This window comes from Photobacterium sp. WH77 (assembly GCF_022014395.1).
GTDB lineage: Bacteria > Pseudomonadota > Gammaproteobacteria > Enterobacterales > Vibrionaceae > Photobacterium > Photobacterium arenosum.
This window is the reverse complement of record NZ_JAKLTE010000030.1, coordinates 1-41,436: the sequence shown is the minus strand read 5'-3', so window position 1 is coordinate 41,436 and position 41,436 is coordinate 1. Positions and strand designations below refer to the sequence as shown.

The 41,436-nt window shown below is 48.0% G+C and carries 35 protein-coding genes; 21 read left to right on the top strand and 14 right to left on the bottom strand.

Annotation, left to right across the window (positions count from 1 at the left end):
- Window positions 1-108: IS4/Tn5 family transposase DNA-binding protein (locus L6J37_RS20090; protein WP_237796058.1), on the bottom strand; the 108-nt coding region annotated here is incomplete at its 3' end.
- 149 nt (window positions 109-257) lie between these two features.
- A complete protein-coding gene (locus L6J37_RS20085; RefSeq protein WP_237796377.1) occupies window positions 258-560 on the bottom strand; it encodes a hypothetical protein in 303 nt (100 codons plus the stop codon).
- 572 nt (window positions 561-1,132) lie between these two features.
- Between L6J37_RS20085 and ltaE the strand changes: the two genes are divergently transcribed.
- Entirely contained in the window at window positions 1,133-2,173 is a 1,041-nt protein-coding gene (gene ltaE / locus L6J37_RS20080) for a low-specificity L-threonine aldolase (protein WP_237796376.1), read from the top strand.
- A 148-nt stretch (window positions 2,174-2,321) separates the two neighbouring features.
- Here the strand turns inward: ltaE and nhaD are convergent, their stop codons facing one another.
- Both nhaD and L6J37_RS20070 read right to left on the bottom strand, forming a co-directional pair.
- On the bottom strand, window positions 2,322-3,764 hold the full coding sequence (gene nhaD, locus L6J37_RS20075) for a sodium:proton antiporter NhaD (protein WP_237796375.1): 1,443 nt from the start codon (window positions 3,762-3,764) through the stop codon (window positions 2,322-2,324).
- 182 nt (window positions 3,765-3,946) lie between these two features.
- On the bottom strand, window positions 3,947-5,260 hold the full coding sequence (locus L6J37_RS20070) for an endonuclease (RefSeq protein ID WP_218385546.1): 1,314 nt from the start codon (window positions 5,258-5,260) through the stop codon (window positions 3,947-3,949).
- Window positions 5,261-5,684: 424 nt separating this feature from the next.
- Here L6J37_RS20070 and L6J37_RS20065 point away from each other — a divergent pair, with 424 nt between their 5' ends.
- Window positions 5,685-6,917, top strand: a complete 1,233-nt coding sequence (locus L6J37_RS20065) for a D-alanyl-D-alanine carboxypeptidase family protein (RefSeq protein ID WP_269093577.1) — start codon at window positions 5,685-5,687, stop codon at window positions 6,915-6,917.
- Window positions 6,918-6,936: 19 nt separating this feature from the next.
- On the opposite strand, the gene sgrR is transcribed toward L6J37_RS20065, so the two are convergent.
- Together sgrR and L6J37_RS20055 are read right to left on the bottom strand one after the other, a co-directional pair.
- On the bottom strand, window positions 6,937-8,634 hold the full coding sequence (gene sgrR / locus L6J37_RS20060; protein WP_218385550.1) for an HTH-type transcriptional regulator SgrR: 1,698 nt from the start codon (window positions 8,632-8,634) through the stop codon (window positions 6,937-6,939).
- A gap of 277 nt (window positions 8,635-8,911) precedes the next feature.
- On the bottom strand, window positions 8,912-9,586 hold the full coding sequence (locus L6J37_RS20055; protein ID WP_237796373.1) for a hypothetical protein: 675 nt from the start codon (window positions 9,584-9,586) through the stop codon (window positions 8,912-8,914).
- Window positions 9,587-9,895: 309 nt separating this feature from the next.
- Between L6J37_RS20055 and L6J37_RS20050 the strand changes: the two genes are divergently transcribed.
- The 3 genes from L6J37_RS20050 (at window position 9,896) to L6J37_RS20040 (ending at window position 12,632) form a co-directional block, all read left to right on the top strand.
- Window positions 9,896-10,750, top strand: a complete 855-nt coding sequence (locus L6J37_RS20050; protein WP_237796372.1) for a lipase family protein — start codon at window positions 9,896-9,898, stop codon at window positions 10,748-10,750.
- Between the two features lie 101 nt (window positions 10,751-10,851).
- A complete protein-coding gene (locus L6J37_RS20045; RefSeq protein WP_237796371.1) occupies window positions 10,852-11,367 on the top strand; it encodes a hypothetical protein in 516 nt (171 codons plus the stop codon).
- A 266-nt stretch (window positions 11,368-11,633) separates the two neighbouring features.
- Window positions 11,634-12,632 (top strand): sphingomyelin phosphodiesterase, encoded by a 999-nt coding sequence (locus L6J37_RS20040; protein ID WP_192013991.1) that lies wholly within the window; start codon window positions 11,634-11,636, stop codon window positions 12,630-12,632.
- Between the two features lie 146 nt (window positions 12,633-12,778).
- Here the strand turns inward: L6J37_RS20040 and L6J37_RS20035 are convergent, their stop codons facing one another.
- Complete coding sequence (locus L6J37_RS20035; protein WP_218385561.1) at window positions 12,779-13,960, bottom strand: amino acid aminotransferase; 1,182 nt, start codon at window positions 13,958-13,960, stop codon at window positions 12,779-12,781.
- Between the two features lie 235 nt (window positions 13,961-14,195).
- On the opposite strand from L6J37_RS20035, the gene L6J37_RS20030 reads away from it, so the two are divergent.
- Window positions 14,196-14,507: a DUF3081 family protein gene (locus tag L6J37_RS20030; protein WP_027251070.1), complete on the top strand. Its 312-nt coding sequence runs from the start codon at window positions 14,196-14,198 to the stop codon at window positions 14,505-14,507.
- Window positions 14,508-14,700: 193 nt separating this feature from the next.
- On the top strand, window positions 14,701-14,913 hold the full coding sequence (locus tag L6J37_RS20025) for a hypothetical protein (RefSeq protein ID WP_192014560.1): 213 nt from the start codon (window positions 14,701-14,703) through the stop codon (window positions 14,911-14,913).
- A gap of 113 nt (window positions 14,914-15,026) precedes the next feature.
- On the opposite strand, the gene gcvT is transcribed toward L6J37_RS20025, so the two are convergent.
- Both gcvT and L6J37_RS20015 read right to left on the bottom strand, forming a co-directional pair.
- The gene (gene gcvT, locus L6J37_RS20020) at window positions 15,027-16,145 is read right to left on the bottom strand and encodes a glycine cleavage system aminomethyltransferase GcvT (RefSeq protein ID WP_237796370.1); all 1,119 of its coding nucleotides are present in this window, start codon (window positions 16,143-16,145) and stop codon (window positions 15,027-15,029) included.
- A gap of 221 nt (window positions 16,146-16,366) precedes the next feature.
- The gene (locus L6J37_RS20015; protein WP_192013995.1) at window positions 16,367-16,996 is read right to left on the bottom strand and encodes a helix-turn-helix domain-containing protein; all 630 of its coding nucleotides are present in this window, start codon (window positions 16,994-16,996) and stop codon (window positions 16,367-16,369) included.
- 571 nt (window positions 16,997-17,567) lie between these two features.
- On the opposite strand from L6J37_RS20015, the gene L6J37_RS20010 reads away from it, so the two are divergent.
- The 3 genes from L6J37_RS20010 (at window position 17,568) to gcvP (ending at window position 22,329) form a co-directional block, all read left to right on the top strand.
- Window positions 17,568-18,863: a serine hydroxymethyltransferase gene (locus tag L6J37_RS20010; protein WP_237796369.1), complete on the top strand. Its 1,296-nt coding sequence runs from the start codon at window positions 17,568-17,570 to the stop codon at window positions 18,861-18,863.
- A 100-nt stretch (window positions 18,864-18,963) separates the two neighbouring features.
- Complete coding sequence (gcvH, locus tag L6J37_RS20005; protein WP_218385570.1) at window positions 18,964-19,338, top strand: glycine cleavage system protein GcvH; 375 nt, start codon at window positions 18,964-18,966, stop codon at window positions 19,336-19,338.
- Between the two features lie 108 nt (window positions 19,339-19,446).
- The gene (gcvP, locus tag L6J37_RS20000) at window positions 19,447-22,329 is read left to right on the top strand and encodes an aminomethyl-transferring glycine dehydrogenase (RefSeq protein WP_237796368.1); all 2,883 of its coding nucleotides are present in this window, start codon (window positions 19,447-19,449) and stop codon (window positions 22,327-22,329) included.
- Window positions 22,330-22,429: 100 nt separating this feature from the next.
- Here the strand turns inward: gcvP and L6J37_RS19995 are convergent, their stop codons facing one another.
- Entirely contained in the window at window positions 22,430-23,065 is a 636-nt protein-coding gene (locus L6J37_RS19995) for a LysE family translocator (protein ID WP_192014003.1), read from the bottom strand.
- Between the two features lie 345 nt (window positions 23,066-23,410).
- On the opposite strand from L6J37_RS19995, the gene L6J37_RS19990 reads away from it, so the two are divergent.
- Both L6J37_RS19990 and L6J37_RS19985 read left to right on the top strand, forming a co-directional pair.
- The gene (locus L6J37_RS19990) at window positions 23,411-24,337 is read left to right on the top strand and encodes a zinc dependent phospholipase C family protein (RefSeq protein WP_237796367.1); all 927 of its coding nucleotides are present in this window, start codon (window positions 23,411-23,413) and stop codon (window positions 24,335-24,337) included.
- Window positions 24,334-24,735, top strand: a complete 402-nt coding sequence (locus tag L6J37_RS19985; protein WP_192014007.1) for a hypothetical protein — start codon at window positions 24,334-24,336, stop codon at window positions 24,733-24,735. Before L6J37_RS19990 ends, L6J37_RS19985 begins: the two co-directional genes overlap by 4 nt.
- Window positions 24,736-24,848: 113 nt before the next feature.
- On the opposite strand, the gene L6J37_RS19980 is transcribed toward L6J37_RS19985, so the two are convergent.
- Window positions 24,849-25,979, bottom strand: coding sequence for an alpha/beta hydrolase (locus L6J37_RS19980; protein WP_237796366.1), 1,131 nt, complete (start codon window positions 25,977-25,979; stop codon window positions 24,849-24,851).
- 83 nt (window positions 25,980-26,062) lie between these two features.
- Complete coding sequence (locus L6J37_RS19975) at window positions 26,063-27,097, bottom strand: helix-turn-helix transcriptional regulator (protein WP_218385581.1); 1,035 nt, start codon at window positions 27,095-27,097, stop codon at window positions 26,063-26,065.
- Between the two features lie 475 nt (window positions 27,098-27,572).
- Here L6J37_RS19975 and L6J37_RS19970 point away from each other — a divergent pair, with 475 nt between their 5' ends.
- From L6J37_RS19970 to L6J37_RS19930, 9 genes are all read left to right on the top strand, one after another.
- Entirely contained in the window at window positions 27,573-28,814 is a 1,242-nt protein-coding gene (locus tag L6J37_RS19970) for an ATP-grasp domain-containing protein (RefSeq protein ID WP_237796365.1), read from the top strand.
- The gene (locus L6J37_RS19965) at window positions 28,799-30,010 is read left to right on the top strand and encodes an MFS transporter (protein WP_237796364.1); all 1,212 of its coding nucleotides are present in this window, start codon (window positions 28,799-28,801) and stop codon (window positions 30,008-30,010) included. Before L6J37_RS19970 ends, L6J37_RS19965 begins: the two co-directional genes overlap by 16 nt.
- 1 nt (window position 30,011) lies before the next feature.
- Complete coding sequence (locus tag L6J37_RS19960; RefSeq protein WP_237796361.1) at window positions 30,012-31,526, top strand: FAD/NAD(P)-binding protein; 1,515 nt, start codon at window positions 30,012-30,014, stop codon at window positions 31,524-31,526.
- Between the two features lie 943 nt (window positions 31,527-32,469).
- A complete protein-coding gene (locus L6J37_RS19955) occupies window positions 32,470-34,419 on the top strand; it encodes a thiamine pyrophosphate-binding protein (RefSeq protein ID WP_237796359.1) in 1,950 nt (649 codons plus the stop codon).
- A gap of 32 nt (window positions 34,420-34,451) precedes the next feature.
- Window positions 34,452-36,077 carry a flavin monoamine oxidase family protein gene (locus L6J37_RS19950; RefSeq protein WP_237796356.1) on the top strand — a complete coding sequence of 542 codons (1,626 nt, stop codon included), beginning with the start codon at window positions 34,452-34,454 and terminating at the stop codon, window positions 36,075-36,077.
- Window positions 36,078-36,319: 242 nt separating this feature from the next.
- Complete coding sequence (cobT, locus tag L6J37_RS19945) at window positions 36,320-37,357, top strand: nicotinate-nucleotide--dimethylbenzimidazole phosphoribosyltransferase (RefSeq protein ID WP_237796354.1); 1,038 nt, start codon at window positions 36,320-36,322, stop codon at window positions 37,355-37,357.
- Window positions 37,358-38,131, top strand: a complete 774-nt coding sequence (locus L6J37_RS19940; protein WP_237796353.1) for an adenosylcobinamide-GDP ribazoletransferase — start codon at window positions 37,358-37,360, stop codon at window positions 38,129-38,131.
- Window positions 38,132-38,138: 7 nt separating this feature from the next.
- Window positions 38,139-38,693, top strand: a complete 555-nt coding sequence (gene cobU, locus L6J37_RS19935) for a bifunctional adenosylcobinamide kinase/adenosylcobinamide-phosphate guanylyltransferase (RefSeq protein WP_237796352.1) — start codon at window positions 38,139-38,141, stop codon at window positions 38,691-38,693.
- Window positions 38,690-39,301, top strand: a complete 612-nt coding sequence (locus tag L6J37_RS19930; RefSeq protein ID WP_237796351.1) for a histidine phosphatase family protein — start codon at window positions 38,690-38,692, stop codon at window positions 39,299-39,301. Before cobU ends, L6J37_RS19930 begins: the two co-directional genes overlap by 4 nt.
- 123 nt (window positions 39,302-39,424) lie before the next feature.
- On the opposite strand, the gene L6J37_RS19925 is transcribed toward L6J37_RS19930, so the two are convergent.
- The gene (locus L6J37_RS19925; protein WP_237796350.1) at window positions 39,425-40,885 is read right to left on the bottom strand and encodes an aerolysin family beta-barrel pore-forming toxin; all 1,461 of its coding nucleotides are present in this window, start codon (window positions 40,883-40,885) and stop codon (window positions 39,425-39,427) included.
- A 303-nt stretch (window positions 40,886-41,188) separates the two neighbouring features.
- Window positions 41,189-41,436: hypothetical protein (locus L6J37_RS19920; protein WP_237796349.1), on the bottom strand; the 248-nt coding region annotated here is incomplete at its 5' end.

Here is a 41,436-nt window from a genome sequence, read left to right as displayed (position 1 = left end):
TGCGAGTTGCGCTGCCAACTGTACAAGTCGTTTGGTTCTGCGTACATCCCCCAACTTTGCACTCTGGAAAACACTCTGAGCCCACACGGATGGTTCACTTACAAACATGACATGTTATATCTAAAACAAAAGGTCAGGATCAGATCAAACTTCTTCTAAATGGTTCAAAAAAATCCCCCGGTGAAAACCGGGGGATTTGTGTAGAAGAGACAGGCCGAAGCAGGGCTTGTTTCGCAGAATTCGATGCTGATAATTCGTCATAGATCACGCATTAGCAACTCAAACTCATCCTCAGCAAGTTCGATCAGTTTAGCGAGCTCCCGGGCATCATCACTCGCTAAATCCACTTGCCAGCGTACACATTCACCACCGACATGATCTCGACAAACTAACTCCGTTTTTTTGCCATTTGACAGAAACGAAAGTTCTTCAAACTCAGCCAAAAACTTATCGTGTTCTTCCATGATTTCAACTTCAACAAAACCAGTAGGTATAACCTTCACATCCAAATGGTATCCTTTACCGCCTGGTAACAGGTACTGCCGGTGTTCAGCTAACATCCTCCTTTCCTCCACTCAGTTGACTCGCAACTAAAAGTGTAGTCAAAGATTCTGTTACGCGAGTAAATTCTTCCCAAATCAGTTCTGACCTAAACTTAGGAAAAGTAATACTTTTTTCTTATACAGCCAGAAAAGGATCAATCATTATAATCACGATAATCGGCTGAATCTGCCATTCGTTTTAAGTCATCATCTGCTCACTCAATACTTTGTCATCAGGCATCAGTTACTTATTCAAAATCATTATCAGCGGTACATCCGCCATCTTATTGTTGTACACGTTTCGATGATCGACTGTCATCGTTTCTTCATATGAGTGAAGCCTGCCCTTCATAAAACAGCTGTCTCAATGTTTGGACAAATGGGTGATGTGTTGAATAATGGTAATATCCAATTTGGTTATGCCGTGAACAGATAAGCGACTGAATCAGTACACCCATAACTGCCAGGTACCTGACTTTGAACAAAATCAGGAAAATGACACGCACAGCAGATTCCTGTTTCTTTCCCATGCTATAGTCATTTCTCTGGAAAAATCGCTTTCTGAGCGCACAATTAATGGAAGAAAATAAATGACCGAGAGCCTTCCCAACCCATCTGAACAATACCTTGATTTTCGTTCTGATACCGTCACCCGTCCTTCAGCAGCTATGCGTCAGGCAATGGCCAATGCTGCCGTTGGTGATGATGTTTACGGGGATGATCCGACAATCAATGAACTGGAACTCTGGGCCGCAGAACGACATGGTTTTGAAGCCGCCCTTTTTTGCAGCTCCGGCACGCAGGCTAACTTACTGGGATTGATGGCTCACTGCGAACGCGGGGATGAATATCTGTGCGGGCAGCAGGCGCACAACTACAAGTTTGAAGGCGGCGGCGCGGCTGTGCTGGGCTCAATTCAGCCGCAACCGATTGAGAATCTGCCAGACGGAACACTGCCGTTTGATAAGCTGGCTGCTGCCATTAAACCGGACGACAGCCACTTCGCACGTACCAGGCTGCTCAGTCTGGAAAATACGATTAACGGCAAGGTGCTTCCGCTGTCCTATCTGGCTGAAGCCAGAGCTTTTGCGGATCAACACGGCCTCTCGCTGCACTTGGATGGTGCCCGGGTTTACAACGCTGTGGCAGCGCTGGATGTTGATATCACCGAAATAGTCAAATACTTCGATTCGTTCACGATTTGCCTGTCGAAAGGACTGGGCGCACCTGTGGGTTCGCTGTTACTTGGCAATAAAGAATTCATCAAAAAAGCCAGACGCTGGCGCAAAGTGCTGGGTGGCGGCATGCGCCAGGCAGGTATTCTGGCCGCAGCGGGTAAGATCGCACTTCAGGAAAATGCGGCCCGCCTGAAAGAAGACCATGACAATGCCCGTTATTTAGCGGAGCAGTTAAACACTGTGCCGGGATTCAGCACTAAGCCAGAATGGGTACAAACCAATATTCTGTTCGCTAAAGTGGACGATGGCATTAATCAGACGCAATTACTTTCAACACTGAAAGAAAAAGGGATTCTCCTGAGTAAGGGAAATCCAATGCGTTTGGTTACCCATTTAGATGTCAGCCGTGATGATATTGATCGCTTGATTGCAGAGCTGAAATCCGCATTGTAAACCTCTGCCTGCCACCGCATTGTTATTGGGGGCAGGCACAATATCTTCAATCAGGTCGTCGCCGTATCGGTTATTGACCTGTCACCGACGTATTATCGGAACCGATACTTTCAACCGAGTGCCCGATCGTTCTCAGTACCCTGTTGGCCTAACCTAACTCAGCCGTATTGAGTATCAGATGCACCACAATACTCAATACATACCCCAGTGCAATAACCGGTGCCCATTTGAGATGACCAAAGAAGGTGTACTTACCGTGAGCTGCGCCCATCAGGGCAACACCGGCGGCAGAACCAATCGACAGCAAACTGCCACCAACGCCAGCGGTTAACGTTACCAGCAACCAGTTGCCAATCGACATATCCGGGTTCATTGTCAGCACTGCAAACATGACCGGAATATTATCAATCACAGCAGAAAGGACACCAACAATAATGTTGGCCCACATTGGATCCCATTGTGTATACATAAGGTGCGAGGCCACACTCAGATATCCCAGCAGGCTCAGACCCCCGACACACATCACCACACCATAGAAAAACAACAGGGTATCCCACTCCGCCATTGATACCCGTCTGAATACATCAAAGGGTACCACTGAGCCAAGACGCTCCAACGCAGCATTATCGTTATTGGCCATGGCTATCGCCCGCTTTTTCTCCAGTGAACGCGGCAAGGTTTTTTGCAGATAGAAACCAAACAAAGAGAGATAAGCCAGCCCCATCATCATCCCCATTACCGGCGGGAAGTGCAGATAAGCATGAAAGCCAACCGCCGTCAGTATCGTCAGCAAGAACAGAATCACGATACGCCGCGCACCTCGTTTCAATTCCACATACTCGCTGATCGTTTCAGGTTTGGTGCGGGGAACAAAGAAAGACATGATGAGTGCAGGGACCAGATAATTCACCAGCGAAGGAACAAATAGCTCAAAAAACTGGGTGAACCGAACCAGACCAGCCTGCCAGACCATCAGGGTTGTGATATCACCAAACGGACTGAACGCACCGCCGGCATTGGCAGCCACGACAATATTGATACAGGCAAGATTGATAAAACGGGTATTCTCCCCGCCCACTTTCATCACCACGGCACACATCAGTAACGCTGTGGTCAGGTTGTCGGCAACCGGAGAGATAAAAAATGCCAGAAACCCCGTCAGCCAGAACAGCGCTCTAAAGTTAAACCCTTTACTGACCATCCAGCTTTGTAGGGCATCAAACAAGCGTCGCTCTTCCATGGCGCTGATGTACGTCATTGCCACCAGCAAAAACAGCATCAGTTCAGCGTATTCCAGTAAGTTATGCTCAAGCGCCATGTGTGCTGTCTCAATCGCGCCCTGCTCTTTATAAGCAAAACCAATCATGATCCAGGTAACACCTGCCGCCAGCAGCATAGGTTTTGACTTGCGAAGCTGCAGATACTCTTCCGCCATTACCAACCCATAAGCCACAACAAATATCAGAATGGCGATATAGCCAATAGCTGTCCGGGTCAAATCCAAGCTCATACCATCGGCACTGGCGCTGGCTAAAAAGGGGCATCCAAGCAAGATCAGAAAAAGAACAAAGTAAGACACTTTTTTACGCATTCTCTACTCCATGAGACAACACACTCAACAAACAATACACTGTTGCATTTTTTATATTGTGGTTCAGCACAGCAATAATGCGATGAAATGACTCAAAAATTTGTGGTGCTTCACTTTCGCAGAGACAACCGGTCAATGAGAAAAAAGAAAGGGACCCAAACGGGTCCCTGACTGAGAGGTGCTTACTGGCCCCATATTTCTGTCACAAATTCCGGATAATCAACAAACGGGTTGCGGTTGCCCTGGAAATCGTAAACGTCTTCGTTGCGTTCTAATTCTTTCTGGCTGACCGGATCTTCCTGATGCCATTGCAGTAACATTGTCAGAAACCACTCTTCAAACACCTGATCATGAGTTCCGTTCAACACTGCGTCGCCGTATGTGTTATTCGATTCCCAGCCGGAAATCACGTTTTGATAGCGGGTGGCCATATAAAAATAAGCCCGGGCAATGTCACCTTTAAAGGCATCTACAGGCTCAAACACTGTCCCCGAATAACTCAGGCCTGATGCAGTCGATCCCAACTTTGAACCATTATCAGAAATGTAAGTCGCACTGCCAACTTCGCCGTAGGGATAACTGCTTCGTCTGCCATTCACATAACCATCTGTCGGGAACACATGATGCACATCGGTATTCATCGGTGCGACGGCCCCGCCGAACCAGCTCCGAGGGAAAGAATGCTCGCGGTTGTAACAATCGCCTTCACCACTGTAGGAGCCACATTGATCGTTGCCTGGTGTAAAGGTATAGCTATCGGTTCCCGAGGAATTTTCTGAATAAATGTCCAGAATGGAACCGTCATTTTCATAGCTTTCATCCAGTTCATACTCGCTATAAAACGTCCACAGATCGCTATAGCTCTGAGCACTGTGATCCTTGATGATATTGTACAATGCTGTTTTCAGTGTATATCCGGTCAATCCTTCAGCCGTTTGGTAGTAACTCGACAAATCACTCAGTCCGCCACCTGAGCCTGTTCCTCCTGAACTGCCGCCTTCGCTGCCGGTGGGTTCAAACCGATCCACATAAACGACTTCAGAGCCATCAAAGCCCGGCTGATCATAGAAACGTAGCCCTACCTCAATACTGGTGGTACTCCCAGCTGTATAGCTATACCTGAGCTGCTGCCACTGACCGGTAGTGGCAGGAGTGGAATATTCCAGATAACCATCAACATACAAGCGTGCGGCCACCCCTCCCTCAGTGTGGTAAATCCAGACACTGAACTCATAAGTTTCGCCATCAGTCACACTGACAGTCTGACGAAAATCCGTTGAACTTTGCGTTCCAGTATTAACAGTTATTGCCGCAGCACTGCTCCCTGAGTAAACCTGACTACTGGTGACATCTACACTGATCCCTGAATCAATGGTTGTCCAATGTTCCGGACTCCCATTACTCCAGCTTTCAAAGTCGCCGTTACTGACCTGAGCGACTGCCACGCCCTGCACTCCGAATGTTAAAAGTCCCAGCAGAGTTAATGCTCGTTTCATGTAAATTCCCGCGATATTTGTTAACTAAGTGTTAAGAGCTCAAAGTTGCACACAAATCTCGATTTATGAACAAAATTATGAATGGGCTATCACCTTTTTGATAACTACATCAAATTAACAACATAATATGAAACAAACATGAAGAGGTTCGTTGACAGCGTCATTGGCTAAACAATACAGCCAGACGGTAAAAAATATCCTCACGAACAGAGTTTTTACTAAGCTGGAAGTAGTACCAATCAGAAACTGTGTATGGTCAGATTTTTCATGAAGAATAGCAGCCAGTGATAAAGCGAAAACTAACCTAACTCGTGACAATAAATACAAAAACTTCATCTCAATCACGGGTTGTCGGACCGGAAAATAAGCAGACCTGTATTCTGGTTGGTATCACTCGGCGTCATCTGAATAGGGGCACTGGACTATGATAAAAACACTGCTTAGACCCGCGTTGTTATGCTTTACAACCGGCCTGTACCTTTCTTTGATTCCCCCTGTATCAGCAGAGGATCCGCTGATACCCAGCCCTCCTGAGATAGCCGCCGACGCTTGGGTTCTGATGAGCTATCAGTCAGGGCAAGTGATCGCAGGCAGTAATGAGAACAAAGCGCATGCCCCCGCCAGCCTGGTCAAAATTATGACAAGTTATGTGGTCGGAACTGAGCTTAAAGCCGGTCATATTCACGATGACGACAAAGTGGTGATCAGCGAAAATGCCTGGAGTCAAAAGTTTCCGGGTTCTTCGGTTATGTTTATCAAAGTGGGCGATGAAGTCTCCGTTGATGACCTCAATCATGGCGTAATCATTTCTTCCGGTAACGATGCCACTGTTGCTCTTGCTGAGCATGTTGCCGGGCATACTTCAGCATTTATCGAAATGATGAACCGCCAGGCTGAAAACCTAGGCATGAATAATACCTATTTTGCCAACCCGCATGGTTTAGACAATGATCAGCAAGCGACAACGGCTTATGATATGGCGCTGCTGACGCGAGCCTTTATTCGTGACCTGCCTGAAATGTATGAACTGTTCAAAATCAAATCATTCACTTTCAACAACATTAAACAAGGCAACCGTAATCCACTTCTCTGGGACACCAGCCTTAATGCCGATGGCGTGAAAACCGGATACACCAAAGAATCAGGTTACAGCCTGGTTTCATCCGCTTCCCAAGGGGATTTCAGGCTGATAGCCGTGGTACTGGGAACAGAAAACGTGAATGCCCGTCGTAACGAAAGCAAAAAATTACTAACCTGGGGCTTTCGTTTCTATCAGGATCTCAAACCTGATTTTGACAATAACACACTGAAAAAAGCCAAAGTCTGGTATGGCTCTCCGTCAAACGTTCAGGTTGAAGTGGGCGATGGCGGCGTTCTTACCGTACCGCGCCGTCAGCGGAAAAGTCTGGAGCACAAGGTCTTCTACAACTCCAACCTGGAAGCCCCTGTTACCAAAGGCCAGCAGGTTGGCAAAGTCGAATGGTATCTCGACAAGCATTTACTGACAGTTCAACCGATTCTTGCGGCGGAAACTTCAGAAAAAGCGCCGTGGTACAAATCCATGATAGATACCGTCTGGCGGCCTATTGGACGCTGGTTCAGTGATCAGGATTGGGATCCGAGAACAGATAAAGCAATCGCCGAAACCACGCAATAAACAGCATACGCTACCGGGTCTACTCCAGACCCGGTTTCAGCCAGACGGATTTAAAATCAAACCACCCCATAGAATTGGGTTCCATACCTTGTACCGGACCGGCGCTGTACACCCCTAACCAGGCATGAAATAAAGGGATCACTTGTCCTGATTTGACCAGATTCGCACCTATGTCATGACTGGGGCACGTACGGCCGCTCTCTGAACGCCATGCCATAACACGCTGATTCAGTGAATCAAATTCATTTTCAGGCATAGCCCGTGAAATATGGTCGAAACTGTAAAACCAGGTCAGAAGAGCATCATCTCTGTGATTACTCAGGCTCATACCATTTAGCCAGATATCGATCTTATCCGCGTACTTCCCCATCAATACATCTGTGTTGCTCAGCTCCATCACTTTGAGTCTCAGTCCATCTTCAGCCAGAACACTGTCGATCGCCCGGGCAAGCTCATGGTAAACCGGATGATGTTGCGGGAACGCCAGCGTCACCATGCGTTTAGCAGGCAGAGCAGCTTTTATCGGTAGCGGATTAAGATCTGTCCAGCCAGGTAACAATCCAAAGGCATTGATCAGACGGATATCGCCTATCTCTGCCGGGTTCATCCTCGACAGCAATTGCATTGGCGCAAGCCGGCTCTGAAAATACGCCTGCCACTCAGGATCGCTGGCAAGCCCATTGACTCTGTTTAGCAACAGATAGCTGCATCCTTCATCCAGGGTCAACTGATCGTTCACGTCCTTAATCTGCTCAACAACCCTATCCGTTCCGGGTTGCAAATAGCAGGCGGTGACACCGGTTAAAATCCAGATCTCGACCACATCTATCAGAGCCCGGAATCCAAAATAGTGATCGAACGCTTCCAGTGTCAAACGCTGCCTGTCATTTTGCGTGACTTTATAAGGCCCGGTGCCCACAGGAAACAAATCCGCCTCCTTTTCACTGTCCAGCTCGGCAGGCTGAATCACCGCCATGATGTTGGCCAGCAAATCAGGCAAACGATAATCATCATGGCTAAGACGAATATCAACGGTATTAGGGAAGGGTGAAGAAATATGGCTGAGGTGACAGAATAATTTATGTTCTTTCAGCCGCTCGAGACTCTTCACTACATCCTGGCTGTCCAGCAGACTGCCGTCGTGAAACCGAACAGCAGGACGCAGATAGAACCGCCAGTGACGAGCAGAAAAGGCCTCCCAATGATGAGCCAGATCGCCTTCGGTTTCCTCTTTTTCCTCATTAATCCGCGTCAGTCCGTTGAAAATCTGCCGAACGAGGTGCTGCTCAGAACGCCGGAGCGGACGAAGCGGATTGAGATTGGTAAACGCGCGGTAATACGGGACGCGAACGATCTGACGTCCTTTTTGCGTAGTCAGCCCAAGCTGTTCCTGTATTAACTGTGCCAGCTTGTTGGCATCGTGCCCCAGCGCTTCCAGAGCGGGTTCCAGTTTGCCATCGGCAACCAGCTTGCGGGCGTGATTATACTGCAGCTCAGTATCCGTACTATGAAAGACTAACCGTGACTGTTTGCCACGACCGATAGCCGGTTCCCAGTCTATCCATCCCTTCTCGACCATCTTATTGATGACCATACGTACATTGCGGCGCGTACAAAACAGCACATCAGACATGTCTTGCAAGTTTGTATCGCTGTCCTGACCGGAAAAATGGCTATAAAGACGCTGGAATTGCGTTTTCAGACGCTGACCACTCATAGAAAAGGGGAACCTTTTAAATTGGGATTTTCAATTTTTTGTTTCCCTATTTTAGTCTACATTGCTGTTACATGAAACCGCAGCATTCAGCTTCTGCCCTTTATTCTTATACAGAATGAAGCACTTAGCTGGCTGGTTTCATTTTATGGCAGCCGGACAAAACGAAGACCTCCCCCAGTCTTCGGCGCCTGAGTGTTTGTCCGGTTGCCTTTTCCCTGTCCGATCAAAAAAGCGCCTTTCGGCGCTTGATGTACACGGCATTCGGTTGACCCGTTTTTCAGGACACGTCTGATGATTTGGTTTGTGATGCTTTAGTTTGTGACATCTGCTGGGATTGCAATTCTTTCAGTTGCTTTTTCAGCGCATCATTCTCATTTTGCAGCGTTTTCTGTCCGGCCAGCAATTCTGTTTGCTCTTTTTTAGCCAGCTTGTTGGCTTCAGCCAGTTCCGCTTTTACCGCCCGGAGTTCTTCATTCAGCGATGCCACTTTCGCCGTGCTGGCGTCAAGATCGGTTTTCACTTTACGCTGATTGCGCTGTGCCGTTTGCTTGGCTTTCTGTGCTTTTTCACACTCAGACGTCATAAGCGCTAACGCTTGTTCCAGCTCAGCCATTTGTTGTGAATTGTCTGCAGCAGCGCTTTCCTGACCTGTCATCGCCAACCAACCCGATAGCATATTCTCACTGGCCAACTGCATCATATCGAACGGAAACACCAGTCCTTGCTCTTTGGTTTGCTGCACTTTTTCATTCAATACCTTGTCGGCTTGTTCGAACTGCCGGATGGTATTGTCATAGCTGTCGTGTGTTGCCCAGGTAAACTGCTTCGCCGCAATCGCTTCCCATGCACGGTGAACCTGCATCCAGGTTTCAACGTGAGAAAAGTACAGGCTAGGGTCAAACACCGGTGAAGACCATTGTTGTTGCAAAGCCTTTTGTAAACCATTTTCCATCAGTCATTCTCCTAAAGTTGGCTTCAATTTAGCAATTGTCCTTGTGATTCCCTTTCGGGATATGCCCTAAACAACATGGCACACTGTGCGCACAATACCAGATGCGCATAGTTTACCTACCCAAAATGACAGCATAAAGAACAAAAAACAAGCAGCGCTATGCTTTGATCATTGAATTAGTGAATGTTAAGAGAAACTTGAGATAAACGTTACACCAAAATGTAACTGTCATATTGTCATGAATTTGCGATGTTAACCCGCTAGCCTCAGGGGAGTCATCACACACAGAAGCACCAATTTGCCGACTGTATGAAGAAACTTAAACGCTATCAGTACGAACGCTACGCCATTTTATGCCGACAGGCTTATCCGGCTGACTTTGACCATACCCAGTATGGCTTTGACCCGGCAGGCCGGCGAGATATTACCGACAGATGGGGGCGAACCATTATCCGGGTACTCTGGGGAGAGCAGAATGAAGCCATAGTCGTGTTCAAAGGATCGCAAAACCTGTGGGACTGGCTACTCAACTTTGCGTGTTTTCCGCAAAAGCTGCCAGGAAGACATAAGCCTTATCATGTCCACTGGGGCTATCACTCTCTTCTGGAACAGAAAAGTAAAATAGACACAAATCGGTACGCAGAGGCGTTCCCCTCCATGTCGGCTTCACAAGAAATTGATTATCTGCAAGCCGCCGATGCTGAGCATTTCCAGGATGAATCGCTCTACCAGCAGATTCGCTCAACCCTGTTACCCTTAATCAGCAACGGAAAAAAGGTGTCTTTTACCGGCCATTCCTCTGGTGGCGCCATGGCGGTACTGACAGTGGAAAGGCTGGGCAAAGAGTTTCCTGACGCTATCAAACGGGTTGTGACTTTCGGGCAACCGGCGGCCGGTTTCTGGAGCTTCAAAAAAGCCTACAGTTACCATCACTGCACCTACCGGATTTGCTGCGATCTGGACATTGTCACCTTTCTGCCAGCCATCCCTCTGATGCACTGGCATGTAGGGAAAATGCTCTGGCTGCATAACGAGAAGATCTACGACAACATCTCTACACCAGTCAGACTCTACAAATCACTGGTGAGCTGGATATTACGCCCTATTACCTACCACTATATGCACAAATACATCAGGAATAAGGACTACTTTGATAAGCACTGATTCCTGACTCACGCTGAATCAGCGGAATTGTAAAAATTTAACATACCTTCTTTTGCCTGTTTCATGTATCGTTGAGGCTGAATCCAGCAGAAATCGACGATATGCATTCTCAAATCACACAGTTGCTCGCACAAAAAAATGTCTGGATGGCCAGTCATATTACGGACGCTGAGTTTCCCACAGCACTCAGCAAACAGGGTCTCGCCCTTTACAACACCGCGCATAACGAACTGACAGCCAATTCGGTTCAAGCCTCTGATTTCGCTTCGCCTTCAGATCTGTTGAGTGTCTACCCTGTCGATTGCCACCCTCTCACTATCCGATTTTCTTTGGTTCATGCCAGCCAATGGCAAGATGAAGATTCTGAAGCTGTCATAGAGTTTCTGACGCAAATCATGCTGGAAACCGACGGGCCGGCTCAACTGTTCGTGGGTTTCTATCAAGGTAAACCTGCAGCCTGCGGTATGCTGTTTACTAACCCGGACACCCCGAACGACACCTTAATCAGCGATATCTGTGCGCTTCCGCTGCCAAATCATGATGAACTTGTCGCTGCCATGACAAGTTGGCTCATTCAGCAAGCGTCTGATAAGTCGGAAAGTTTGTGGTTATGTTAAGCCCGTTAGTCTGTGCTTTCCTTGCCGGTACAGACTGATCCACCGCGCCATTGCTGTTTACCCTTCTACACCTGCTGCCAACCAGATTTCAGCCCAGTAATTACTGCTGGCTAAATTTCATTTTTTCGAGTTATTTCTCAAATATTCTTATTTTTCTGCTGGTTAGCGTTAACTTTCATCTTAAAGCAACAACTCCTTAACATAACTGTACCTATTATTTCATCGGGAGAATGATTCTCTTTAATTAATCAACAAGGACACTTTCGATGAAAAAAACGATAGGAACAACTTTATTATTGTTGTCATCCTTCACTCAGGCAGAATCGTTAAACGTCATGGCGTACAACACGCTGCTACTGTCTTTCGGCGATTGGGATCAGACCAATCGCGCCCAGCGGATACCCGCTGCGATTTCTGCCCTGGAGAACATTCCCGATGTGCTGATCATCAATGAAGCTTTCAACCCAGATTCCGAAGTCATGCTTAATGAACTGGCGTCGCTTTATCCATATCAAACACCGGTTGTGGGCTTAGATTGCAGCGGTCGGGGATGGGATGCATTAACAGGCGATTGTTCCAACTCTATTGTGGTTGTGCGTGGCGGCGTCTCTATTTTGTCCCGCTACCCCATTGTGAGCCAGAAAGCACATGTTTATCACGCCAGCGACAACAGCACCTGGGATTATTATTCCAACAAAGGTTTTGCCTACGTCGAAATTGACAAGAATGGTCAGCGCTTCCATCTGCTTGGTACACATCTGCAATCCAGTACTGACAACCCGGATAAAGAACACCCGGTGCGTATGGCCCAACTGACTGAAATGCAGAATTTCATTTCAGCACAAGCTATTCCGACCTCAGAGCCCGTTATTATTGCAGGCGATCTGAATGTGGAATGGAGCCGCCAGGATCAGATTGCAGACATGCTGGCAACGACACAAAGCCATCTGTTCTTTCCCGAACCGAGCACCGGCAGCTTCTCTGCCAAATACAATTGGGTCACAAAATCAGGTGCGTACAGAGACGGTTACTCACTCAACTACAACGATACTCTGGATTATGTACTCTGGCACCAACACTATCTGCAACCTACAGTACCGGCGGCGATGAAAGTGGTGAAGCTGCAAGCTGATGAACAATGGTACTGGCATTACCTGAAAGGTAAATGGCCACTGCCGGAAGGTGAATATTGGCATAATGGCTATTACAGCGATCTGTCAGATCATTACCCAGTCCAGGCTGAGTTTGTGTTTCCTGATCAATAAAAAACCTGTCTTTGAAACCCTGCCGTTGAAACCATGCTGTTGAAACCATCGCTATCGCGGCTGGCACTGGTTCAGAGGTGACATCAAAAAGGAGCACCTGAGTGCTCCTTCTGCCTGTCTGCCTGAGTGAAGTTTTAACCCACCGATCAGCGGCTGACACTCAGTAACGCTTTTGCCAGGTAATCCAGTTTCTGCTCCTGCAAACCCGCAATGTTAATCCGGCCGTCACCAACAGCATAAATACCGAATTCATTACGTAACTGAATAATTTGCTCCTGACTTAAACCTGTGACGGAAAACATCCCTTTATGCTTTTCAATGAAATCAAACGCATCGGAGCCATTGTCCCGCACAGCCTGAGTTAAACCCGCCCGCAGACGTCGCAAACGCTGGTTCATGTCCGTCAGCTCGCTTTTCCAGGTGGCGGTCAGAGAGTCATCATTGAGGACAGTCGCCACCAGAGCTGCACCATGATCAGGTGGCATAGTATAAGAAGCACGCGCCAGCTGCAGAATTCTGCCCTTGGCCTTCTGAGCTTCTTTCAGGGAATCACTGATGATAATCGCCGCGCCTGTTCGTTCACGGTACAAACCAAAATTCTTTGAGCAGGAAGTGGCAACAATCATTTCTTCCACATTGTCAGCCAGATGGCGTAAACCGGCAGCATCTTGCTCCAGCCCGTCACCAAATCCCTGATAAGCGATATCAACAAAAGGCAGAAAACCATTTTTATTTGCAAGCTCAGTGATTGCCTTCCAGTCATCAAATGAAATGTCGGCACCGGTCGGGTTATGGCAGCAACCATGCAGCAATACCACATCTTTAGGGCCGGCTTTCGCCAGCTCTGCCAGCATAGCTTCGCTGTTAACTTGTTTGGATGCGGTATCGAAGTACGGATAGAACTTCACTTTCAGGCCAGCCGCTTCCATTACCGGTTTGTGGTTGACATAACTGGGGTTTGAAATCCACACGGTTGTGTCTGGTTGAGCCAGATACATCAGATCGGCCAGCATACGCAGTGCGCCACTGGCGCCCGGGGTCTGTACCGCAGCAGCACGCTGATAAGCAGAGGTATCTTTAATGAGTAAATCCATCATTGCCTGATTGAAGACTTCATCGCCCGCTAACCCAACATACGCTTTGGTTTTCTGTGTTTCCAACAGACGCTGCTCAGCCTGAAATACCGCCTGCATAATTGGCGTTTCACCTTGGCTGTTGCGGTATACACCGATGCCCAAATCCATCTTCTCAGAACGGGCATCCTCGCGGAACATTTGTGTCAGGGATAAAATTGGATCGAGTTGTGCTTCAGTAAGCTGCTTGAACATCTGTGAAATTCCGTTTTGTTATTGCGACTTTCCTCAAATTATCATGCACCTTATCGAAGGTCACTACCCCAGCTCAGAAATAGTCCTGCCAGTGTTTATCCAGATTAACAGCACCATGTAATGAAATTGTTACAACCTGAATTGATCTGGATTAATCAAACACCAATAAAGCTTGCAAGGGTTGACCAAGCACCTAAATTTAAAGCATGAAGGGTACATCCAACCGGAGGCCATCATGAAAAACAGCGTTGATGTTCGCGCCTTACTAACCGCCTATGAAAAGATAAAAACGCTGGGAACACCCGTCGAAAACGGCAAACAACTCGATGATATTACCTGTACAGAGAGTTACGACGGTTACAGCGTCAGCCTGTCAGACGGTAATGTCAGTGTTGATGTTAACTTTCACAACACTTATCACTTTCATACCCTGAACGAAGATCCAGACACAGTCATTAACCAGACAACGACAGATTTTCACCACAACAACGAAACCCAGATTCAGGCATTTTTGAATAAGTTGCACGATTTAAATACACGTTATTAATGTGTTACCTAAAGTCGCTCTGCCGGCTTTAGGTTTTACCTTTTCCTGACATTATCCCGCCACAGCTTGATTAAGCTGGAAACATAGACACAGTTGAAAGGTCTAGTTAACCGGAAAAGCTGTAACGAACTTTGTGCCCCATCCAGTAACAAAGTGCATCCACAGCGTTTTCTGTCAATGACTCACTAACCACATGTGGCGAACCAGTCATCACTCAAAACAAAAAAAAGAAAGAGAGAAAAGAATGAACGCTGAAATATTGAATAAGCAAGAACAGGAACGTGTGATTGCTGCTTTGAATGAATGTTACCGTCGATTGGAAGCTGCTGAACTGACCCCGCAGGAAATTTCGCAAGAGGGCTTCAGCCTGATGTTTACCTCAGCCTACAAAATGATTGATGGCTGAGATTGAGCGCTAAACGTCCTCAGTTCCCCCTGCTGATGTTTACGAAATGAAAAAAGGAGCGCATTGCGCTCCTTTCCATTTTTATCAACAAGCTTCACTGCTGACAGCAACCATTAACCACGGTAATAACGCTGTGGTACGAACGGCATTTTCTCCACTGTCATTGGCAGTTTCTTCCCACGAACTTCAGCGAAAATCTCAGTACCAATCGTGGCGAGCTCAGTTTTTACATAAGCCATAGCCACCGGGGCTTCTTTCGTCGGCCCAAACGTACCGCTGGTCACAATGCCGATTTCATTATCGTCAGCATCAAACAGCTTGCTGCCTTCACGCACTGGCGCTTTCGACTGACCAATCAAACCAACACGTTTGCGGGCTACATCTTTAGTCGCAATCTGATTCAGAATCAGTTCTGCGCCGGGGAATCCACCCGCACGTTCACCATCAGCACGGCGAGGCTTACTGATACCCCATAACAAGCTGGCTTCTACCGGCGTAGTAGTGGTATCAATGTCATGGCCATACAGGCACAGGCCACACTCAAGGCGCAGTGAATCTCGTGCACCCAGACCAATCCACTCAACTTCTCCGTAGGCAAGCAATGTACGCGCCAGCTCTTCCGCCTTATCTGACGGCACGGAAATTTCGTAACCGTCTTCACCTGTGTATCCAGAACGGCTGATATAGCATTCTGCGCCCAGCAGTTCCAGTTTAGTGGCGTCCATAAACAGCATATCGCTGACGGCAGGATTCAGACGCGCCAGCACCTCGGCCGCTTTCGGACCTTGCAGAGCAAGCAACGCACGATCGTCAATAATTTCCAGCGTCACATCAGCAGGAAGGTGCGCCTGAATGTGTGCAATGTCTTGATCTTTACACGCCGCATTGACCACAACAAACAAATGATCACCGAAATTGGTCACCATCAGATCATCTAAAATGCCACCGTTTTCGTTAGTAAAGAAAGCATAACGCTGCTTGCCATCCGGCAGATCGATGATGTCGACAGGGACCAGTGTTTCCAGGGCTTTCGCCGCATTTTCGCCATGTAAACGCAGCTGACCCATGTGGGAAACATCAAACAAACCGGCTGATTCACGGCAATGGATATGCTCTTTACGCACGCCCAGCGCGTATTGCACTGGCATGTCGTAACCTGCAAACGGAACCATTTTGGCACCCATCTCAATGTGAAGGGCATGCAAAGGTGTAACAAGAAGATCCTGAGACATTGATATTTACTCCATTCACCGCACAGCGGCTGTTGCATCAATTTCTGTGGCAGATTGACTTAACCTGTCACGTGTAGATGTTGCTAGCAGGCAGATAAACTGTATCTCTGTTTCCAATAGTAGATAAAGTTTCTTATCTCTCAACCTAGCCGTTCTCAAAGTGCGACAGAGGCGGTGTTTCCCCCTCTGCCATTGTGTCTGTTACCGCGATAACGCGACGGTTATGACGCTGTCACCCAAAGAATAAGGGCGTCTTCATCACTGACCGAAACCAGCATGTGCCCCATGGTGGCATCGTAGTACACTGAATCACCTTCACTCAGGCGTACCGGTTCATAGAACTCAGAAAAAAAAGTAATTTTGCCGGACAGCACAAGTAAAAACTCTTCGCCGTCATGCCGGATCCAGTCGGAATAATCGTCAAAATGACGAGCACGAACCCGCGACTTAAAGGGCATCATTTTCTTATTGCGTAACTGGGTCGCCAGCAATTCATGCTCATAGGTCGTAGTGGGATGTGGCTTGCCTTCGCCCTGTCGAGTAATATCTCTCCGCCCGGTTGCAACCAGCTGCTTGGGCGGCGCAAACAATTGCGGAATATCTATCTGTAATCCGGTGGCCAATTTCTGCATCGCCTGGAAGGTCGGCGAGATTTGTTCATTCTCAATCTTAGACAAGGTTGAACGCGCCAAACCGGTACGCTTGCTGGCCTCTTCCAATGTCAGACCATGAGCCATACGTATGTCTTTCAACCGCTTGCCTAACTGCAACGGTTCAATATTCTCTGACTCCCGTTCCCTGGCGACAGTCAGTGATGGATACGGATCCACTTGCTGTTCATCACTACTCATTTTGCCCTCCGAGGCACGTCTTTCAGTCATTCTTACACAAGCCGTTAACAAGTGGGAAGCCAGTCAAAGACAAAACCATGACCTATACAACATATTTGAAATAAAGTTTCCAATAGGAAACACAAGGTAAAGTCTGACGCTTTTCCCAATAACAGACACTCAGATTTTCCACCGCTGATATCATTACAATGACAACGTAAAAAGCAGCGCAATCGGCCACTAGAGTGCATTACCACTGGTGTCAGCCACTAAAAAGAATTAGAGCTGACACACATTTCTGCCAGATAAATACCGAAAAGATGGTCCCTATCATAGAAATTTACATGACAAGAAGCAAACGTTTGCGTAAGATTGCGACCACTAAAATGAACAATAATCCACTATTGGAAATTCTGGTTTGATCCGTTATCAATAGAAACGTATGTAACGCACTTGTTAGGCAAATGCACTTCTGTGCTTCGCTTAAGCCAGGGAAGCGATAACAACGAGACATAACGACATATACCGCTCTGCGTACCGATATACCGAACAGCACGAACCGGTTCAGAGCGCGAATTGAGGATAACGTGAAATGAAAGCTTCATACCAAAACCACGACTTGGAAATGTTCTTCTCAACCAACCTTGCCGAGGTTGATGGCGCAGTGAATGCCGGTATTGCCGCAGAGCTGAACCGCCAGAATCAGCAAATTGAGCTGATTGCCTCTGAGAACATCGTCTCCAAAGCCGTCATGCAAGCTCAGGGCACCTGCCTGACCAACAAATACGCCGAAGGCTACGCAGGACGCCGTTACTACGGTGGCTGTGAGCATGTTGATGAAGTTGAGCGTATTGCCATTGCGCGCGCCAGACAGCTTTTCCAGTGTGAATACGTCAACGTTCAACCGCACTCGGGCGCACAGGCAAACGGCGCTGTCATGCTGGCACTGCTGCAGCCGGGCGATACCATTCTGGGGATGTCTCTGGATGCCGGTGGCCACCTGACTCACGGTGCGCGCCCTGCCCTGTCGGGCAAATGGTTCAACGCCGTTCAGTACGGCGTACGTCAGGGCAGTTGCGATATTGATTACGATCAGGTGCGCGAGCTGGCACTTGAGCACAAACCCAAAATGATCATTGCCGGCGGTTCTGCAATTCCGCGTCAGGTGGATTTCGAGAAATTCCGCGCCATTGCCGATGAAGTCGGAGCCTATCTGATGGTAGATATGGCGCACATCGCAGGTTTGATTGCAGCCGGTGAACACCCGTCCCCCCTGCCGCACGCACATGTTGTCACCACAACAACGCACAAAACCCTGCGTGGCCCTCGTGGCGGTATGATTCTGACCAACCACGAAGACATTAATAAGAAGATCAATTCTGCCGTGTTCCCAGGCCTTCAGGGCGGCCCGCTGATGCATGTCATTGCCGGTAAAGCTGTTGCTCTGGGTGAAGCGCTGGAACCCGAATTCAAGCTGTACATCAAAAATGTGATCAACAATGCCAAAGTGTTGGCTGAGACACTGCAGGCACGCGGTTGTGACATTGTCACAGGTGGCACTGATACCCATCTGATGCTGGTTGACCTGCGCCCGAAAGGCCTGAAAGGTAATCAGGTGGAAGAGGCGCTGGAACGTGCCGGTATCACCTGTAATAAGAACGGTATCCCGTTTGATCCTGAAAAGCCGATGGTGACATCAGGTATCCGCCTCGGTACACCGGCTGGAACCAGCCGCGGCTTTGGCGAAGCCGAATTCAAGCAAATCGGTGAGTGGATCGGCGATGTGCTGGATGGCCTGGCAGCCAGTCCGGACAATAACAACGAAACAGAACAACGCGTGAAGCAGCAGGTACAGAAACTGTGCAGCCGCTTCCCGCTGTACCAGTAACTTCATTTTAATATGAAAGAAAATGGTCGGCAGGCAGTTTCGATTCCCGCCTGCCCTCACAAATAACAAAGATGCAGAAACATTGCGCGAGGAGATTTAAATGAGCAACCTAAAGTTTACTGAAAGCCACGAGTGGGTACGCGACAACGGCGACGGTACTATCACCATGGGTATCACTGACCACGCTCAGGGCCTGCTGGGTGACGTGGTTTTCGTAGACCTGCCAGACGTTGGCGATAGCACCGAAGCCGGTGAGTCTTTCTCTCTGGTTGAATCTGTGAAAGCGGCCTCTGACATCTATGCCCCGGTAACAGGTGAAATCGTTGAGATCAACGAAGAACTGAGCGACAGCCCGGAACTGATCAATGAAGCACCGTTCGAAGGCGGCTGGATTGCTAAAATCAAGATTGCTGACGTTGAAGAACTGAGCAAACTGATCGATGCTGACCAATATCAGGCAGCTATCGAAGAGTAATGGAACACCACGGCTTTCAACTTGAAAGCCGTTTTTCCAACCCAAGATGATTCTCGCCATTGCCCAGACATCCACTGGCAATGTGTAGTAACTGTTCAGGAAAGAACCATGACCGACATGAACCTTTTACATGCACTCAGTGACGATAAAGCTTTCGCTGCCCGTCACAACGGCCCAAATGACGCACAGCAGACAAAAATGCTGCAGACCATTGGCGCCGACAGCATCGACAAGTTGATTGAAGAAACTGTACCGGCTTCCATCCGTCTGAAAGAGGCGATGAAGCTGGATCAGCCGCAAAGCGAAGCAGACATGCTGTCTGCGCTGAAGACTGTTGCCCGTAAGAACGTCATCAACCGCAGTTTCATCGGTCAGGGTTACTACAACACCTTAACGCCGAATGTCATTCTGCGTAACGTGCTGGAAAATCCGGGCTGGTATACGGCTTACACACCGTATCAGCCAGAAATTTCTCAGGGCCGTCTGGAATCACTGCTGAACTACCAGCAGATGATCATGGATCTGACCGGTATGGAACTGGCGAATGCCTCCCTGCTGGACGAAGCCACTGCAGCCGCAGAAGCCATGACCCTGTGTCAGCGTGCCAGCAAGAGCAAGAGCAAAGCCTTCTTCATCTCTACCGACCTGCACCCGCAAACCATCGACGTGGTCGTGACCCGTGCAGAATACATAGGTATTGAGATTATCCGCGGCAAAGCTGAAGAGCTGGACAACCACGACGTATTCGGTGCGCTGGTTCAATACCCGGGCACAACAGGTGCTATTGCCGATCTGACTGACATCATTGAAAAAGCACACGCCAAGAAAACACTGGTTGCGGTTGCTTCTGATCTGCTGGCACTGACTATCCTGAAAGCGCCGGGCGAAATGGGTGCTGACGTGGTCATCGGCAGTGCACAACGCTTCGGCGTACCAATGGGCTTTGGTGGCCCGCATGCCGGTTTCATGGCAACCAAAGATCAGCACAAACGTACCATGCCAGGCCGTGTCATCGGTGTTTCAAAAGATGCCAAAGGCAATCAGGCGCTGCGGATGGCAATGCAGACACGTGAGCAGCATATCCGCCGCGAAAAAGCGACTTCTAACATCTGTACCGCTCAGGCGCTGCTGGCCAATATGGCTGCCTTCTATGCGCTGTACCATGGCCCGGAAGGTCTGCGTAAAATCGGTCGCCGCGTTCATCACCTGACGGCAATTCTGGCTGCTGGTCTGCGTAACGCTGGTCTGGAACTGGTTAACGATACCTTCTTCGATACTGTGACCATCAACTCAGGCAAACAAACCGATGCTATCTACAAGAAAGCACTGGCTGCCGGTATCAATCTGCGCCAATACAGCGACAAACTGGGTGTCAGCCTGGATGAAACCACCAAAGTCACTGACGTCGAAGAACTGCTGGAGATCTTCACCGGTCAGGCACTGAAAGCCACTGCTTTCACTGACGATATTGCCGCTGACGAATTTGCCGCTATTCCGCAAAGCTGTCGCCGCACCACAGAGTTCCTGACTCACCCTGTGTTTAACCAGTACCACAGTGAAACGCAAATGATGCGTTACATGAAGAAACTGGAAAACAAAGACTATTCTCTGACCCACGGTATGATCCCGCTGGGCAGCTGCACCATGAAGCTCAATGCCGCAGCAGAAATGATCCCTGTTACCTGGCCTGAATTTGGCGGCTTGCACCCGTTTTCACCGGCCGATCAGACTCAGGGTTATCAGGAACTGGCGAGCAAGCTGTCTGAAATGCTGTGTGAAATCACCGGCTACGATGCCTTCTCCCTGCAGCCTAACTCTGGCGCACAGGGTGAATACGCCGGTCTTATTGCCATTCAACGCTACCACGCGGCCAATGGCGACAGCCACCGTAACGTGTGTCTGATCCCAAGTTCGGCGCACGGTACTAACCCGGCTTCTGCAGCCATGGTGTCGATGAAAGTTGTGGTGGTTGGCTGTGATGCCAACGGCAACATCGATGTCGAAGATCTGAAAGCGAAAATTGAAAAACACCGCGACAATCTGTCGTGCATCATGATCACCTACCCGTCTACTCACGGTGTGTACGAAGAAGCGGTACGTGAAGTGTGCGAACTGGTTCACGCCGCAGGCGGTCAGGTGTATCTGGACGGTGCCAATATGAACGCACAGGTTGGCCTGACCAACCCTGGCTTTATCGGTTCGGACGTTTCTCACCTGAACCTGCACAAAACCTTCTGTATCCCGCATGGCGGCGGTGGTCCGGGCATGGGACCTATCGGTGTGAAATCACACCTGGCACCATTCCTGCCAGGCCACGTTGAATCAGTGAAAGCAACCGAAGGTGCTCAGTACGCCGTTTCTGCTGCCGAGCTAGGTTCAGCGTCTATCCTGCCTATCTCATATGCCTACATCGCGATGATGGGATCAGAAGGACTGACTCAGGCTACTAAGCTGGCAATTCTGAACGCTAACTACGTGATGGAACGCCTGCGTGATCACTACCCTGTGCTGTACCGCGGTACTCAAGGCCGTATTGCACACGAATGCATTATCGACATCCGTCCGCTGAAAGAAGCCTCTGGTATCTCGGAAGAAGACGTCGCGAAGCGTTTGATGGACTATGGTTTCCACGCGCCGACCATGTCTTTCCCAGTCGCCGGCACCCTGATGATTGAACCGACCGAGTCGGAAGATCTGACCGAGCTGGACCGCTTCTGCGATGCCATGATTGCCATCCGTCAGGAAATCGCCCGTGTTCAGGCTGGTGAGTGGACGCTGGAAGACAACCCGCTGGTCAATGCACCGCACACTCAGGTTGATCTGATGGATGCGGAATGGACCCACGCTTACAGCCGCGAGCTGGCTTGCTACCCATCCGCACACAGTAAAGGCGCCAAATACTGGCCAACTGTCAACCGTGTCGATAACGTCTTCGGTGACCGTAACCTGATCTGTTCTTGCCCTGGCATTGAGAACTATATTGAGGATTGATCAATCCTGATGACGAAGTAAAACGAAGCGAGGCTTATGGCCTCGCTTTATTGTTTATAACCCTCAGAAAGATTCTTCAGGCTTCTCTGCTTCATACCGGTTAGCTTTGTGAAGTGAGCAACAACCTGATCCCAAACACACCAAATAAGCTAGCGGTGACTCTGGACAGCCATTTCTTAGTCGTGATGCTAACGGACAATTTATTGCTGAGTGAAGACGATGCCCAGGCAATCAGATGGCACCATAACATGCCGTTCACGTTAAAAATTAGTCCCAGCACAATAAATGCCAATGCCTTATTGTCGCTGGATGCAGAGATGAACTGCGGCATAAATGCCAGAAAGAAAACAGCAATTTTGGGGTTAAACAGGTTGGTGATGAATCCCTGATAGTAAATTCGCTTTAGCGATGCCTGTGGCTTTTGCATTACCTCAGTGTTGCCGGCCGCACTGCTGCTTCTGAACATACTGATTGCCATATAAATAAGGTATGCCCCACCCAGCACCTTAACCACAGTAAACGCGGTCGCAGAGGTGGCCAGCACAGCCGACAAACCCAGGGCGGCGGCGATAATGTGGATCAGCGTCCCGGAACCAATCCCGAGCGCAGCTGCAGAGCCCGCTTTAAATCCCTGTGTCGCGGCGCGCCCTGCAATAAGCAACGAATCAGGTCCGGGAATCAGATTCAGTAACAAGCCGGAGACAACAAACAGCCATACATTTTCAATACCCAACACTTTCTCTTCTCTCCTTGCTTTGCGCCAGGGAAGCTCACCTCAGTGACCTGGCTTAATCGCTGCAAATCACTGACCCAATTGAAAAACATCTCACATCACTGATAAAAGCAGCAAACTGGTTAGTTGACGCACAATATACGTAAATCAAAACATAGAAAGAAGCAGAATAAACAGAAGCGCGCATTTAAAAAAGGTGTGGTTCGCGGTGTTATCGCTTTGGCATTAAGAAAAACGGCATTCTGACGATGATCGTGACATAAAAATACTGTCATTATAGGAAATAGATCGCATAATTATTCATTCACACCGTCTACAATCTCTCCAGCCATATGAATGGAGAAGATTATGCCTGGTGCATTTGCTCATATATCAGCAGTCAATAAAGCCTCTGAGAATACTGCGCTCAGAAAGCTGAACGTTCCGAAACACGTGAAGAAAACGCTGTCTCAATACAAAGCGTTTTTAGAATTTGGGTGTGTCAGCCCAGATTACCCCTACCTTGCAGTCGGAAATCATGCTCAAAATAAATGGGCAGATGAGATGCACTACAACAAGGTAGGTAAATTCATTGCTACCCTGATTGATCTCACCAAAAGACTGGACGAGCGCAACCAAGAAAAAGCATTTGCTTGGTTATGTGGATTTGTTGCTCATGTCGCTGCGGATATCACCATCCACCCGGTTGTTGAGCTGAAGGTTGGCCCTTACAGTGAGAACGCCAAAGATCACCGGATATGCGAAATGCATCAGGATACTTATATTTGGTATAAAGTCATGAATTTAGGGAACATTGGCCTCGCAGACCGAGTGAAAGAAAATATTGGTAGCTGCGTGGATGATAGCAATGAAGATTCCATCGATCTGATCATTCATGATGTCTGGCAGACTGCCCTGGTCGCGGTTTACCCTCACTACGCTCAAGAGTGTCCGCCAGACATTAACCGCTGGCATCACGGTTTTCAATTCGTGGTTAATAACGCAGAAGAATCCCACAAACTTTTTGCCTGGGCTCGACATGTTGCCTCTTCGCAAGGCCTGACTTACCCGCTTTCAGAAGAAGTAAATCGTGAATTCATCGCAGAATTACAAACCCCGCATGGCATCCAACACTATGACGAGGTATTTGAGCGGGCCGTGTCGACCATCCAATTGTTTTGGGAGAAAACGGCTGAGGCTGTTTTTGAAAATAGGCCCACAGACTTCTTTAAGGACTGGAACCTTGATACTGGCCAATGTGAAAACGGTGTATTAACCGCATGGGAAAAATTATGAAACTGTTAATCAAGCTCGCTTTGTTGATGGCAATAACGTCATGTTCCGCTCAGGCAGAGTATTCCGACGAAGCAATGTACGACCTGGCGTCAATCCTAAAAGATGTCGCGCAAGCAGTAGATGGAGAAATTAAGTTTGGCGAGATAAACAATCTGGCGGATGAACAAATCATCGCAAACGCCATGTCTTCCGCACCCGACAAACTGGCTAAACTCAACGAGTATCAGATGATATTAGACATTCAGGGCGATCATGCCGTGATGTTGTTGTGCGACGGTGATGTGGCATTGATGGAAGATGCCGGCTGCAACGCTGCTTTTGACAATCGTTACTGGCATCAGCCTCAGCACAACACATGTAAAGTTTCACTCAATGCCAGTTCTGTCTGCACAGAGTAGATGCCCCTGAACGTGTCTCTCCGGCGCACGACCGGAAGTGAATACCATCAGAAACCGCCCAACGGTGAGCGGTTCTGATGTGGCTTCTTTTATAACACCACTGACTTCCGTGCTTATTTTACTTGAATCGTTACAGCATCAGACTCCGGCCATTCAATCTCGGTATCATTCAGATAACGGTCAAAGAAAGTCCCCACACTTTGTTTCACAATCGCGTGCATCAGATCGCCCTCAATTCCTGATCGATAGCCAACCACCCAGCGGTTTTGATCCATAAAATCCCGGTGATTCGTATTGGCGACAGTCAGCAGGTATGTCTCATGTCCATTGTCTTCAAACGCCTGAGCAAGCACTTGTTTTGGGGTTTGCAACAGCAATAAAGGTTTATTGAGTGGCTGTGTACGAACATCCCCCAGCAGCAGACCATCCATGTTGACACTGGCCACACAGTCCGGCATTTCGGCGCAGCTGTTCATGGCAGCCGATCCGCCCAGACTGTAACCCAGAGTCCCGATACGGCTTTCATCCAACTGATCATCAAACCGTTCAGTATGTCTGGACAACCACTGATAGACAGAGATAACGTCATGTGTAATCTGCGGTGCAACAACCTGATCAAAATACGCAAAGCCTTTATCCGTTCCCACGTCTTTAGCATCAGAGGGCAAATAAGTGCCCTCTGAGCTGCCATCCTGAAAACTGGCGACTCCCGAAATGTAGGTATGATTAATGGATACAACAACATAACCACGACTGGCGAGATCTTCCAAAAGCTCAGTGTTATCAACCTCAAATAAAAACGCGCCATGAGAATAGAAGAGTATCGGCCAGCCACTTCCCGATGCCGCCGGTGCAATCGCAACATTAGCTTGCGACCAGGAAGCGAGTTCGTCCAATTTAAATTGGTTGGGATGAACAGGCACGTCTTTCGGCCGTACCCGGTCAAGGTAGCCGACCTGATGGCCCCATCTATCGAAGTAAGATTGATATGTTCCGTTTTCTTGTTTCGTTGGGTAATACACTTTGATGGGCAGGCGACGCGTTTGATTCGGGATCGGGCTCATACTATCCAATCCGGCATCCAACACATCAAAGGCTGCCACCCCGACCCGATAAGGACCATCTGGCGCAGGATAAACATGAGTATACGCCGTATTTTTACTGTCATTATCGTCTGAATTACAACCCGTCAGCCCTGCTAACATCGTGATAAAGCCTGTCTTGCAAAGTAGTTTTAACATCATGACTTTCTCCTTTTTCTGGACCTCCAGAATAAGAAGATTGGAGAATAAAGCGTCCGGATACGGGAATCAGACGTCCGAATTGGCTAATTCGCACCTTTAAGCCGAGTCCTGTACTGCGATGGCGTACACTGCTGATATTTTCTAAATGCCGCGTTAAATGTAGATTTCGAGTTAAAACCAGATTCAAATGCCAGTTCCAGCACTGCGCTTGAAGGGCGTTTTTCCATCAGTGCACAAACATGTGTAATACGTCGCTGGTTGACCAGATCATAGAACTTGATCCCCATTGTCTGATTCAACACCTGTGTCAGCAAATAAGGTTTCACACCCATTTCCCCGGCCAACGACGACAGACTTATCTCCGGCTTCAGATAGTAGTGTTTTTCATCCATCAGCATCAGGACCGTCTGACTCAGGGCCGCCATTACACCATCAGGTTGGCTATCCGCTTCCTCGTCAGGCAATTCCACCATCACGTCAAAATTCATCAGCTTTGGTTGGATAAGCAGGCAACAGGTAATGACGAACAGAAGCAAAGACACTGTCAGATAAGGTAAAGGCAAATGCGTATCCAATATAACCTGTGGTATCACCATGACCAGAGCCAAAATCAGACTGGCACATATCCCCCACAACACAAGCAAATTTGCGTTGGATAGCTTAGCCTGAAACAGTGGTTGCCGTGACTGATAACGCCACACAAACCGGATACTTGCCAGGCAATAGCCCAGGTAGAAAACAATCAGCAGGATGCCAGAGAAATGATGCCTAGCCGTGAGCACAGTCTCACCTGGCGCAAAAAGCAAGTCCGCACATAACAAGCTAAGCGCAGCTAGCGGTAACAAATGCACCGTATCCCGGCGAGTGAGCGGTCTTTGGGTTAAACACAGACGAATAAAAAGGAAAAACAGCACCGGATAGAGCAGCGGCCACATCATATTCATGCGGGATGTCAACCAGACTTGATGCCAGGCAAGGTTTAGAGAAAGATCCAGCGCAAAGCAAAAATGGATGCCCGCCAGCAACCAAAACACATGCTGCTCTTTACTTTTCATTGCTAAATAAACGCCGAGCACAATACTCTGAATAATTCCTGCCAGCAGAATCGATGCTACCATGACACTCTCACTTCACTTTATCCATTCTCTATTTTGTTATGAATAAAATATCATGAATCATCAATGACCTACACGTAGAAAATCAGTAGTGGCACATATGCCTATGATTAATGGTAATCACTCTGTCAACCCACTTTTACATTGGCCTTAACAGCAATTATTTGCTCGCTCACACTGTAACCTGTTAGTCCAGGGAGTAAATAACCCCACCATTGAGAAAGAGCAAAATCATCAGTTCAGAGACACCAATCCACCAATAAACACGGTCAACCTTTCATGTAAGCTGATCATGATCACACGGTTGCATATATAAGTACCGCAGTGATTCCATTTCAGCGTTGAATGAGCAAGTATCCCTGCTGAGCATACAGATTGATGAACCACAGAAATATTATTTATTGGTTATTGAATCTATTTGATTGCTATAAATGAAAACAATTAAATCAACAAACAGGTGATACAACAGAGGATTGTTATGTCTGCTCTCATTTTATCCAGTAAAAAATTTATATTGTCTATTCAGCGCCGCATCCGGGAAACGTATTTTAAGGGTGACAGCATCTTAATCACAGAACAGTTATCTGCAGAAAACAGAAGTGAACTGACATCTCAATTTGGTGTGATCATCGAATTGGATCACTATTTTTCCCATCCAGCGACTGCGCTTTTACAGCAATTAACCGATAATGGGGTGCTGCCTGTTATTGAAACTGTCATCGTCTTATCCGAAGGAGACATACTCAGAGCAGCACACATCCGCGAAATTCTTGATATTCCCGGACAGCGTTTTGACCAAGCCATACTGTTCAGAGATAAAATCCTGATGAAACAGCACGCCGCCCGTTATGGCGTGGTCTCCGCAATGCCACAGGATGCCAATCAGGTTGCCAATTGGCAGTCGTTACCTTACCCGGTCGTGATAAAGCCGAAATCTGGCCGCGGCTCCCAGCAAACGCTCAAAGTCACCTCTTGCGAACATTGGGCTGAAATCGGTACTGAAATTGACCCTACGGATATGATCATTGAACCCTTCATTGAAGGGGAAGTCTTTCACGTCGACGGTCTGGTAGTAAACGGAAAAATGTCTGTATGCAGCCCTGCCAAATATGTGGGGAACTGTATGGATTTCGTTGGTGGACAAAGCCTCGGCTCGTACACTCTGTCTGAATCAAACCCTCTTTATCGCCCTTTGACTGAATTCAGCAGATATTTACTCGAACATGTCTTCCCAACTCCTGAGCACTCCCTATTCCATATTGAATGCTTCGTGGGAAACAATCAGCACATCACCCTGTGTGAGATTGCCTGCCGGCTAGGAGGTAACGATCTTGTCACTGAAGTTGAACTGGCTTACGGCGTGAATGTCGTTGAAGCCTATTTGCATGCCGAATTCCACTCAGAGTCACTTTGCCCGCAAGCCATGGCTCCGGGGCAGCTCGGAGGCCGATTCCAGCTTCCGCCACAGACAGGCCGTTTGATCTGTTCCGGAAATCCCCCCTTCAGACATGAGGGAATCGTCAGATTTCAATCCAGAGCAGTTTCCGGACAACACTACAATGCCATGACTATGTCAAACGATGCTCTGATTCACGTGATTGTCAAAGCTGATAGCGAAGCACATATGGAAAAAATTTTCCGCGACATTGCGCAATGGGCTGCCAGCGAATTCATCTGGTCTGCAGAAACTGAGGAGGTGACATCATGCATGCAGAGTTAATTGCTGTGGCAAGAAATCCGAAGTACCGCCATTTCTGGCTGGCGAACATCATGAGTAACGGCGCAATTTGGATTCAGAATACAACGTCTTCAATCGCTTTAACGCATTTGTCGACCTCCCCTGCCGTCAACTCGCTGGTACAGGTCGCAGCAACCTTACCCTTCTTGTTGTTTGGCATTCTGGCGGGTCAGATTGGTGACAGATTCAGCAAACCTCTGGTTCTGACTGTCGCTCAGCTCAGCCTTGGACTGGTTTCGTTAACCCTAGCAGCCGCAACCTGGCAGGGGCTGCTTTCCCCGGCATTGCTGGTTGGGGTTACAGCTGCATTCTCTGTCGCAACCGTCTTCCGCATGCCCGTTGCACAGGCAGGCATTGCGCTGACCGTGCCCGGCGACCAGATCAGACATGCGGCTGTCCTCAACAATCTGGGTTTCAATATTGCCCGTGCTGTCGGCCCTGCCGTTGCAGGAACATTGCTGCTTGTACTGGCTTACTATCAGGTTTACTTAGTCACGGCGGCTATGCTGCTTGCCGTTTCAGCCTATTTTTTCCGGGGGTTTTACAACGAACGGACAACCAGTACCGACCAGCCAGCTTTTGTATCCATACGTAATGCGTGGCAACAAATTTCTGTCTCCGGACTGTTTCGCCGCTGCACATTCGATGCCTGTGTTTTGTTCTTTGCTGGCAGTGTGATCTGGTCAATGATGCCTTATATCGCCAAGTATCACTTAAACCAGAGCACGGCCGGACAAGGCACCTTAATGGGAGCCACAGGTCTGGGTGCACTGTTAACGGTTATTGTATTACCGGCTGTGCTGAAACTTCGCCACAATCACCAGGGTTACTGGTTGTGTTATAGCCTGATGATCTCGTCGATTGCCACCATCTGGCTAAGCAGTAATCTGACTGTCATTTTCGCTGCTCTCATGGTTTTTGGGCTGAGTTGGAGCATGACAGTCACCTTACTCAATGGTGAGATTCAATCTTCTTTTCCACGGCAAATCCTCTCGCGTGTTATCGCGATATACCTGATTGTCATGTATCTGGCTCAGGCAACCGGTTCGTTCTGGGCTGGCCTTATCAGTCAGTTCTTTGATACCGATTCGGCCTTGCTTTTCTCGGTTGCTGTTTTAGCGCTGGGGCTGGGGTTACGAAGCTTACTTTTTACTTCCACTGATGCATGTGAGGAATAGAATGATGAAACGAATCACCTTAACCCTTGTCGGCGGCGGAGCGTCATCACTGGCCTTTCTTGATGCTTTTACTCGTCACTGGAACTGTCAACCCAATCAGGATGTTGTGATTTTTGTCGTCGAGAAAAAAAGTGTCTGGGGTGTGGGTAATGCTTATACAGAGGATAGTCATTCCAACCTTCTTAATACACAGGCAGGTGTGATTTCCGGACTGCCCGATCTACCCGGTGACTTCATGCACTGGCTCAAAGCGCACGAGTCAAAATGGCAACCGGATTATCCAGATTTCACCATTGAATCATCCAGCTATGCTCCCAGAGCGTTATTTGGCCGCTATATGCAAGATCGGTTTTACCGGGTTATCCGGCAAGCGGCCGAAAAAAACATCTTCATTTTGACAGTTGCAGCAGCCGTTTCCTCCATTGAGGTTTGTTCCGACTCTACCGGATATAGCATTTCCACAGAGTGCGGACATCAATTAAACAGTGATGCTGTGATTCTTGCTTGCGGCACACATAATAAAATCATGGGGCATGAACAGCACTCAGCGAAAGTCTTTACAAGCCCGTATCCCGTGCGTTCAGTGACCCGTGCCATTGACCTTAATGACGACGTTGTCATCGTCGGCGCCCGGCTCAGCGCTATCGACGTCGCCATTGGACTACTTGAACGCGGCCATAAAGGAAAGATCCAGTTCCGATCACGAGGTGGTTTTTTCCCAAGTGTGCGGGGAACGCAAAGGTCGTATCGAAATCGATTTTTATCCCCGGGATATATTGAGCAGAACTTCGGAACATTAACGCTTGCTGATTTAGCTCGGTTATTCCAGCAAGAACTCAACCACTACCGAAAACATAATGAAGATACACTGGAATCGCTGCAGTTCCCTACACCACCAGTGGCCAATTTTCACCACTTTCTCAGCACAGAAATTGAACTCGCCAACGGGCCAAGAGGCTGGCAAGCGATTCTTTACAGCGCCAATGCTGCATTAGATATTATCTGGCGCAAACTGATCGAGGAAGATAAACAGCGTTTCTTCACTGATAGCTGGTCTAATGCCATGGCACTACGGGTATCTATTCCGAAAGAGAATGCAATAAAATTGTTGAACGCTGTCAAGTCCGGGCAATTAAGCTATCAGGTTGGCGTCGCGACTAATCCACAGGCTGATGCCATTGTGTATGCAACCGGGAACGCACGGGATCTGACTCAGGCAGACTCCCCGCTATTACATCACCTTTTTAACTCTGGACTTGCCGCCAGCCATCCCCATGGCGGGTTACAAATACTTAATAAAACCTATCAGGTTCTTGATAACAGAGGATTCGCACATGCCAACATTTTTGCCTTGGGTGAAATCACTAACGGCAACTTCTTATTTACCAGCGCTCTGGATCTAATTGTTGGACATGGATCACGATGCGCCACTTCTGTGATTGCTTCACTAACGCAACCTGAACCGCCTGTAGAAGAACTCCCCAGGAAACAGGAAATCAGCAATAAAGTATGCTGAAACCGTTTATTCAGCGATAGAACACACAAGAACACTGTCTTTGACTTCCAAAAGCTGGATGAGTGGCCTTCGCGACAAATCCTTTCATTGAAAAAACAGGCGGCTTGAAAAAAGCCGCCTGTGAATCACAATTTTCAATACTCAAATGTTAATACCTCTCAATGTGGCATTAACATTCACGACTCAACAGTTATTGAAATAAGAGGAATTCTTCTGCAAAACTGATTTATATTTATTAACCTACCTTGCCAACATAGTTAATTTACATCCTTTCCAAAAAATCCCTTAAAAATAAAACATTACCATTACTTAATCTTTCTCCTAAAAAGTTCAATAAATAACTGAGTTTATACTCCAGAAACTGATATATGAAAAACGGCCCAAAAACTGTAACAATACCAATAAAAAAACAGGAGATAACAATGCTTTAACGTATTATTTATTATCGACCGATTGGCTTTCTTTCAAAGAGGATAAAACCCAAACCGTAATAACTGATAATACGATGCAGCCTTCAGGTGGAGAGGTAAAACTGAAGACAAACTCAACCCCTACAGCGAGATAGGATGCTGACGTTTATAATATTAAAATGATAACACAGCACTGAATTATGATGAGTATTGGAACATCAAGGCGCGAAGCGATGTTAACAACCTTGCCCCCTGCATTATTGAACGACTAATCAGTAAAATCAAACCCATCGATTACCTTTGACACACTAATCCACCAAATCCCTTTTTTCTTAAAGCTTTAACCTTGAGTAAATATTTTAATGACATTAATGTCATTTAAAAATCATTCAGAAACAGCTAAAAACTTAACCAAATAAGTTTGAAGAACACTAAACCCTGAACTAATGTCGAAAATACCAAAAAGTAACTTTTTGTTTACATCACATTAACAGGGAGAGAGCTGTACCCTTTATCATCAACAAGGATAAGTCATGTCTGACATGCCACCGCGCGTCATGCGCGATTATTTATACGATGCGCTCAATCAACTCAACATCCGCCAAATTTTTGGCGTTCCTGGCACCAATGAAATCCCCATTATCGACGGCACCTCCTACGCCGAAAATAATGTCGAATATGTCGAATGTTTACACGAAAACATTGCTATGGGTGCAGCTATGGGCGCTGCACGCATGACAGGTGAACCCGGGGTACTGGTGGTTCACATCACCCCGGGTATCGCCCACGGTATTGGCAACCTGTTCAACGCTTATCGCTCTCATACACCACTGGTTATTCTTTGCTGCCAGCAACAAAACGAGCTGGTCACACAAGAACCCCTGCTTTCATCCAATATCAAAGAGCTAGCCAGTCAGTATTGTAAGTGGTCGCACGAACTGCGCACACCTTACGAATTCCCACTGGTGCTGCAAAGGGCCTTCAAAGAAGCCAAAGCCCCGGCTTGTGGCCCGGTCTTCATATCTATTCCCTGGGAATTCATGATGGCAAAACCCTTGCCAAGCCTGCCTGAAAAGCTGCCGGGTATTACTCGTATTCCGACCAATTTCGCCGGTGATCCGGATGAAATCAGTCGTTTGGCTGAGCGCTTTGCACAGGCCAAAAACCCTATCATCATTGCCGGTGATGGTGTCGGGTACGACAACGCCTCGGAACAGTTGCAGGTATTAGCGCAAACCGTTGGTGCACCTGTGGCGTTGCAAACCTTCAGTAGTTTGGCGAACTTCCCGAACGATGATTATCACTGGCAAGGAGAGCTGCCGGGTAATCAGGCCATGCTGCAAGCCATCTATCAGCAACATGATGTGGCTTTTCTGGTGGGCTACAGTAATCAGGCTCAGGTTACTGTGTTTAATTATGCTGATGGCCCCTTAATCCCGGAATCCGTAGATATTTTATACCTGTCGAATAACACTTGGGACATAGGTAAAAACTACTATGGCAGCCATGCCGTGCTGGGTGGGATCAGAGCCAGTCTGGAAAAACTGAACCAAGTCATGGCCGAGTTGCCGGTTTCCGATGACATTCAGCGCGAAAGGGACGCCCGCAATCAGTTATTAAGCAAACTCAGCGAACAACGCCGCAGTGACTGGGATGCGTATTTACTCCAGGCCGAGCAAGACGCTTCAGGCACCATTAACCCGGCACTGATCCCGCACTATTTATCTCAGGCCATTACACAACAAGGGCTGGCGAACGAGTTTGTCTATGTGCATGAGGCCGTGTCTGACAGTCCAAGCTTTCAGTACCTGATGCCGCTTAATCAGGAAATGAGCAAGCCGGTAAGCTACTACTGCGTATCCGGCGGCTCACTCGGCTGGTCAATGCCCGCTTCGCTGGGAATTAAAATTCAGCCCACCGCAATTCAGGGGGTCACACCCAAACTGGTAATCAATGCGGTCGGTGATGGTTCGTCCCTGTTCTACCCGCAAGTGTGGTGGAGTGCCGCCAAATATCAGCTCGCCGTGTTGTACATCATCACCAATAACCGGGAATACCATACCTTGCAAAATGGCCTCGAAGAGGTGATTGGCTCTTATGGCTGGGAGCCAAAGAAAAAGCCGGTAGAACCCGACCCTACCGACCCAACCAGTTACCACAACTACGACGTTGATTATCTGTCGCTGCAGCATCCTCAGCTCAATTTCCATCAGATTGCCAATGCAATGGGTGCGGACATTCAGGGGCAAGTGGTAGAAAAATCCACTGATCTGAATGCCGCTTTACAACAAGCGATTCACTACGTGCTGAATGAAAACAAACCTTACGTGCTGGACATCCGAACTGAACGCGATCCAGCCGCAGTGCAACAAAGCGGAGGTGCGATAAAAACGTCACCAGCGTATCGACGTCCACCCCTGAATTATTTCCACAAGCAGCTTCTTGATGAAATCAACCCGGATCATGTCAACACATTAGCCTGATCCACCACATTCTATCTACAAGGAAAAGTAATATGAGTGAACATTATGATGTTGCCATTATTGGTGCTGGCGTATCGGGCGTTTACAGCGCCTGGCAGTTAAAAAAGAATTTCCCCGGTAAGCGCATTGCTGTTTTTGAAGGCAGCGATCGCGTCGGTGGCCGTTTATTATCTGTCAAGGCGCCAGATGTCAATAACATGGTCGCAGAGCTGGGTGGCATGCGTATTCTGGATGCAACACGACAACCACTCGTCCACGCATTACTGGATGAGATCAACCAATTTGCTTCACTGCCAGATCCAATAGAAACCTACCATTTCCCGGTCGATACGCCGGCCAATATCGCCTATTTACGCGATGTACGGCTCCGGCTCAGTGATTATCAAGATAATCCGCATGCTGTGCCATACAACTACAGTCCTGACGCTTTCGGCAAAACACCCGGCGCTTTGGTTATTGAGGCATTCGATAAAATCGTTCCCGGCATTACCGCCATTGATCTCACTGAACAACAGCGCCGTGAAATGGCAATGAACACTGAATTCAATGGCAAAATGCTGTACGAACAGGGCTTTTGGAATGTTCTGCAAGTTGTCATGAGTAGCGAAGACTACAGCTACTGCCGCGATGCCGGTGGCTACAATTCTACCTTGTCGAACTGGAATGCCGCCGATGCCATTCCTTGGTTTCTGACCGATTTCGGTGATGGCGTCGAATACCTCGGATTTAAACAGGGCTTCCAGTCAGTACCATTAGCGCTGGCCGGAGAACTTCAGGCGATTGGTGGCGAGCTGTTACTCGGCCACAAACTGAATAGTTTTGAACAGGTTAACGGTGTATTTAGCCTCAATTTCACCAGTGAATTAGCGATCACAGCGTACAATGATATCCAGTGTACAGCCACGCATATCGTGCTTGCGATGCCACGGCGTTCCATCGATTTGCTGGAGCAAAATTGTCCTGTTTTACAACAACCAGAAGTGAAAGCTTTAACTGGTACTGTCACACCAAGGCCGTTGTTTAAATTGTTTACCACTTACGCGTCCCCCTGGTGGGTTGATCAATCCGGCATCAGGGAAGGACGCAGCGTGACTGACATGCCTGTCAGGCAAACCTATTACTGGCCAACCAACGAGGGGGCACCTGCGTTACAAGGCCCGGCAATTCTGATGGCCAGTTACGATGACGGTGTCAACGTAGGGTTCTGGGATGGCTACAGACAAAAACGTGGCCTGGCATGGAAACAACAGCTGGAAGTCCTACCCTTACCAGAACACAAGGCATTTACCGGACGTCTGTTGAAACAGCAAAATGTCGATCCGCAATGGGAAGCGCATCAGGCGCCTGAATCTATGATGACGGAAGTCACCCGCCAGGTTAACCTGATGCATGATGTGTCTGCCGCGGAAGTCACTCCAACGCTGCCGCTTCAGGCTGCATTTCGTGACTGGGGTGATGACCCTTTTGGCGGCGGTTGGAACAGCTGGAATATTGGTGTGCAAAGTGATGATGTGGCCAATAACATCGTCCAGCCATTAGCAAATACCCACCTCTATATCTGTGGCGAAGCTTACTCCCACAGTCAGGGATGGGTGGAAGGAGCACTGCAGACCGCCCAGCTCATGCTGGCGAAACTGGAAGTTCAGCTCAAGGCGTAATGGAGTTAATCACAGGCCAGGTATTATCTGGCCTGTGATGTGAATGACTGACAATGCAGTGTCTGCTTATGAGAGAAGTACCGTCCCGAAAAAATTTGAGCTCTCCTGCAAATTCCATTCTCTCTTCCTGTCATTTTGAAGTAACAATATCAAACACTTTGCTTTCACTGGATAGTGTCCCCTCTGGCGAGTAAACTGCAATACAGTGATTATGGAAACACTTAACCGGAGCGTTAGAAATCATGTTAGACACTCGCCACGCATCAGCCATTCAGGAACGCATAGATAACAAAACCAAGCCTCTGGGCGCGTTGGGGCAACTCGAAACCACAGCCCACCAGCTTGCTTTATTGCAAAGTCAGGGACAGAAAGAGGCGGTTTCCCAAATTACCTTAACTCAACCCACCATGCTGCTGTTCGCTGGTGATCATGGTATTGCCAAAGAAGGCGTCAGTATTGCCCCCAGCGAAGTAACCCAGCAAATGGTGCTCAATTTCCTCGCTGGCGGTGCAGCTATCAATCAGTTCTGCCGCATTAACAACATTGACCTGAAAGTCATTGATTGTGGCATTATGCTACCGGTTGAAACCGATAACCCTGATTTCATCGTACAGCGACTGGGTGCCGGAACACATAACCTTGCCCAGAAAGCCGCCATGAGCCAGCAGCAAGTTGCCGAGGGGTTGGAATTAGGCGGTTCAATTGCCAAACAGACTATCGAAGCTGGCTGTAATCTGCTGATGTTCGGAGAAATGGGCATTGCCAATACCAGCAGTTCTTCCGCCCTGCTGTCGGCGCTCAGTATTACTGACGCGGCCTATTGCGTCGGTAAAGGCACAGGGATCAGCGATGCGCAGCTGGGTAACAAGATCAGTCTGATTCGTCAGGGTGTTGCCAGATACAGTGAAAGCGGTGAACCAGGTCCATTACGTGCACTCGCAGAGCTGGGTGGCTTTGAAATCGTTCAGATGGTCGGCGCGTTTCTGGCCGCGAGTGACCAACGCGTGCCTGTTCTGGTGGATGGCTTTATCGTTTCGATCGCGGCTTATATTGCCACATTGCTCAAGCCGGAAGCTCGTGATGTGATGATTTTTGCGCACCGTTCTGAAGAGCAAGGGCATCAAAAAGTGTTAGCTCTTCTCGAAGCTCAGCCTATGCTGGATTTAGGCTTACGCCTGGGTGAAGGAACTGGTGCGGCACTGGCCTACCCCCTGCTTCGTGCCAGTGCTGAATTTTACAACAACATGGCCAGCTTCGCCGATGCCGGGGTCACGGTGTAAATGTTCAACCTTCGTTATCAGTATCAGTTGTTTTGTCTGGCGGTGTCTTTTTTCAGCCGCCTACCCATTCCAGCGTCAACCCCTTATTCCGACGAACGTATGAATCGGGCCGGGCGTTACTTTGCGCTGGTTGGGCTTGTACTGGGGGCATTGTGTGCCATTGCTTACAGTATAACAGCAGCCTGGTTGCCACCACAGTTCGCCGTCTTTATCACTATGGTGTTCAGCCTGCTGCTGACCGGGGCATTTCATGAAGATGGCCTGACTGACATGGCTGACGGCATTGGCGGTGGCCTGACGACAGAGCGCCGTCTGGTCATAATGAAAGACAGTCGGATCGGCACTTACGGTGCTGCCACCCTGATCATGGCCTTGGTGGGTAAATTTATCATGCTCAGCTATCTGGCTGAGCATACTGAACTGGCACTGCTTCTGATTGTCGCCTACACACTCAGCCGCACAGTCGCGGCCTCACTGATTTTCGACATGCACTATGTCAGCGACTCCAGTACCAGCAAGAGCAAACCTCTGGCCAATGCCCAGACCGTCCCTGAGTTACTCTTTTTAGTGGCGACCGGCACCCTCGTCTGCCTGTTACTGGTGCCCGAACTGTCACTGGTGCTGATAGTGGCGGCTGTTCTGTTTCGGAGTGGTTTCAAAGCCTGGTTGAATGCGCGGCTTGGCGGATTTACCGGTGATTGTCTGGGCGCGGCTCAGCAACTCATGGAAATTTTGATCTACCTGATCCTTATCGCCTCAGTTCACAACCAGTGAGGATAAAATGACGATTCAAACGACATTGAGCCTGATACTTGGTGGTGCACGATCCGGCAAGTCACGCTTTGCCGAGCAGCAGGCCAAAGAAAACGTCACACAGGGTAAGAGGCTGCATTATATCGCCACTGCTACACCATTTGATGATGAAATGCGCATGCGGATCAAACACCATCAGCAGCAACGTGGGGATAACTGGGCTGAACACGAATGTGCTTTGGAACTGGCAAACCTGTTAACTCAGTTTACCGCGAACGATGTGGTGTTGGTTGAGTGTTTAACTCTCTGGCTGAATAACGTTATTTATGCACTGGGAGAGGCTTGCAGCAATGAAGCGCTGGAAGCACGTATTACCGAGCTGGTACAGGCAGCGAAAAACAGCCAGGCCCGATTGATCTTTGTCTCGAACGAAGTTGGCATGGGGGTGGTGCCGCTCGGCGAAGTGAGTCGCTATTTTGTCGACAACGCCGGCCGCATGAATCAGCAGTTCGCCGCCATTGCCGATGAGGTGACTCTAGTGACAGCCGGTTTACCACTCCAATTAAAAGGGATCGCCAGGTGAAAACCTTCACCGTCACATTAGTCCGCCACGGAAAAGTTAATGGTGCCTCCGCTTTGTACGGCTCAACCGATGTAGAGGTCAGCCCCGAGACCAATCAGGCTATCTGTAACTCGCTTGCCAACGCTGATATTCACTATAAAACCGTTATCAGCTCTCCTTTGCGCCGCTGCTTATCGCTGGCTGAATTACTGGCAGGTGAACACCTTCTGGTCTGCGAACCGGCATTAAAAGAAATGTACTTTGGTCAGTTAGACGGTACACCTTTTGAGGAAATAACCAGCGTGAGCGAAGAGTGGCAACGACTTGAGCAATTCTGGCACAACCCAGCCAGCTCAGGATTACCTGATGCCGAATCACTGGAAAACTTCAATAGGCGGGTGACGGCCTGTTGGACCAGGATAGTCAGCGAGCTGCAACACGATGTCCTGATAATTACGCACGGCGGCGTGATTCGTGCCATTGTTGCAGATGTACTTGGCCTCGACTGGAAGAATCCTAAATGGTATTCAAATTTAACGATTCGCAATGGCAGCATCACACAAATTCAAGTCACGATGGCAGATAACGAGCCCTATTTTTCCGTGAAACAAATTGGCTCGACACACTGATCAGTTTGGCCTGACTGTTGGCCAATTCAAGCCTGAAGCACAGTTACTTTCGATTTGAATTCGATCCGAACAAACCGGAAACCCCTTTGTGGTTTCCGGTTCTTTTCATCTAGCTACAGATAGTTACACCCCGGTATCAGCTTTTCTGACAGAGACCTGAACATCTTTCAGGCCAGCATCTTCAAGTTGATCCTGAATGCTTTTCTCCATTGAGGCCGTATTTGAATCACCCTGAGGAAGGGCAATCTCTTCAAAATACAGCTCGCCGGTGAACTGATCTTCTGCGTAAAACTGGCCTTTGACGCGTGCTTTCTTAGGCGCCAGTACTTTGCCCAGCCAATAACGGGTGTCATAAGAACCCGCCGTTTGCGCGATCCAGTTCCAGTCCCAGGTTTTATTCATGCCTGTAATATCACGGTGATCCCACTGGAATTCCAGACTCTTTTCATTGCCGGCGAAGCGGCCGATAGCAAAGTTACTTGTAAAGTCTGGTCTGTCTTTCGGATGCCACAGCAATCCGTTCCCACCCCAGCGCATGAAACCATCAAAACCCAGTTCATACGATACATCCGCGTCAAAGACGTAAGGATAAGAGATATCAGCCCGGTACACATTCAACAGCACTTTCAGTGCACTATTTGCAGGTACTACCGGTCTTGCCTGAATTGTCACTCTGTTACTTTCTTCACCGCCACTGGTGCTTCCCCATGCCTGAGTGGCACCAAAAGTCACGGATATTGATTTTTCAACACCACCTGTGACTTTAGGACTTTTAAAAGTACTGGATACCTCAATACTTTCACTGAAGCTGTAATCATTACTTTGTGACCAACTGGTTGACGTGTTGTAACTGATATCAATGACGTATTGCTGCTGAATGCTGGTTTTATTAACCGCCGTCGAAGAGATCGTATTCACCAGCTGACTATTTGAATTCACGATAGAACCGTCAATTTTAAATGAAGCCGGATCCATGGTGTAAGCAAAGTTTTTCACCTTTATGGTTGTCATATCCTGGCAACGGTATCCGTCACACGGACCGTCATTACCCCGAATATTCCAGGCACTTTCGTTACTGTCCCACCAGACTTTCATGTCATCGCCAACCTGGTTTCCTTTCGGACCACCCACCCAGGCATAGCCCATGTGGTGAGCCAGGTACGCGGCAGGTTTTACAAAATCGTCTTGATCACTGAGCAATGTCCATTCAACACGCTCTTTAGATCCTTCATCAATGGAAATAGCAGGGAAAGATAAAATGTTTGTGTCTGCATTCAGAGGATAACAAGCAGTATGGCTGGCGGTTCCCTGTTTAATTTCACCCATGTAACCGGGCCCCATAATGACCCAGCCATCGGCTAAACTAACATAAGACCACTTTCCGATTTTGTTCATTATCGAATCTCGAAAGCGCAATGCTTCAGAACGCGTAACTGGCCGGAAATCAGCGTTACACGTTTCAGGGCCGAGATTGTAATGAATTTCGACTTCCTCTGGATAAAAAGCACTGGTTTCCAGTGCGGACACGGACGCTATATGACCAAAAGGTAATATAATTAACAAAGGCGTTATTTGTTTTTTCATTGAAACCTTCTTATAGAAATGTTGGCTTGCATAAATGCAAAAACATATGTGACTAATAAAAACATCTCTCTCATATGCAACGCCGTTATATCAATGCATTTAATAAAAAGTCAATAAATTATTTTCACACTCCCTTTATTTACCCAATTAAATATCCCAGATGAAAAAAGACAAATAACATATCATTAAATCGCTATATTATAAGATATAAAGCCTTATCATAATATAACAATTATTATACAAAACAACAAGATGAAAACAAACCATAAAATGTAATCGATAACAATAAGTCAAAATACGCTTTCATCGGCAGGCTGTTATTGATAATAAAGATTTTAACTTTACCTTTTTGTTAAAGCGACGCATCACTTTATATTGATTAAGCAACATAGATAATAATGTAATAAAATTATCTATAACGTTTGGCTGAGCAGTTTCAATGCTCAACCATAGAATATTTACTCTAATTAAAAATACAAAATACTGTTCACAGTGTTTTTGTTGCTTTAACTTATAATCTCTTTTTTGATGGATTAACTTCAATGGTCTCC

Coding starts and splice junctions, on each gene's coding strand:
- L6J37_RS20085 (WP_237796377.1), bottom strand. CDS start 560: ATGTTAGCTGAACACCGGCAGTACCTGTTACCAGGCGGTAAAGGATAC.
- ltaE (WP_237796376.1), top strand. CDS start 1,133: ATGACCGAGAGCCTTCCCAACCCATCTGAACAATACCTTGATTTTCGT.
- nhaD (WP_237796375.1), bottom strand. CDS start 3,764: ATGCGTAAAAAAGTGTCTTACTTTGTTCTTTTTCTGATCTTGCTTGGA.
- L6J37_RS20070 (WP_218385546.1), bottom strand. CDS start 5,260: ATGAAACGAGCATTAACTCTGCTGGGACTTTTAACATTCGGAGTGCAG.
- L6J37_RS20065 (WP_269093577.1), top strand. CDS start 5,685: ATGATAAAAACACTGCTTAGACCCGCGTTGTTATGCTTTACAACCGGC.
- sgrR (WP_218385550.1), bottom strand. CDS start 8,634: ATGAGTGGTCAGCGTCTGAAAACGCAATTCCAGCGTCTTTATAGCCAT.
- L6J37_RS20055 (WP_237796373.1), bottom strand. CDS start 9,586: ATGGAAAATGGTTTACAAAAGGCTTTGCAACAACAATGGTCTTCACCG.
- L6J37_RS20050 (WP_237796372.1), top strand. CDS start 9,896: ATGAAGAAACTTAAACGCTATCAGTACGAACGCTACGCCATTTTATGC.
- L6J37_RS20045 (WP_237796371.1), top strand. CDS start 10,852: ATGCATTCTCAAATCACACAGTTGCTCGCACAAAAAAATGTCTGGATG.
- L6J37_RS20040 (WP_192013991.1), top strand. CDS start 11,634: ATGAAAAAAACGATAGGAACAACTTTATTATTGTTGTCATCCTTCACT.
- L6J37_RS20035 (WP_218385561.1), bottom strand. CDS start 13,960: ATGTTCAAGCAGCTTACTGAAGCACAACTCGATCCAATTTTATCCCTG.
- L6J37_RS20030 (WP_027251070.1), top strand. CDS start 14,196: ATGAAAAACAGCGTTGATGTTCGCGCCTTACTAACCGCCTATGAAAAG.
- L6J37_RS20025 (WP_192014560.1), top strand. CDS start 14,701: ATGTGGCGAACCAGTCATCACTCAAAACAAAAAAAAGAAAGAGAGAAA.
- gcvT (WP_237796370.1), bottom strand. CDS start 16,145: ATGTCTCAGGATCTTCTTGTTACACCTTTGCATGCCCTTCACATTGAG.
- L6J37_RS20015 (WP_192013995.1), bottom strand. CDS start 16,996: ATGAGTAGTGATGAACAGCAAGTGGATCCGTATCCATCACTGACTGTC.
- L6J37_RS20010 (WP_237796369.1), top strand. CDS start 17,568: ATGAAAGCTTCATACCAAAACCACGACTTGGAAATGTTCTTCTCAACC.
- gcvH (WP_218385570.1), top strand. CDS start 18,964: ATGAGCAACCTAAAGTTTACTGAAAGCCACGAGTGGGTACGCGACAAC.
- gcvP (WP_237796368.1), top strand. CDS start 19,447: ATGACCGACATGAACCTTTTACATGCACTCAGTGACGATAAAGCTTTC.
- L6J37_RS19990 (WP_237796367.1), top strand. CDS start 23,411: ATGCCTGGTGCATTTGCTCATATATCAGCAGTCAATAAAGCCTCTGAG.
- L6J37_RS19985 (WP_192014007.1), top strand. CDS start 24,334: ATGAAACTGTTAATCAAGCTCGCTTTGTTGATGGCAATAACGTCATGT.
- L6J37_RS19980 (WP_237796366.1), bottom strand. CDS start 25,979: ATGATGTTAAAACTACTTTGCAAGACAGGCTTTATCACGATGTTAGCA.
- L6J37_RS19975 (WP_218385581.1), bottom strand. CDS start 27,097: ATGGTAGCATCGATTCTGCTGGCAGGAATTATTCAGAGTATTGTGCTC.
- L6J37_RS19970 (WP_237796365.1), top strand. CDS start 27,573: ATGTCTGCTCTCATTTTATCCAGTAAAAAATTTATATTGTCTATTCAG.
- L6J37_RS19965 (WP_237796364.1), top strand. CDS start 28,799: ATGCATGCAGAGTTAATTGCTGTGGCAAGAAATCCGAAGTACCGCCAT.
- L6J37_RS19960 (WP_237796361.1), top strand. CDS start 30,012: ATGATGAAACGAATCACCTTAACCCTTGTCGGCGGCGGAGCGTCATCA.
- L6J37_RS19955 (WP_237796359.1), top strand. CDS start 32,470: ATGTCTGACATGCCACCGCGCGTCATGCGCGATTATTTATACGATGCG.
- L6J37_RS19950 (WP_237796356.1), top strand. CDS start 34,452: ATGAGTGAACATTATGATGTTGCCATTATTGGTGCTGGCGTATCGGGC.
- cobT (WP_237796354.1), top strand. CDS start 36,320: ATGTTAGACACTCGCCACGCATCAGCCATTCAGGAACGCATAGATAAC.
- L6J37_RS19940 (WP_237796353.1), top strand. CDS start 37,358: ATGTTCAACCTTCGTTATCAGTATCAGTTGTTTTGTCTGGCGGTGTCT.
- cobU (WP_237796352.1), top strand. CDS start 38,139: ATGACGATTCAAACGACATTGAGCCTGATACTTGGTGGTGCACGATCC.
- L6J37_RS19925 (WP_237796350.1), bottom strand. CDS start 40,885: ATGAAAAAACAAATAACGCCTTTGTTAATTATATTACCTTTTGGTCAT.